This window comes from Pseudoxanthomonas sp. CCNWLW251 (assembly GCF_037402255.1).
Lineage (GTDB): Bacteria > Pseudomonadota > Gammaproteobacteria > Xanthomonadales > Xanthomonadaceae > Pseudoxanthomonas_A.
Window position 1 is genome coordinate 229,834 of sequence record NZ_JBBEGA010000001.1, and the last position, 54,960, is coordinate 284,793.

Below are 54,960 nucleotides of genomic sequence, written 5' to 3' on the forward strand. Positions count from 1 at the left end.
GATTCTGAGCGCAACAACGCGTCCCGGGGCGGCGCGCGGCCAGTCGCCGGACGATCGGCAAGGAATCGCGGAGCCCCGGGAAACCCGCACGCGGATCCGGACGCATGGCCAGTTGCGGCAGACGCCCCGTCAGGACGGAAGCCCGGTGCGACCGCCACGCTGCGCCCTCCCCAACCCCAGGAGTTTTCCCCGAATGAATGCCGTTGCCGTTTCCTTCCCCACCCTGCCCGACCTGGACGCCCTCAAGCAGCGCCAGCAGGCCGCCTGGTCCAGCGGCAACTACGCCGTCGTCGGCACTACGCTGCAGATCGTCGGCGAACGCCTGGCCGAAGCGGTCGACCTGCGCTGGGACGAACGCGTGCTCGATGTCGCCGCCGGCAATGGCAATGCGACGCTGGCCGCGGCGCGCCGGGGTGGCCAGGTGGTGTCCACCGACTACGTGCCCGCACTGCTGGACCTGGGCCAGGCGCGTGCCGAGGCCGAGCAGTTGCAGGTCGCCTTCGCCGAAGCTGATGCCGAGGCCCTGCCCTTCGCCGACGCCAGTTTCGATGTGGTGCTGTCCACGTTCGGCGTGATGTTCACGCCGGACCACGCGCGTGCCGCTGACGAACTGACACGCGTGTGCCGGCCCGGCGGCCGCATCGGCCTGGCCAACTGGACGCCGGAAGGTTTCATCGGCCAGATGTTCAAGGTGCTGGGACGCCACATTGCGCCGCCTGCCGGTGTGCAGCCGCCGTCACTGTGGGGCACCACCGCGCACGTGCAGTCGCTGTTCGGCGACACGGCCGGCGCCATCGGCGTCACCGCGCGCATGTTCAATTTCCGCTACCGCTCGGCTGCGCACATGATCGACGTGTTCCGCACCTGGTACGGCCCGGTGCAGAAGGCCTTCCAGGCCCTGCCGGCCGACAAGGCCGCCGAACTCGAACAGGACCTGCACGCGCTGATGGAGCGCATGGATCGCGGCAACGGCAACGGCCTGGTCATCCCCAGCGAATACCTCGAAATCGTGGTCGTGCGCCGATGAAGGACCACGCGCGACTGCAGCGGCGCGTGCAGCGCTACGGCTGGGACCTCGCCGCTTCCCGTTACGACGCGCTCTGGCAGGCGCAGTTGTCGGACGCGCACCGTCGGCTGCTGGCACTCGCGCCGGCCGCGTCCGGCGAGTCGGTGCTCGATGTGGCCTGCGGCACCGGCGCGATGGCGTTGGCCGCCGCCGAGGCCGTTGGTCACGATGGCCGCGTGGTCGGCGTGGACATCGCCGAGCGCATGGTGGACGAAGCCAACGCACGGGCGCGGGCGCGCGGCCTGCAGCACGCGCGCTTCCTGCGCATGGACGGCGAATCGCTGGACTCCTCGGGCGTCGGCTTCGACCTGGCGTACTGCGCACTCGGCCTGATGTACATGCCCGATCCCGATCAGGCCATGCGCGGCATGCACGGTGCGCTGCGCCCGGGCGGCCGCGTGGCCGTGGCGGTCTGGGGCCAGCGCGCACGCTGCGGCTGGTCGCCGGTGTTTCCAATCGTCGACGAGGAGGTCGCCAGTGATGTCTGTCCGCTGTTCTTCCAACTCGGCCATGAAGGCATGCTCGCCGACCTGTGCACGCGCGCCGGCTTCGTCGATGCGGAGGAACACCGCGTGGAGGCGGTGCTGCGGTACGCCAGCGACGACGATGCCTGCGATGCGGCCTTCGTCGGTGGTCCGGTGGCGATGGCCTGGTCGCGCTTCGACGACGCGACCCGCCGGCGCGTCCGCACGCGCTACCTGCGCGCGATCCGGCCGTGGCGCGTCGGCGACGGCTATCGCATGCCGGGTGAGTTCGTGGTGGCCACCGCGCGCCGGCACGCGGGTTGACGGCCACCATGCGCGGGCGATCCCGGGCCCTGCGTCACGCTTGCGCGATGGTGCGCTGCAGCTTTCCCCTTTGACCAATGCCCCCTCGCGCGGGCGTGTGGCCCACTGCCGGCACTTCACACCGGAGGTGCCGTCGATGTCGAGCGCTGCGCTGCTGTGTCGTTCCCTCCCGCGCGTCCGTTTCCACCGCGCGGCCCTGCTGCTCTCCTCGCTGTTCCTGATGCTGGCCAGCGGCCACGCGCTGGCGCTGACCGAAGTCACCGGCTTCGGCAGCAATCCCGGCAACCTGCGCATGCACAAGGTCGTGCCCACCGGCCTGCCGGCGAACGCGCCCCTGGTCGTGGCCTTGCACGGCTGCGCGCAGTCCGCCTCCAATTACGATGCCGAGCCGGGTTGGGAGTTGCTCGCCAACCGCTTCAGCTTCGCCCTGCTGCTGCCCGAACAACAGACTGGCAACAACAGCAGCCGCTGCTTCAACTGGTTCGAAACCGCCGACACCACGCGCGGCCAGGGCGAACCGCTGTCGATCAAGCAGATGGTCGATCGCATGATCGCCGACCATGCGATCGATCCCGCGCGCGTCTACGTCACCGGTCTGTCGGCCGGTGGCGCGATGACGTCGGTGATGTTGGCCACCTACCCCGACGTGTTCGCGGGCGGCGCCATCGTGGCGGGCATTCCCTACCGCTGCGCGACCACCCAGACCGCGGCCTTCAGCTGCATGAATCCCGGCAGCGACCTGACCCCCGCGCAATGGGGCGCGAAGGTGCGGGCGGCCAGCAGCTGGACCGGGCCCTGGCCGATCGTGTCGATCTGGCACGGCGATGCCGACTACACCGTGCGTCCAGCCAACCTCGCCGAGAGCCTGGACCAGTGGGCCGACGTGCATGGCATCGACACCGTGGCCGACGCCACCGACACCGTCAGCGGCTATCCGCACAAGGTCTACAAGGACGCCACCGGCACCGCAAAGGTGGAGACCTATGTCATCACCGGCATGGGCCACGGCACGCCGGTGGACCCGGGCACCGGCGAAACGCAGTGCGGCACGGCGGGCGCCTACATCCTCGACGTGAACATCTGCTCCAGCTACCACATCGCCCGCTTCTTCGGCCTGGACAACCTGGACGGCGTGCCGCCGACCGTCGCCCTGACCTCGCCCGCCAACGGCGCCACCATCAGCGGCACGGTGACGCTGGCAGCCACCGCCAACGACGACATCGGCGTGGCGGGCGTGGACTTCCTGCTGGACGGTGCGTTGCTCGGCAGCGATGCCAGCGCGCCCTACAGCCTGGCGTGGAGCAGCAGCGGCACCAGCGACGGCGCGCACGTGTTGCAGGCGCGGGCATTGGACCTCGCCGGCAATACAGGCACCTCCACAGCGGTCAATGTCACCGTCAGCGGCGGGACCGGCGGCGGATCTCCGGTCACCGTGGTGTTCAACAACGAGGACGCCAACGATGGCTACGTGAAAGCCAGCGCCACCGGCAGCGGCGCGGCCGTGGGCACGCTGGAGGCGTACTACGGCCTCGCGATAGGACGCGGCACCGATGGCAACCACAACCGTGCGGTGCTGTCGTTCGATACCTCATCGCTGCCGGACAACGCCGTGGTCACGTCGGCCGCGCTGACGGTGGCCTACCGCAGCGCCAGCGGCGATCCGTGGAGCAATCCCGCCGGCAACACGCTGGTCGTCGACGTGCGCAGCGGCTGCCTCGGCGCATGCACCATCGAAGCGGCGGATTGGGCAGCCACCACGACCACGACCAACAGCGCGCAGGTGCCGTCCTTCAGCGGCGGCAACCAGACCAGCACCGTGTTCGATACCTCCGGGCGTGCGGCGATCAACCGCACCGGCCGCACCCAGCTGCGGCTGCGCTTCAACGCCAACCCGACCGCAACGCACTACCTGTGGATCGACAAGGGCGCCACCGCGAAACTGTCGGTCACCTACACGCTGCCATGACGGCGCCATCCTGCTGCCGCGTCATGGCGGCGGCAGGATCTTCCAGAACATGCCCGTGCCCAGCTTCACCGATTGCAACGGCTTGCGCCGTGCGGCGGGCTGGTGGGCGCGGAACATCTCGCGGATGTCACCCATCACCTTGTCCGATTCCATGAAGTAGGAATGCGCCAGCATGCTCTGGTCCACGCCGGAGACATCGATGGTGTCCACGCCGCTCACCAGCACCACGCCCTCGCTGGTGTCGCCGGCACGGGGCCCGCGATTGACCTGCCTGGACGCCTTCAGCGCCATGTCTTCGGACGAGGCGTACAGGGTCACATGGCCGCTGGCCTGCCGCAGGGCGGGCGCGAGCTCCTCGCGGAACACCTTCGCATCGATGTCGGGCGCGGCCAGGATGATGCCGCGGAAGCGCCCGCGCAGTTCCGGTCGCTTCGCCACCAGGTTGCGGATGGCCTGGGTGACGCCACGCGTGCCCATGCTGTGGCCGATGACGTAGAGGTTCTGCGCCCCCGAGCGGTCGGCCATGTCGGCCAGGAAGCCCTCGATCAGCGGCACCGAGCGCGCGATGGATTGTTCGTCGGTGAAATAGCCCGCCAGCGCCGCCTGCGACGGCCAGCTGTAGAACACCGGCGCACCGTCGAAGCGCAGGTCGTAGGCCAACTGCGCGGTGCGGCGCGCGGCGTCGCGGAAGCTGACGTTGTAGCCGTGCACGAACACGAACGCATTGCTGCCGCGTGATTCACCGACGCGCCCGTACAGCCTGGCAAAGAACGGGGCCTGTGCCAGCCGGTCGACCTCCTGCAGGATGATGTGCTGCTTGGGGTCTTCCTTGAACTCCATCAGGTACCAGCGCGGTGATTCCAGTTCACCGGGGACATGCGCCTTCGGGATGCTGATGCGTGCGGTGCCGTAGGTCAGCTGCCTTGCGACACCCGCGGTGAAGCGATCGCCCGGCGGCAGCGTGGCGAACGCGGTCGCCGGCATCCGGTTGGTGGCGTAGAACACGTCGACGTTGACGAAATCCGACCTCGGCGGCTTCGCGGACTGCGCGGCCTCGCGGACACGGGCGGCACGCTCGGCCGCCTGGCGGGCACTGTCGGCGGCGCGTTCCTGCTGGGCGCGGGCGGCGGCTTCAGCTGCGGCACGGCGGGCAGCCTCGATGCGCGCGGCTTCCGCGGCACTGCCCTGCGGTGGCGGTGGCGGTGGCGGTGGCGGTGGCGGTGGCGGTGGCGGTGGCGGTGGTGGCGGTGCAGGCACCGATGCCTGCTCCGGCGGGGGCGGCAACGACTCCCTGACACGTTTCGCACAGCCGGCCAGCACCAGCGCTGCCAGCATCAGGCAGAGAATCCGCCGCATCGATCACCCCATGGAAGGACGTCATGGGCACCCCTTCCCCCGGGGTCGCCCGACGCGACGATGGTATAGCAGCCGCGCCACCGGCCGCGAGCCGGGCACGCCGGCATTGCCGGGCCCGCGCACAGGCGGCATCCGCACCGTCGCACGGCCCTCGCAAATGGCTGTTTTCATGCCGGTTTCCCGCCGGCAACGGATGCGGGCTATCGTGTACGCCTGTGGAACGCCCATCGGCACGCCACGCCCCATTCCCGCCCCCAGGTGACCTTGTCCATGGCAAAACCCAACTATTCGTTCGAAAAACGCCAGCGTGAGCTGGCCAAGAAGAAGAAGAAAGACGAAAAGGACGCGAAGAAACGCGCCGAACGCGATGCGGCCCAGCCCGGTGCCGCCCCCGAGCCGGGCGCGCCCGACACCGCACCGGAATGACCGACGGCGCGGCCCCTGCCACCCAGGTATGGGTGGATGCCGATGCCTGCCCGGGGCCTGTCAAGGACATCCTGTTCCGCGCTGCGGAACGCGCCCAGGTGGAGGTCACCCTGGTCGCCAACCAGTGGCTGCGCACGCCGCCTTCCCGCTTCATCCGCTCGCTGCAGGTCCAGGGGGGCTTCGACGTGGCCGACGACGCCATCGTCGAACGCGCCCGGGCCGGCGACCTGGTCATCACCCAGGACATCCCGCTGGCGGCGCGCGTGCTGGCCAACGGCGCGCAGGCCATCGACCCGCGCGGCGAGCGCTTCACGCCGGACAACATCGCCGAACGCCTGTCGATGCGGAACTTCATGGAAGAGCTGCGCGGCGCGGGCGTGCAGACCGGCGGCCCGGCAACCTTCAATGCGCGCGACCGCCAGGCCTTCGCCAACCAGCTCGACCGCTGGCTGGCCGTACGGCGCTGAACCCGCCATGCCCGATGTCGAACTCCGCCCCCTGCTCCACATGCTGCTGCACGTCATCGTGCCTGTGGCCACTGCGCGCGTGTTCTGGCCGAAGGCGTGGAAACGCGCGGCCCTGTGGATGCTGGCCGCCTGGATGATCGATCTCGACCATCTGCTCGCCGACCCGGTCTACGCGCCGGGCCGATGCAGCATCGGCTTCCATCCGCTGCATACCTGGCCGGCGATGCTGGCGTATGGCGCGCTGGTCATTCCCCGGAAGACGCGCTGGTTCGGCGTTGGCCTGGTGATCCACATCGTGCTGGACGGCATCGACTGCCTGATGATGTGAAACGCGCGGCGCCTGCGTGTCCTACAGCGTCTCGCCCGGCAGGCGGCTCGCCTGCTTCACCCAGTCGGCGAGCTGCGCTTCGTTGAAATCCTCGTCCTCGCGCAGGTGCACGTAGCGTGTGTCCTGCGACTTCGAGGCTTCCGGTGGCACCGGTTGCAGGGATTGGCCGCGGAAGAAGGTGACCTTGAGATAGCGCTCGAAGCAATGGAACGACAGGAACCATCCCTCGGCATCCGGTGCGCCATAAAAGGGCGAATTCCATTTCACCGCCTTGCGCACGCCCGGCACGTGTTGCCCGACCAGCGCATCCAGGCGTTCGGCGATGGCGCGCTTCCAGCCGGGAATCGCGGCGAGATAGGCCTGCACCGGCGCATCGCCATCGCCTTTCGGGATCTGCGGATTGCCGCCGGACAGCAGCCGTGGCTTGGTGCTCTTGTCTGCCATGCGGGGCACCCTACTTGCGGGATTTTCTGCCCGTGTTGAAGGCGATCCCGGCACGGAACAGCGCCTTGAACGCAGGACCATCCAGCGTGTCGCGCTCGCGGATGTCGATGGCGCGACGCGTGCCGCCGTCGAGGCTGGCATTGAACAGACCGTCCGGATCCGCCAGCGACGCCCCATGCGCGAAGGTCAGCTTCACATACGCCTTGTAGACCTCGCCGGTGCACACCAGGCCGTCGTGCGACCAGGTCGGCACGCCGTGGGGATTGGTGGCCTTGACCCACTTCACGTCCTCCACGACATCGGGATCGGCCTGGTGGATCAGCGCACGCACGCGCGAGAGCATGTCGCCGCGCCAATCGCGCAGTTCATCGATGCGGGCGTCGATACGGCGCGCGGCGTCGCCGGTGTCCTGCGGTGTGGCCTTCGTCATGCGCGCGTCTCCTGTCACCGGGACGCGATGCTCCCATGCACGCCGGGCACGCTCAAGTCGCGGCGCAGCGCGCCTTCGCCAGGCGTACGCGATGCCAAGCCCGATCACCGACGGTGTTGCTCACCCCTGGAACACGGGCTCCAGCATCCGGAACGTTCCCGCGTCCGCGTCCATCTCCACCCTGCCGCCGACGGGCACGATGAACTGCTGGCGGATATGGCCGATCATCGCGCCGCGGTAGGCCGGGACCTTCAGCGGCTTGAAGTAATCGTCGAAGATCTGCGGCAGCGTGAGCGAGCCGTAGCCGTTGCCGGGATCGCAGTCGGTGCATTCGCCGAAGATCACCCCCGCCACCTTGTCCAGGGCGCCCATCAGCCGCAGCGTGCTGAGCATGCGATCGATGCGGTACGGCGCTTCGGACACGTCTTCCAGGAACAGGATCTTGCCGCTGAAATCCGGCAGGTACGGTGAGCCGGCCAGCGCCACCAGCACCGACAGGTTGCCGCCCACCAGTTCGCCCTGCGCCTTGCCGCCGGTGATGGTGACGGTGCGGTTCCTGCGCTGCACGAGCTCGTCGCCTTTTTCGGCCGTGTTCCGGTACTGCATCTGCTCGCGCTCGAAGAAGACGCGGCGGAACTGGTCGGCGTTGAAGGCATTCCAGCTGCCCGCGCCGATCGGACCATGGAAGCTCACCAGCCCGGCCTGCGACAGCAACGCATTGTGCAGCGCGGTGATGTCCGAATACCCCAGCAGCACCTTGGGATTGCGGCGGATCAGGCCGTAGTCCAGCAGCGGCAGCAGGCGCGCGGCACCGGAACCACCGCGCACGCAGACGATCGCCTTGACGTCCTTGTCGCCGAACATGGCGTTGAGATCGCCTGCACGTTCGCTGTCGCTGCCGGCCAGGTGCCCATGCCGTGCGGCGAAGTGCGGCGCCACCTTCACCTTCAACCCGAGCGCTTCCATCGCTTCCTGCGCCAGTTGCAGGTCGAGGGGATCGTCGGTGGCGCCGGAGGGGCTGACCAGGGCAACGGTGTCGCCGGGATTCAGCGCGGGCGGAAGCAGGCGCTTGCGCGGCGTGGCGGCGAAGGCGCGATGACTGCCTGCGATGGGCAGCATCAACGCCGTGGCGGCAAGCGCTGCCGTTCCGAGAAAGTTTCGCCTGTGCATTCAACCGCCTGTCGATCCGGATCCGCAGGCAGGGTAGCAACCCATGCCGCAGCCAACAACGCAGGCACAGTGCCGTGGTACCGGCGAAGCGCCGTCACGGACTCACGTCCGCCCCGCGCGGAATGCGTGGCTCAGCGCCGGCAGGTGTTCACGCCGATCAGGCGGTACAGCGGGCAGAAATTGAACAGGCCGGTCGCCAGCGGCACCACCCCGATCCAGGCCCACGCCGGTCCGCCGGTCGCGGCCCAGCCGATGAGCAGCGCGCCCACCACGATGCGGGCCCCTTTGTCGAAACCGCCTACGTTCGCTTTCATGTGCATGACCTCGCTGAGGGTGCGGACAGCATCGCGGACACGGCGGATCACCGCATTGATCGGGATCAACCACGCGCGTGATGCGGGCTGTCGATTTCCGCCGCGCCCGCTCGTCGTGGAAGAAAGGCGGACACCGGCGTCCGCAAGGAAACCCGACATGCGCAAGCTCATCGTGGCCGTCATGGCCAGCCTCGACGGCGTGATCCAGGCACCCGGCGGCCCGGACGAAGACCGCAGCGGCGGCTTCGCGCATGGCGGCTGGGTATGGCCCCATGCCGGCGACGGCGAGGTGATGGGGGGCGTGTTCTCGCGCCCGTTCGACCTGGTGCTCGGGCGCCGCACCTACGACATCTTCGCCAACTACTGGCCGCAGGTGCCCAGCGATGCCCCGCACGGCCACATCGCCGATGCGTTCAACAACGCCACCAAGCATGTCGCCACCCATCATCCGGACACGCTCGCGTGGCGGAACAGTCGTGCCCTGGGCACGGATCCCGTCGCCGCCCTGCGCAAACTCAAGCGCGGCGAGGGCCCGGACCTGGTGACGCAGGGCAGCAGCGACTTGCTGCATCAACTGCTGTCCGCCGATGTGGTGGACGAACTCCGCCTGCTGGTCTACCCGGTGCTGCTGGGCGACGGCAAGCGCCTGTTCGACGCCGGCACGCGGGCATCGGCATTGCGGCTGGCCTCGTCCGCGACCACGTCGGCCGGGGTGCTGGTCACGCACTACCTGCGCGATGGCGGGGTGCGTACCGGCGCGTTCGCTGGCCACTGAACACCCACTCCGCCCGCTTCACCGTGCCTTTCAAACGGCGCCGCGATGATCGCCCTGCCGTACTGCACCGCCACAGGAGAACCAAGATGATCCCCAAGAACACCCTATGCCTCTGGTACGACACCGACGCGCTGGACGCCGCGACCTTCTACGCCAGCATCTTCCCGGACAGCGAAGTGAAGGCCGTCCACCATGCCCCGGCGGACTTCCCGTCCGGCAAGGAAGGCGACGTGCTGACGGTGGAGTTCAGCGTCCTGGGCATCCCCTGCGTCGGCCTCAACGGCGGCAAGGCGTTCAAGCAGACCGAAGCCTTTTCGTTCCAGATCGCCACCGACGACCAGGAAGAAACCGACCGGCTGTGGAATGCCATCGTCGGCAACGGCGGCCAGGAAAGCGCCTGCGGCTGGTGCAAGGACAAGTGGGGCCTGAACTGGCAGATCACCCCGCGCGTGCTGACCGAAGCCTTCACCAGCCCGGACAAGGGCGTCGCCAAGCGCGCGTTCGAAGCGATGATGGAGATGCGCAAGATCGACATCGCCAGGATCGAGGCCGCGATCCGCGGCTGACGCTCACAGCCCCAGGTGGTCGATCAACGCGCGCCGCACGCGCTCGGCGTAGTCCTGCGACCCGTAGCAGCCGGCATCGAACACGCCGCCCGGGCCAGCGACCGCGGACAGGCCGGAGAACGTGGGCCGCGGCACGATGACGACCTGCCACGGCGCCTGGTCGTGGTCGGCGTCTTCGCTCCGGCGCACCTCCACGGCGGCCACGTTGGTGGTCGTCAGGCAGGTGGTGGTCAGTCGACCCCACGCCCGCCGCTGTACCACGATGGTGTGCGGCGAGTACTGCCAGTGATCGCCCCAGCCCGACAGCCCCGCACGGATGAACTGCAGGCCCACGTAGCCCGCACCGCCCACGATGACCGCGAAGAACGGGGTGGCGAGATTCAGCGGCCACAGCCCCCTGCCCAGCTCCCAGAGCGGCATGACGATGGCGAACGCGCCGGCGAGGACGCATCCCACGCGGATCGGCCACGGAAACTCGCGCTGCACCAGCGGCAGGTCGGAATCGAGGGTGGCAGCGGTGTCGTCGGCGGACATGACGGCATGGTAGCCAGAATCCCCGCGTTCGCATGACAGCGGCATGACACCTGCGTGCCGCCCGGACCGGCATGACCTCTGCGCCATGGCATCGCCGGGGGGATCGGTATACTCGGACCGGCTTGGCGGGTGCCCTACCCGCCCACGAATCACGGAGCGATGTCATGGGTCTTGTACAGGCGGTGGTGGGTGCGGTGGGTGGCGTGCTGGGCGACCAGTGGAAGGACTTCTACACGGTGCCGGCCGGCCTGCCGGCGACGGCGGCGCTGTTCGCCGCGGTGCCGCAGGGCACCAATGCCGGGCGCGGTTCCAACACCAGCGGCTCGACCAACATCATCACCAACGGCTCGAAGATCATCGTGCCCGAAGGCTACGGCCTGCTGCTGATGCAGGACGGCGCGATCACCGCGTTCGTCGCCGAGCCGGGCGGTTACGAGTGGCGCTCGGACGACATCAACTCGAAGTCGATCTTCGCCGGCGACGGCATCGTGTCGACCTTCATCACCCAGAGCTGGGAGCGCTTCAAGTTCGGCGGCCAGCCGGGCTCGCAACAGGCGGCGTTCTTCGTCTCGCTGAAGGAACTGCCCGAGAACCGATTCGGCACCCAGTCCGAGATCTACTGGGACGACGGCTTCCTCAACACCCAGGTCGGCGCGATCACGCGCGGCTCGTACACACTGAAGATCGTCGACCCCATCCTGTTCGTGAAGAACTTCGTGCCGGCGTCGTACCTGCAGCCAGGCAAGGTGTTCGACTTCACCGACCTGGACAATGCGGCCGCCGGCCAGTTGTTCAACGAAGTGGTCGGCTCGCTCGCCCCGGCCTTCAGCCTGTACACGAACGATCCGTCCAAGGGCAACCGCATCACCAAGATCCAGCAGGATTCGCTGGGCTTTGCGCAGAGCCTGTCCGCGGCCGTCGAGCAGGGTTACCAGTGGAGTTCCGACCGCGGCCTGGCCATCGTCAAGACCGCCATCGTCTCCATCGAATACGACGCCAACACCCGCGAACTGCTGAAGACCGTGCAACGCGCCGATGCACTGTCCGGCGCGCGCGGCAATTCCAACCTGCAGGCCAGCGTGGCCCAGGGCATCCAGTCCGCCGGCGAGACCGGCGGCGCGGCAGGCCTGGTCGGCGTGGGCATGGCCTCGGGCATGGTGGGTGGTGTGGGCGCGCTGCAGCAGCCGGTGGCCCCGGCGGCACCGGCCGCCGAAGATCCGGTGGCCAAGCTGCAGAAAGCCAAGCAGATGCTCGACCTCGGCCTGATCACCCAGGCCGACTACGACGCACTGAAGGCAAAGGCACTGGGCCTGTAACCGGAACCGCACACCGCCCATGTCCACCCCGCATCGCCCGGCGCCCCCGCCGTTGCCGCCGGCTCCTCCTGCAGGCCCGGGTTCGCCGCAGGAGGTTCCACCGTTGCCCGGGAGTTTCCCGGTCGACCCCGCCACCCTGCCCGACGCCATCCGTGAGGAACTGGAAGCGCCCGATCCGGTCGCCATCGACACCGCCTCGGCCGAGCTGAAGGACGGGCAGAACCACTGCCCGAAGTGCGGCGCCACCGACATCCGCCACAAGCTGGGCAGCGATGTGCTGGTATGCCTGTACTGCCGACACGAATGGGTCGGCGCGCGCGTCGAGGAGGCATTCGGTTTCGGCCAGGGGCATGCGGACCTGCGCGGCACGATCATCGCCTCCGGCGCGCGCGACATCGCCGCCGATGCCGCCGTCCTGATGACCTTCAAGTGCACCGGCTGCGGCGCCGAGGTGACCGTCAACACCGGGAGCGCGATGACCGCGCGCTGCCACTGGTGCCGCCACGTGTTCGGCGTGAACGAACAGATCGCCAACGGCGCGGTGCCGGATGCGGTGCTGCCGTTCCACATCAAGAAGGACGATGCCGTCGCGCGCATCCGCCAGTTCGTGGACAAGCGGCGGATGTTCGCGCTGAAGGCGTTCAAGGAGCAGTTCACGCCGGAAAACGTCGTCGGCGTGTACCTGCCCTACATGATCGTGGACGGCAACGCGAGCGCGGAGGTCGCCGGCAAGGGCGAGATCCTCACCCGCACCTACACGCGCGGCACCGACAAGAACAAGAAGACCTACTACGACGCCGACGTGTACCAGGTGGAGCGGGCGGTGGACTTCACCGTGGACGACCTGCCGCTGGAATCCTCCACCGAGCGCGGCAACCTCGATACGCGCGTCAACACGCAGAACATCATCAACACCATCCTGCCGTTCGATACCAAGAACGCGGTGAAGTGGAACGCATCGTACCTGTCGGGCTTCACGTCCGAGAAGCGCGATACCGATGTGGAGCAGCTGCGCCCGCGCCTGGAAGACCAGCTGCTGTCCATCGCGCGCGCGCAGGTGGAAGGCTCGGTGCACCGTTACGACCGGGGCGTACGCTGGGAACAGGAACGTCTTGAAGTCCATGGGACGCGCTGGGTGTCCATGTACCTGCCGGTGTGGCTGTACTCGTACCACCAGCCGGGCAGCAACGGCGGCATGCTGCACTACATCGCGGTCAACGGCCGCACGGGCGAAACCATGGGCAGCGTGCCGGTGCAGCACTGGAAGCTGCTGCTGGCCGCGCTGACCGTGGGCACATTCCTGGAGGGCATCGCCCTCGCGATCATCTGGGCGGGCGCATGAGCGACGACAGCGGTCTATGGCTGCTTGCACTGGGTCCGGCGGGCGCCAGCGCCCTGTACTGGGCGCTGTACCGGTATTACCGCAATACCGACAAGTCGCACGCCTTCGAGCGCGAGACGGAGATCGTGGCCAAGCCGGTGACCGGCGCGGACCGCAAGGTCGACGAGGTCAAGGGCACCCAGCGCACCCGCATCGATGGCGACAACGTGCGGGCGTATCGCCAGCGGGTGCAGAGGGTGCGCGACGACGCCAGCCCATCCTAGGGCGGGCTCAAGCCCGCCATTGCGCGACAAGGCGGCGCGCCAAGGCACGCCGCCGCGCATCAGCGCCCGCACAACTTCCGTACATTGCCGCTGCGCTGCGTGTACTCGTGCCAGACATGCATGCGATCAACGCGTCGTGTGTTTACCACGCACGATCTACCTCTGCGCTCACCCCTCATCCGCCCTCCGGGCACCTTCTCCCCGCCAGCGGGGAGAAGGAGACGAGCCACGCTGCGTGCTGTTCCCTTCTCCCCATAAAACGGGAAGAAGGAGACACACATTGTTCCCTTCTCCCCATAAAACGGGGAGAAAGAGACACACATTGTTCCCTTCTCCCCGTGAAACGGGGAGAAGGTGCCGAAGGCGGATGAGGGGCGCTTTACCGTCCGCACACACGATGCGCAAACACGGCCCCACGCACAGTGCAGGCGTCACCGTCCGAACAACCCGCGATGCTGCCTTCCGAGGTGACACCGACGGCGAAGCAAGCGGTGGCCCACAACGCGTTATCGGTCCGGGGATTCGGGTTCGTCATGACCCATTTCCTTATGGGGCGTCACCGGGAATGCCGGACAGGCAGTCCTCCATCCACGGTTCCGCCAACAGCGCGTCGCGCTGGTCGTCGGCCATGGGCACGGCCTGGTAGTAGGGGAACCAGGATCCGTCCGCGCGCGTCAGGTTGGAGAGCCTGCCATCACAGAGCCGCAGCGGCTTGTCGATGCGCTGCCAGCCGTCCTCGCATTCGGTATCGGTCTCGGCGCTCTGACGACCGCACACGTGCGTGCGCCGGGCCTCCGTGGACGAGTCTGCGTGCGCGACAATCCTGCCTGTGTACTCTTTTCCGGAGGCGAAATGAAACCAGGTGCCGCAGATGCGGCTGCCACGTTGCAGCAGCACGTAGCGACTACATTCCTCGGGTGCGGTCGTGCCTGGGCACGCCGCCCATTCCCCCGCGAACGCGCCGCTTGCGGCAACTGAGGCGGCGACTGCCTGCACCTCCGACCGTTCGCGCGTCGCGGCAGGGGCCGCTTCGCTGCCCGCCTGCCCGGCGCGCATTCCCGTGCATGCCACCAGACCCAACAACGCCCCCATCGTCCATCTACGCATCCAGAATCCCTCCCGATCAGCGTTGACCGATGCTACGACGCGATCCCATCCCCCACAACCGCATGCACTCACGGACGTGATGAACCGCTTCAGGTTGAAGATAACGACGACGCGTCATGACGCGAGTTGCTGCATGCGTTTACCGCACCGGATGCTGTGCTTCGCCAACACGATGTTCCGTAAGGCGGGCTCAAGCCCGCCATTGCGGACCGTGCGAGATCGCGTTGCCACATCGACGAACACCGATGCGATGTTCCGCCGAGCAACCCTGCGGCGGAGGCATCCACACGGCGTCAGCGACCGAACAGCTTCATCGCGTTGCCGCTGCGGATCTTCGCTTTCTCTTCATCGCTCAGGTCCAGGCGGTCCAGCGCCTTCACTGTGGCGTCGAGGCTGATCTGCGGGTAGTCCGAGCCCAGCAGCACGTGGTCCATGCCCACGTTGCGCAGGGTCCAGAGGAATTCCTCTTCCACCGGCGAATCAGCCACCACCAGCACGGTGGCGGAGATGTCGAAGTAGAGGTTCTCGAAGCCGAAGCCGTCGGCGGTGCGCGCGAGGGCGAGGATGTTCCAGAAGCGGAAGTTCAAGCCGCCGATGTGGGCGAGGATGAACTTCGTCTTCGGCACGCGCACCACCAGGTTGAACAGTTTTTCGCTGTCACCGGCCAGGATGTTGGCGTTGTCCATCAGCACGGCGATGCCGAGTTCGCCGGCCTTGCGCACGAGGGTTTCCACGCGCGGGTCGGCGACGTCGAAGCCCTGGGTGTGGGCGTGGATCTTCAGCACCTTCACGCCGGCGGCGGCGACGCGGGCCAGTTCGGCCAGGGCCGCGTCGCCGTCGTACGGGTGGACGGTGGCGATGGGCAGCACGTCGGCATGCGCGGCCGCCAGCGCGATCACGCGGTCGTTGCCGGCGCGGATCTTCGCCAGATCGCCCTGCCGGGCCTGGTGCGGGCCACCGAACCACATCACGCCGATGCCGGAGAGTTCCAGGCCGGCGGCGCGGACGGTTTCGCGGTACTCACGCAGCGAGGCTTCGCCGTCGCGCAGATGGACGTGCACGTCGAATACGGGTTCGGCGGCGGTGGCGGTGGCGGTGAACAGGCAGAGGGACAGGGCCAGCGTGCGCAGCATGCGTTGTCTCACAACAAAGGGATGCGCGTAGGGTGCCACGGACACGCGGACGACGCTCTCTTCACAACATTACGTCGGCATCCTTCACCGCGTTGGCCGGGTCGATGCAGCCCGTCCCGTCTACGAAAACTCCAATCCGGCACGGGGGCGCGCGCGGTGCGCCGTGCGGTAGGCCGTCGGCGTGTAGCCCGTCGCGATCTTGAACGCGCGATTGAACGGACCCAGCGAGGCGAAGCCGGCGTCGCCGCTGATGTCGAGGATGGTGGCGTCGTCGCCTGCATCCACCAGCCGGCCGCAGGCGTAGGCGATGCGGTGGCGGTTGATCATCTGGTTGAAATTCTTCTCGCCCAGCGTCTGGGTGATCAACCGGCTCAGCTTGTGTTCGGCCGTGCCCAGCCGGTGCGCCAGATCGATCACCTTCAGCTCCGGCTCGCGGTAGACCTGCACCACGTCCAACTGGTGCTGCAATGCGCGCAGCAGGCGGATTTCTTCCGCGCCCGGCGGACTGGCCGGCGCACGCTCGGCCGGCGGCGCGTCGGTCACCGGCCACGGCACGTGGCGGCGGCGCCACAGCGCGCCGTGGGTGAACAGGATCATCGCCATCGCACACAGCGGAATCACCCCACCCCGCACCTCCGTCAGCAACGGCCAGGTCGCGGCCAGCGCGCCCGTCAGCGTGGTGGTCAGCACGCACGCGGCGAACAGCAGCATGAAAGCCAGTCGCAACCGGCGTTCGGCGCGCGGCAACGACGCCCAACTGCCGCGCAGTGCTTCCAGAAAGGTCAGCACCAGCAGGGTGGAACTGGCCAGCGTCAGCAGGCTGCCCAGTCCAAACGCCCAGGGTGACGCCGCGCCCTGCCCACCCAGCGTGGCGCCGCGGTACGCGGCAATCAGCAGCGCCACGCCGGCCGCGGCCAGCACATGCACCCGGCCCACACCGCCCTCACCGCGGAACAGTGCCCGCGACACCAGCCAGAACCCGTTGCACGTCGCGCTGCCACCGATGGCAACCGCCCACACCATCCAGGTCGGCGCGCCTTCCATCCACGGCGCCATCAGCGAGAGCGCCATCGAGCCGCTCACCACGGCAAAGATCACCTCGGCATCGCGCTTGGGGCGTTGCCACAGCAGCACCAGCAATGAGGCCACCGCCACCGTGACGGCGACGCCCGTGGTGATGGTCGGCCAGCTCGGCATGGTCGCGTCCTCGTGGAGTCCGCCACAGCGTGCGGCCCGGGGCGCCCCGCGCCAACCGCCATCGGTCACGGCCGCCGCCGGAGGACACGCCGAATCACCGTGCACGATCCGGCTGGCCGATTTCCGAATCGGCGAGACGGCCCCCGCAGGCGCCGCGCACGGTGACGCTCCCTTCCCCGGAGTCTTGCCATGACGGCGTCTGTTCCCCTCCCTCCGCCATCCCGCCTGCTGTCGCTCGGCGCCACCGCCTGGTTCATCGCCGCCACCGTCGGTCAATGGGCGTTCGTGGCGTTCATCGTGCTGTTCTTCGGCGGGCCGATGCTGGGCGGCGATCTGTCGCCGCTCAACGCCAAGCCGCACGTCACCGGCTATGTGCCGGGAGATGTCGTCGGGAACCTGCAGTTCGTCGGTCACGCGCTGCTGGCCGGGCTGGTGACCTTCGCCGGGGCCTGGCAACTGGTGCCGGCGCTGCGGCGGCGTTGGCCGCATCTGCACCGGTGGAACGGGCGGGTGTTCCTGTCGGTGGCGCTGGTGGTCACGCTGACCGGCTTCTGGCTGGTCTGGGTGCGCGGGTCGCAGTTGGGGCCGGCCAGCAATCTGTCGATCTCGTTGAACGGACTGCTGATCGTGGTCTTCGCGCTGCTGGCCTGGCGCAGTGCGCGGGGCAAGGATTTCGCGGCGCACCGGCGGCATGCGCTGCGCGCGTATCTGCTGGTGAACGGGGTGTGGTTCCTGCGCATCGGCATCATGCTGGCCGGGCTGGTGCTGACGCCGTTGGGCATCAAGATCGATTACACGGGCGCGCCCTTCATCCTGGTCAGCTTCGGCAGTTGGATGGTGCCGCTGGTGGTGCTGTCGCTGTACTTCGCCGCAGAGCGTTCGCGCCATGCGGGGGTGAAGGTGGCGATGGGCGGCCTGCTGGCGCTGCTGGCCTTGCTCACCCTGGCCGGCAGCGTGGCCGCGATGGTCTTCATGTGGTGGCCGGTGCTGTAGCGCCCACCACGAGGCCCCGTGCCCCACGCCGACCAACGGCGCTTGACACATTTCGACGTTTAGCTAACTATCGCATCATGAGCCAGGTCTTCCGCGCCCTCTCCGATCCCACCCGCCGCCAGGTGCTGCAGTTGCTGCGCAAGGGCCCGCTGAGTGCGGGCGAGCTGAGCGACCAGTTCGATGTCTCCAAGCCGACGATGTCGGCGCACTTCGCGGTGCTGAAAGAAGCCGACCTGGTGCATGCGGAAAAGGTCGGCAAGTCCGTGATCTATCACCTGAAGCTGTCGGTGCTGGAAGACGCACTGCTCGGCTTCGTCCACTCGTTCGGCGCTGGCAAGGCGGCGCCGAAATCCAAGAAGGAGTCTGCGCGATGAACAGAGAAGTGCTTACCAGTCTGGCGTGGGGTGTCGGCATCGTGGTGCTGGCGTTGTGCGCAACGTTTGCCCGCTCGCAGGGTTATGTCGACAGCGAAATGGTCGATCGCATCGTGATGGGCGCCATCGGCTTGATGGTGGCGTGGTTCGGCAACCAGATGCCCAAGCGGTTCGTGCCCAGTGCGCGGGCGCGGCAGGCGCAGCGCGTGGCCGGCTGGTCGATGGCGCTCAGCGGGTTGATCTATGCGGGGTTCTGGATCGCGGCGCCGAAGGATGTTGCGGTCATCGGCGGTTCGCTGGCGGTGCTGCTGGGCATCGCGGTGACGATGGCCTACTGCCTGTCGCTGCGGAACAAGGCGCGGGTGTCCAGTGCCTGAGGGGCGCACCTGTCGCTTCCTTCTCCCCGTGCAACGGGGAGAAGGTGCCGAAGGCGGATGAGGGGCGCTTTGCCGTCCGCGCACGCGATACGTCATGTTTTGGAGGCAGGCTTAAACCTGCCTTACGGGCGGCTGTTGAATCTCTCGCTCCTCTGCCTGTTGCGGAACCGGTGGTTGTGCGCCCCGCTCCAGGAAAGCGACCCCTTCAGGTGATCGTGCGTACTCTCGCAGGATGCGGTCGGCACCCGTCTCATCTCCCGCGGTTACTGCAGCGAGCAATCGGTTGAGGTACGGACTCTCGAAGGTGGGTGCAGGCATGCGTTCCGCGTGCCGCTCCGACTCCTGTCTCCCGCGGCCGATCTCCTCCAGCACCGCGCCCCCGTCGGCTCGCAGCACTGGCGTCCTGGGATCGACACGCAACAAGGTCTCTTGCCGCCCGCCTTGATCGATCGTCAACGTTGTCGTGCCGTCGGCATTGCGTACGCGCGTCACGCTGTCCGGATCGATGCTGCGCCATTGACCGTCGATGAAAGCCTGACCCCGTCCATTCTGGTTCCAATGCACGAAATCATCGCCCGCTACGTAGAAGCCCGCCTGTCGTCGGCCGTTGGCTTGTGGCTGAGGATTGCCTTCGGCGAGCGACCCGCCTCTATCGAGCGCTTCAATGAACCGACGCGAGGCCTCCGGCGTCAGGAACAGCGATCTCACCGCGTCGTATTCGAAGCCGAGATTGGGATTCTCCGCGTTGGGCTGATGCGCAGCAACCGGACCGATGAGCGGATTCGCCGATACGTTGGTCCACGCGCGCGACAACGGACTCTCCGGATCGGCGCTGCGCAAGGCATTGAGCACCTCGATGCCGCGCAACGTATTGTCCGCTCCGCTTTGCAGATAGTCCGGATTGCCGTTGCGCAGGTTGGGCAGGAGGCCGTCGATGGCAGTCTTCACCTCGTCCACCGAAGTCGACCTGCCCGCTTCGATCCCGCGAAGCACCCTTGGCCAGAAGTCCTCGCCCCCCTGGTTTTGCAGCTTCATCAGCATTCCCGCCAGTTCGGCCTGCTCGTCGCCTGCACTGTCGCGGTACAGGTCCGTGCGCTGCAGACGCTCCAGGGCCGAATCCTGGTTGCCCACCACCGCGTCCGTCGCGGTCACGCCATTGACGTGCTCGGTATCGAGACCATGCACGAACGCGCGGCCGGCATCGGAATCCAGAAAGCGGTTGATGCGCGAGCGGTCAATATCGACCGAGTTGTTCCTATGCATCTGGCGCCCGGTGCGCTGCAGCGACTGCAGCGTGGTGTCGTACTCGTTCTGTCCCAGTTCGAGCGTGGCCCGGTCCGGATGCGTGCGCGCCCAGGTCTGGTAGTTGTCCAGCAGGTCACGGGCCACGTCGGGATGCTGTCCCAGGTCGATCTGCAGTGTGCCGAACGAGTAACCGCTGTTGGCCACCGGCATCATGCGTCCACCCGGCCCCACATTGCCGGCGAAGCTCAGGCGGTAGGCGACATCACGCCCTGCGATGCTGCCCTCCGAGGTGACACCGACGGCGAAGTAGGCGGCAGCCCGCAATTCATTCTCCGTCAGGGGATTCGGGTTCGTCATGATCCATTTCCTTATGGGTCCTTAGGGGGTGTCATCGGGATTGCCGGACAGGCAGTCCTCCATCCACGGTTCCGCTAGCAGTGCATCGCGCTGGTCTTTAGCCATGCGCACGGCTCGGTAGTCGCCGAAGCAGGAGCCGTCCGCACGCGTCAGGTCGGAAAGCTTGCCATCACATATCTGCAGCGGCTTATCGATACGCTGCCATCCTTCGTCGCATTCGGTATTCGTCTCGGAGCCAGGCCGACCGCACACATGCGTGCGCCGCGCCTCCGTGGGCGAGTCCGCGCGCGCAACGATCCTGCCTGTGTACGCTTTTCCGGTTGCAAAATAGAACCAGGTACCGCAGATGCGGTTGCCACGTTGCAGCAACAGGTAACGGCCGCATTCCTCGGGCGCCGTCGTGCCTTGGCACGCTTCCCATTCACCGGCGAAAGGGCCACTTGTTGGCGTTACGGACGGAGCCTGCGGCATCGGCGATGCGGATGAGACCGCCTCGATACTTGCCTGCTCGGTGCCGAGTCCTGTACATCCAACAAGACTCAACAGCGCAACCATCGCCCACATACGCATCCAGAATCCCTCCCGACGAGCGTTATCCCATCCTACGGCGCGATTCGGTCAGCCACAACACGATCGATAGCGAGAAGGTCGACAGCATTGTGATATGGACCGACGGCTTGATGGTGGCGTGGTTCGGCAACCAGATGCCCAAGCGGTTCGTGCCCAGTGCACGGGCGCGGCAGGCGCAGCGCGTGGCCGGCTGGTCGATGGCGCTCAGCGGCTTGGTCTATGCGGGGCTCTGGATCGCGGCGCCGAAGGATATGGCGGTGATCGGCGGTTCGCTGGCGATCTTGATCGGGATTGCGATGACAGCGGGCTATTACCTGTCGCTGCGGAACAAGGCGCGGGTGTCGGGCGCCTGAGCCGGCGCACCCGTCGCTTCCTTCTCCCCGTGCAACGGGGAGAAGGAGACAAGCATGGCTGTCTGCCCTTCCCTTCTCCCCGTGACACGGGGAGAAGGTGCCGAAGGCGGATGAGGGGCGCTTCACCCTCCGCGCACGCGAAGCGCGAACATGCACGACACCCGGCACGCGCCTCATCGTCCACGCTCCCCGGGTGCGCCGCACCTACCCGGACCACGTGACGGCATCAACCCGGCATCGCGTCATCCGTCCGGGCGGTCGATACTCACGCCTGCCCGGCGTCGACGGCATCCACCAATCGCGGGTACAGCGGCTGGAAGCCGAGGTCTTCCCGCAGGCGGCGACCATCCATGACGGCCGCGAACGCTTTCGCGCGTTCCGGATCGGTGCCATCAGGCGGCGGCTGTCCCACCGAAGCGAACAGCGTCGCCAGATCGGGGGCTTCATCATCCACCACGTTGTAGATGCGATACGCAGGCGATGCCTTGTCCAGCAACCGGATCACGGCCTGCGCCACGTCCGCGTGATGGCCGATGGACATGCGTTGAGTGGGCGGGAAGGTGCGCATGAACGGCACCACGTCCTGGATGTGCGGGTCGCCATCGCCGTAGACGAACGGCAGGCGCAGGATGCGGACGTCCAGACCGTCGATGGCCAGCAGCATGCGTTCGGCGGCGAGCTTGCTCTGCGGGTAGGCATCCACGGGGGCGCAGCCATCGTCTTCCTGCGCCAGGGCACCGCCGTTGGGTCCATAGACCAGGCCGGTACTCATGAACACGAACCGCCCCACCGCTGCCTCGCGGGCGGCATGGGCCAGGTGTTGCGTGCCGAGGTTGTTCACGGCGTGCGCTTCGTCCGGAGTGGCGCCGCGGAAGAACGCCGCGCAATGCACGACGGTATCCACGCCCTGCACCGCCGCCGGCAGCGCGTCCGGCTGCATCAGGTCGCCGGTGACCAGATGGATGCCGTGGTCCGACAGGTCGGTCGCACGGGCGGGGTCGCGCACCAGGGCTCGCACGGTGTGTCCGTGCTGCACCAGTCGCTGGGCGAGTCTGCTGCCTACTTTTCCGGTCGCGCCGGTCACGAGTATGTTCATGCGGCCACGGTAGCCGGCGCATGCGCGGCGGCATTGGAAAAAACGGCCATGGGCCGGCGGGTTGCGGCGCGGCGGAACGGCCCACCACAATGCAGGCATGCCCGCCGATCCTGCCCGCCACGCCGTGATGCCCGCCCGGGGCGCATTGCGTCCGATCCTCGCCATGGCGGTGAGTCATTACGCGACCGACCGGCAACGCGTGGCGGTGCCACAGGTGGAGGCGCAGGTGGTGGTGCGTTTCGGGCCGTCGATTCCGGGCGGCGTCGATATCCATGCGATGGGCGCGAGGAGCCGCGTGCACCGGAAGCTGATCCGTGGCGGGCACCGGGCGGTGCTGGCGCGGTTGCAGCCGGGGACGTGCGAGACGGTGCTGGGCGTGTCCGCGTCGGAACTGTCGGGCCGCACGGTGCCACTCGAAGCCCTGTGGAGGCCTGCGAGCGCGCAGCGTTTGCGTGAGCAGCTTGCTGAAGCGCGCGATACGCGTGCAGCGGGCGGATTGCTGGAAGCGGCGGTCATGGCGCGCATGGCGGGCGGCAAGGTGGCCGGCGCAGTGCCGGCGTTCCTGCCGATCGCACTGGAGAAGTTGCAGGTGGCCAGCGTGAGCACGGTGGCGGGTGAGCTGGGAATCAGTGAACGCCATCTGCGACGCGTGTTGCACGCGGTGCTGGGTGTCGGCCCCAAGACGTATGCGCGGCTGAAGCGGTTCGAGCAGGCGGTGCGGGCGGCGCAGTCGGGAGAGGACATCAACTGGTCGGCGATCGCGGCGGATGCGGGCTACTACGACCAGGCGCATCTGATCGCGGACTTCCAGGCGATGGCGGGGTGTACGCCGCGGAGTCTGCTGGCGGAGTTGTGGGAGACTTCCGTCGCGTCGTAGGGCGGACCTGGGCCCGCCTTGCGGGTGTGCTGCAGGCGGATGGACACCCTGCCCGGCGCGGATGTTTAGGCCTTTTCGGTCGAGCGTTGCGTCTTTTTCGCTCTCGCGTGGATCTTTTCCGGTGTCGCGACACCCTTTTCGGGTATCGCGAGGACCTTAATGAGAGAAGAGAGACCCGTTGAGGGTGGCGCGCCACGCTTTTTCAGTATCGCGAGACTCTTTTTCGGTGTCGCGACACCCTTTCTGGTGGAACGCTGGACCTTAGTGAGAGACGAGAGACTCTTTTCGGCCGAACGCTGGACCTTACTGTGAGAAGAAAGACCCTTTTTGGGTGTCGCGAGACCGTCAGTGAGAGAAGAGAGACCCGTCGAGGGTCTCACGGACGCGCAGGGCGGGCTCAAGCCCGCCTTACGGGTCTACAGCCGCCCTGCCGGCCACCGCTCCCTCAGCCCGCTAGCGGCAGATGAAGAAGCACCCCAGCATCGACTTGTCCAGGGTCACCTGCAGGGTTTCGCCGTCCTTGAGGTGCACGGTCTTGGAGAAGGTGGTGGTTTTCTTGACGTCCTCGAACCAGTAGGCCACCTGGTCGTTGGAGCCGATGTGCTGGTTGCCGACAAACACGTCCGTGCGGCCGGTCACCTCACTGCGGGTCACGGTCTCGGTGTAGGAGAAGTCGGCGATCAGCAGGTACTCGCCGGGCGGCAGCCGGGTGAAGCGGAAGCTGCCCTGGTCGTCCAGGATGGTGGCGAACATGAAGTGTTTGGCGATGCGCTCGGGGATCCGGTCGGGCATCTTCTGGCTTTGCTTGACCGTCTCGAACCACTGCTTGAACTCATCGCTCATGTGGATCAGGCCCACCCGCTGGCTGCCCTTCGGCGGGTACTGCTTCTTGGCCAGCAGCGCGCCCTTGTAGAAGGCGGTGCCGGCGATGGCGCCGGTGCCTACCAGCCGGATTTCGGCGGTGGCCTCGACCAGGCTCTTGCCGCCGGTGTAGGGCTTGCCGGCCAGGCAGTCGAGCATGGCGCTGCGCGCCTGGTCCAGGCCGTCGTAGGACAGGCCGAACACGTCCACGCCGCCGACCCGGACCTTCATGCCGGTTTCCTTGGGGCGCATGGAGCCCATGGTCTGCTTGAGGTCGCCGACGGGGACCATCAGGAAGCCGCCGCCTTTGGCGCCGCCGGCCGGCATCAGCGCGCCGCGCATGGTGGCGGGCGGCAGGCCGTCCTGCTGCAGTTCGAGGGTGACTTCCTGCGCGGCCGGCGGCGTGGCGATGCGGGGGCCGTGCATCAGGATGGCGGCGGTGGCGGATTTGGCGGTGGGGCCGATGAGGGCCAGTTGGGACTGGTCCTTCTTGGCGGAGGTGAAGCGGGCGACGCAGCCTTTGCCGGGCGATCCCTCGGGCTGCTGCAGGAACCAGGCGCCATCGGTGTTGCGGGTGATGAGGCGGCCTTCGTCATCGGTGCCGGCAGCGCGTGCCTGAGCGGTGAAGCCGAAGGTGGCGGCCAGCAGGGTGAGCAGTGCGGGGGTCAGGCGGCGAGGCGTCATCACGGGCGTCCGATGTCCAGGTGCCGGAAATTGTGACGATTCCGCGGGAGGTTCACGAGTGACGTTGGTCCCGTGATGGGGGGCGTTCGTCACTGCATGCGTCGTGGCGATCGGCCATGCAATCCGTAGGGCGGGCTCAAGCCCGCCATCGTGCCCACTCGCCGTCACCGCTCCCCCACCCCATCCAATGCCATCGGCTCAAACGCCCAATCGACCGGATACTCCCCCGCCGCCACCCATTGCCGGAAAGACGAATACGGCCAGTCGCCCGCACGCGCCGCATGCCCATGCTTCACCGGATTGATATGCATGTAATCGACATGGCGACGCAGGTCGTCTTCATCGCGGATCAGGTGTTCCCAATAGCGCCGTTGCCAGATGCCCCGCTCGCGGCGGGCGATACGTCGCGATGACCGACGTTCTTTGGCCGGCAATGCCCGGCTGAAGCCGGATTTGATCTGCGCCCAGCGATTGGCGTTGTCGGCGTCGCCCTCGGGCAGCCGCCACACGCAATGCAGGTGATCCGGCAACACGACGATGGCCAGCACATGGAACGGTCGCGCCGCCCTCGCCGCCCGGAATGCGTCGCGCAGCAAATCGACGTGCTCGACGAGCAAGCAGCGGCGACGCTCCAGCAGGTTCACGGTGAAGAAATAGGTGCCGCCCGGCACCCAGACGCGGCGGTAATTCGGCATGTAGGCAGCATGCCGGAGCAATCACGCGATCACCGTCGCCGCAGACCCCACACCCATGTCGGAGAAGTCCGACCCACACAGGCAGTACGCCTGTGGGCCAGGGCCCACCCTACGCAATCCATTACCGCTCGGCTCGCTCCGGTATCCAATCAAGCGTAGGGCGGGCTCAAGCCCGCCTTACGGGTTTTTATGCTGAGGATGATCGGCTGGCGCAATTGATCGCAGATTCCCATGCGAAGCATCAAACTTAGCGTTAGGCGTTGCAGCTCTCCTATCCACGCAACGTTGCCAGCCGGAAAGCCCGAGCTCCGCCGGGTCACTTAACTCAGTTCCGAATCATTGGTGCGAACAGTGCCAACACTGCATTCCGGTTGTGCTGGAAGTAATACTCAGCGAACACTTCGAATATTTGGCGCTCGATATGTTCACGCGATTGGGTTGCCTTCACGGCACGAATGTGATCGATGACTCGCCCGAGTGCAGCCTTGCAAGCGTCACGCTGCGGCTTTCCTGGCTGCAACGGCAGAGCACCAATAAGCTCCTGAGTGATGTGTATCCGATGATCGGCGAATTTTGCTCGTAGCGCCGCCTGGGCCTCAGCGGTCGTGTTCTTCAAGAACTCTGCAAGCCCCACCTCGGGCGTCCACGGCAAAAAGTTCATCTCGTCCTCAACCTCCTGCACGACCGCGAGCTTGTCATGCTTCGCGTTTGCGACCCAGTCCGCGACAGTTTCGTTCTTAACATCCGCATCCAGAAGCATCGCGATGCGAGTTGTATCAGGCAGCATTGCCGTTCCACGACGCACGAGATTTATCACGCTCATGAAAGTTCCGACGGGCACGACCTGCACCGTCGGATAGAGTCTGTACTCATCAGCAAACAATGCCCCCTTTGTAAGTTGAACCAGCGACTCTGAAATGTACATGGCCGCATCATCTTCGACATACACCAAAACGTCTGGTGCAGCCTCCTCCGACGAAGCGATACCACCCAGCGCGTAGGTCGGGAAACAACCAACTACTGTGGCTACGTCCGCCCCATTTGCTTCCAGATACATGATCTGACGCCGCTTCACAGCCTTCAGCAAACTAACGGAGTGTGTCGAGAAAATAACCGTCAACTCTTGCTCGGTTGCGATCCGCTCAAGATAGCGCAGTAGAGCGATCTGAACCCTCGGGTGAAGAGCAAGTTCCAACTCATCAACAAGCAGTAGAGATTTTCGCGGAATACCTTGGAGGTCTCGGAGCATCTTGAGAACGCATAGCTCACCAAGACTGAAGTTTCGCTCCGAGTAGTACTGAGCGCGAAGTGGCGCCGCTGCAGTCTGTATAAGGAAAGCCTTGCTACCAGACCCTGGCCGCAAATTGATAGTACGCAAGTGATCGAATTTTGTAGTTCCAAAAATCTGATTCGCAGCATCACGAATCTCTTGAGCCGCCGGTCGCACACGACGCGGCTCGAAGTCTTCAGGATTGGGGGTTATACGATCAGCCGTGGCGCCAAAATAGCGCCCCTCGGGATAGCCCAGCGCTCGCAACAGAACACTATTCGATCGTGGCGTTGGCACCCAACGCTCACCGGCATATCCATAGGTGACGCTATTGCCACCCAGTCGATACGTCACTCGCGCTGCTCCGAAGCGATCCAGTTGATCACTCTGTCGCGATGTCGCGAAATGGCGGCGAAAAGAGTTGCTGTCGAAGATGCGGCGCAGACACGCTAGAAGCGTCGTCTTGCCTGCACCATTGGACCCTGCGAGCAGATGAACTCCAGGGCGTGGAATCTCGAAGTTCAGCGACGCGATGTGTTTGAGACCGGAAATTTCGATCGACGCCATCCCCCACCCCTTTCCTTGGAAACTACAGACCTTCGGCAGCGCACACCCCGAGCGACTATACCTAAGTCACTGAACTTGCCCCCATAAAGGCTGAATTCTTGCCACTACCTTTTCTTGAACCGACTTGGTCGAAACCGCCGCAACCGGCATCATGCGCTTCGTCGAGCGCTGTTGCCGGCCCCCACTCCTCGCCCACCCTCATGATGGCCCCACCCCCCGACGCGCGCCGAGCCGCATGCGCGCAGCACTGAATCGCCCCCTAGACAGGGAAGACGTCTACATCAAACGGCACGAACGCAGGATCGCCTCCCTGGTGAGCCTGCTCGTGCACGTCCTGTTCGTCCTGGCCCTGCTGCACTCCTCCAAGATCACCCTGTCCCAGCCCGAGAGCAGCAGCTCTGGCGGCGCCCGCGTCAAAGTCGACTTCCTGGGCGACCCCACCGACGCCACCCCCAACCCGCCCGTCCCCCCGACCGGCACCCAGAACCCCAGCGAACGCCCCAAACCCCTCAAGCCCCTCGTCACCACCCGCGTCACCTCCCCGGTGGACGCCACCCGCGTGACCGAAGCCGAGAACCCCGTCGCCCCCGACGAAGCCCAATCCCAGCCCCCCGCCAGCCAACAGGCCATCGCCCCACCCCAGGACCGCCCCCCGTCCAGCCCACCCGCCTGGCGCCGCTCCGCCCGCTGGGGCCAGCCCCCCGGCATGCTGGCCCAGGAAACCGCCCCCGAGAACTACGGCCCGACGATCGGCACCGGCCAGCGCCAGGGCAACCAGCAGGGCAACGCCGCCACCCCCAGCATGGAAGTGGACGGCCACCAGATCTACTACGACCTGCGCAACGAACTGAAAGTCGCCGAGTGGCAGGCCCAGGGCATGAAGGAAGTCTCCTTTCCCCTGCCCGGCCGCCGCGAACTGATGGTCTGCGCCCTGGAGATCGTCGCCACCCGCGGCTCCGGCGGCTGCCGCCTGATGCAACCCAACGACCCCGACCTGGCCACCATCGGCGACGCCCGCGACGTGGTCAACGTAATGCGCATCTATCGCCGCGGCGAACTTATCTGGCGCGGACCGGGGGCGTACCGGTAAGCGCGCAAGCCGCCGCTGCTCCCTTCTCCCTGCGCAGTGGGGAGAAGGTGCCCAACGGGCGGATGAGGGGCCGGGCGCGGTAGCGAACCGGGTGCCGACACGTCCGCCTCTCCGCTCGCCCCTCACCCGCCTTCGGCACCCACCCCGGCCGGGCGCAGCACGCCCGGCGTTCTGATGACCTGCGCGGCATGCCGCGCAAGCAGGTCATCCTGACCCCCGCTGCGCAGGGAGATGGAGACTTCGGTGGGACGGCCCAAAGAAAAACCCGCCGAAGCGGGTTTTCTCGTAGCTGGTTGAGCGGCGCCATGCGCCGCATGCATCACGCCGCGATCCGCTCGATCCGTGTGACCGCCTTTCCAAGCACGCGATGCGCCTCTTCCAGATCGTAGTCCGCCTGCAGACCCAGCCAGAAACGCTCGCTCGTACCCAGCGCTGCCGCCAGCCTGACCGCCGTGTCGGCCGTGACGCCGCGCTTTCCGAGCACGATCTCATTGATACGGCGCGGCGGCACGTCCGCAGCGCGCGCCAGCGCGTTCTGGCTGATGCCCATCGGCAGCAGGAACTCTTCCAGCAGCACTTCACCGGGATGGATATTGGGCAAGGTCTTCATGGAAGAACTCCTCTGATGACAGTTCAGTGGTAATCGACGATTTCCACATCGTGCGCGTCGCCATCCTTCCAGCGGAAGCAGACACGCCATTGATCGTTGATCCGGATGCTGTGCTGGCCCTTGCGGTCGCCCTTCAGCGCCTCCCGGTTCGCGGGCGGAATGCGCAGATCATCCAGCGTGGCCGCGTTGTTCAGCATGCGCAGCTTGCGGCGAGCCACGGCTTGCATGCCGGCCGGCAGACGCCGCGAGGGCGTGCCGTTCCAGACTTTCTCGGCTTCCTTGTCGGCGAAGTCCCGGATCACAGGGCCACCATAACGCCGGCCGTCATAGGACGCAACCCGTCGTGCGCATCTACCGCCACGGCGAAACTGATCTGGCGCGGGCCGGGGACGTACCAGTAAGCGCGCAAGCCGTCGCTGCTCCCTTCTCCCTGCGTAGCGGGGAGAAGGTGCCCGGAGGGCGGATGAGGGGCCGGGCGCGGTAGCGAACCGGGCGCCGACACGTCCGCCTCTCCGCTCGCCCCTCACCCGCCTTCGGCACCCTCTCCCCGCTGCGCAGGGAGAGGGACTCTTCGAAGCATCCCGTGCAGGGAGGGATCCGATGCCGGGTTTATCAACCCGGCCTACGAAGCTGCATCGTTCGGCGACGGATCAGTTGAGCCGCGCACCCGGCTCCGGCGCCACCACCGTCGCGCGACCGGGATCCATCGCATCGATGGTGGCAAGCCGCTGCTTGAGCTCGTCTTCCGACAGCGCACCCTCACGGTGCAGCCACTTGAAACGACCGCGATGCTGTTCCGGCGATTCGCTCTCGGGCATGAAATCGAACTCGCGGCGCAGGTAACCGGCGCGACGCGAGGCGATCTCGTCGAGGATCCGCTGGCCGTCTGCATCGTCGATGACCAGCAGGTTGCCGGACTCGGTGGGGATGATCGTGTAGCGCGTCGAGAAGAAGTGGTAGGCGCCGTAGCAGGCCAGGCCCACCCACAGCCACACGGAAATCTTCAGGCCCTGGTCGCCGGTCAGGCTGATGCCCGTGAACACCGCGCCGAGCAGGATCCACAGCAGGCCCACGTTGCGCAGCCACTGGTTGCGCTCGACCAGCGTCTGCCGGTCGCGGCTGATGCCCGCATACCCTACCGAGAACGAACGGCTGCCCGAGCTGTCCTGCAGCTGATAGTCCAGCTCGTCGTCGCCAAAGACGTAACGCACCCGGTTGGAGTGCTTCTTCTGTGCAATTTCCATGGCCCCGCCCCTGTCAGTGTCCCCGTGGGCGGGACTATAAGCGACGGGAAGTGACACGTCAGCCCCGCGCCGCGCCCAAAGAAAAACCCCGCTGATGCGGGGTTTTTCGTGGAGCGGATTACATATTCCGCCGGTACTCGCCACCCACGTCGTACAGCGCGTGGCTGATCTGTCCCAGGCTGTGCGTCTTCACCGCCTCGACCAGCGCCTCGAACACATTGCGGCGCTCGCGCGCGGTGCGCTGCAGGTAGGCCAGGCCGTGGCCGTCGTGCACTTCGGGCGCGGCGTGTTCTTCCATCGCTGCGGCGTGGCTGTGGTCGGTCTCGCCTTCCGGCGCCAGCGCGTTGCGCGAGGTCTGCCAGGCGCGCACGTTGGCGATCTGCTGGGCCTTCTCTTCTTCCGTCGAACGGATCAGCTCGATCTCGGTGGCGATCTCGCCGCCGTGCTCGCGCGGCAGGAACGTGTTCACGCCCACCAGCGGCAGGCTGCCGTCGTGCTTCTTGTGCTCGTAGTACAGCGACTCTTCCTGGATCTTGCCGCGCTGGTACATGGTGTCCATGGCGCCGAGCACGCCACCGCGCTCACTGATCGCCTCGAACTCCTTGTAGACCGCTTCTTCCACGATGTCCGTCAGCTCATCGACGACGAAGCTGCCCTGCCAGGGGTTCTCGTTGAAGTTCAGCCCCAGCTCCTTGTTGATGATCATCTGGATGGCCACCGCGCGGCGCACGCTCTCTTCCGTCGGCGTGGTGATCGCCTCGTCATAGGCATTCGTGTGCAGGCTGTTGCAGTTGTCGAACAGCGCGTACAACGCCTGCAGCGTGGTGCGGATGTCGTTGAACTGGATCTCCTGCGCGTGCAGCGACCGGCCGGAGGTCTGGATGTGGTACTTCATCATCTGGCTGCGCTCGTTGGCGCCGTAGCGCTCGCGCATCGCGCGGGCCCAGATGCGGCGGGCGACGCGGCCGATGACGGTGTACTCCGGGTCCATGCCGTTGCTGAAGAAGAACGACAGGTTGGGCGCGAAGTCGTCGATCTTCATGCCGCGCGCCAGGTAGTACTCCACGATGGTGAAGCCGTTGCTCAGCGTGAAGGCGAGCTGGCTGATCGGGTTCGCCCCGGCCTCGGCGATGTGGTACCCGCTGATGCTCACCGAGTAGAAGTTGCGCACCGCGTTGTCGACGAAGTACTGCTGGATGTCGCCCATCATGCGCAGGGCGAACTCGGTGCTGAAGATGCAGGTGTTCTGCGCCTGGTCTTCCTTGAGGATGTCGGCCTGCACGGTGCCGCGCACGGTGGCCAGCGTCTGGGCCTTGATGCGGGCGTAGGTGTCTTCGTCCACGAGCTGGTTGCCGGTGATGCCCAGCAGGCCCAGGCCCAGACCATTATTGGTGGGCGGCAGCTCGCCGTGGTATTGCGGGCGCACGCGGCCTTCGAAGAACGCCTCGATCTTCTGCTGCGCCTCGGCCCAGCGCGCGTCGTCGGCCTTCAGGTACTTCTCCACCTGCTGGTCGATGGCGGTGTTCATGAACATCGCCAGGATGATCGGCGCCGGGCCGTTGATGGTCATCGACACCGACGTCGTGGGCGCGCACAGGTCGAAGCCGGAGTACAGCTTCTTCATGTCGTCCAGCGTGGGGATGTTGACGCCGGAGTTGCCGATCTTGCCGTAGATGTCCGGGCGCGGCGCCGGGTCCTCACCGTACAGCGTGACGCTGTCGAAGGCGGTGGACAGGCGCGCGGCCGGCTGGCCGACGCTGAGGTAATGGAAGCGGCGATTGGTGCGCTCCGGCGTGCCCTCGCCGGCGAACATGCGGATGGGATCCTCGCCGGTGCGGCGGTACGGGTACACGCCACCGGTGTAGGGATAGCTGCCGGGCAGGTTTTCCTTCTGCAGGAAGGTCAGCTGCTCGCCCCAGCTGCGGTACTTGGGCGGCGCAATCTTCGGGATCTGCTGGTGGCTGAGCGAGGTGGTGTAGTTGTCGATGCGGATGGTCTTGCCGCGCACTTCGTATTCGTTGACCGGATCGGTCACCGCCTTGTGGCGTGCGGGCCATTCGCGCAGCAGCTTCAAGGCTTCCGACGACAGCGACTGGATGGCGTCGTTGTAGCGCTGGCGCAGGGTCAACAGGGAGCGGTCCGCTGCAGGAGGGGCTTCAGCCCCGACCGGATGGCCTGCGGAGGTCGGGGCTGAAGCCCCTCCTACAAGAGCGTCGGTGGCATACAGCTCCAGCGCCTTCGGCAACGCCGGATCGTCCAGGTCCTTCAGCGCATTCCAGTAGTGCTGCGCGCGGCTGGCGGTTTCTGCCTCGGTTTCGATGCGGCGGTTGATGCCGCGGCCCTGCTCGGCGATCTCGGCCAGGTAGCGCACACGCGCGCCGGGGATCAGCACGGTGGCGCGCGGTTCCTTCAGCGTGGTGTCGATGTCCGGTGTCCACTTCTCCGCCGGCAGCTGCAGCTTGTCGCGCAGCAGGCGGCACAGGTTGGCGAACATCCAGCTGACGCCGGGGTCGTTGAACTGGCTGGCGATAGTGGGATACACCGGCACGTCGGCGTCCGGGGTCTGGAACGCCACGCGGTTGCGCTTCCACTGCTTGCGCACGTCGCGCAGGGCATCCTCGGCGCCGCGCTTGTCGTACTTGTTCAGCACGATCAGCTCGGCGAAGTCGATCATGTCGATCTTCTCCAGCTGGCTGGCCGCGCCGTAGTCGCTGGTCATCACGTACATGGGGAAGTCGACCAGGTCGACGATCTCCGAATCGCTCTGGCCGATGCCGGCAGTTTCCACGATGACCAGGTCGAAGCCGAGCGATTTCAGGAAGGCGATGCAGTCCTTCAGCACGGCGTTGGTGGCCACGTGCTGGCGGCGCGTGGCCATCGAGCGCATGTAGATGCGCTCGCTGCGCAGCGCGTTCATGCGGATGCGGTCGCCGAGCAGCGCGCCACCGGTGCGGCGGCGGGTGGGATCGACCGAGATCACCGCGATGTGCATCTGCGGGAAGCACGACAGGAAGCGGTTCATCAGCTCGTCGGTGACCGACGACTTGCCGGCGCCGCCGGTACCGGTGATGCCGATGACGGGCGTGGCGCGGGCGGGGAACGGCGCATGCGGGCCCTTGGCCCATTGCGCGCGCAGCTTCTCCAGTTCGGATTCGGACAGCACGCCGTCCTCGATGGTGCTGAGCATGCGGCCGATGCCGGCTTCGTCGGTGAGCGCGGGCACGACCGCGGCGTTCCATTCGCGCTGGCCGTTGACCGGGTGGCGCGCGTCCTCGGCGCGCTTGACCACGTCCTGGATCATCTCCACCAGGCCCATCTTCATGCCGTCGTTGGGGTGGTAGATGCGCTCCACGCCGTAGGCCTGCAGTTCGGCGATCTCCTCCGGCGTGATGGTGCCGCCGCCGCCGCCGAACACGCGCACGTGGCCGGCACCGCGCTCCTTCAGCATGTCGACCATGTACTTGAAGTACTCGACGTGGCCGCCCTGGTAGCTGGACAGCGCGATGCCGTCGGCGTCTTCCTGCAAGGCCGCGCGCACCACGTCTTCCACGCTGCGGTTGTGGCCCAGGTGGACCACTTCCGCGCCCTCGCCCTGGATCAGCCGCCGCATGATGTTGATGGCGGCGTCGTGCCCGTCGAACAGGCTGGCGGCGGTCACGAAGCGCAGCGGCGTGGCATCGGCCTGGGCTGCGGGAAACTGGCTGGCGGGTGTGCTCACGCGTGCTCACTTACAGGTGCGGACAGACGCGGGATTGTAGCCGTTCGCGTGTCACGACCTCACCAATTGCACACCAGTGGACACGGCACGCACACCCTACGGTGGCGTGCGGTGGCGCGTGTCAGCACAGCCCGAACGGCAGCTCGCGCGTGGAGACCACGCGCTGGCCGACGGATTCGCCACGCAGGAAGCGCAATGCGGCGTCGAGTGTCTCCGGCGCGATGGTCACCCGGTGGTGGCCCAGCCCGGTGGTGCTGAGCAGCGTGGCCTGCGGCCAGTAGCGCGCATAGCGTTCGCCTTCGCACCACGGCACGTCGGTGTCTTCCAGGTCGTGCACGATCAGGCCCGGGCGCGCGATGCGCGGGGCGGTGGCATGGGCGTGCAGTTCGCGCACGTCGTGGGCGGTCAGTTCCTGGTACTCGTCGAACAGGCGCCGGCTGAGGAACTGCGCCAGCCCCACCATGCCGCCGAAACGGCGCGCGGCATCGAAGGGATCGGCGGCGGGCGCCAGCAGGATCACGCGTTCGGCCTGCATTCCGCGCGCCATCGCGATCGCCGCTGCCGCGCCGCCGAGCGAATGCCCCACGACCGCCGCCAGTGGCCCGGTGTGTCCGGCCACCCGCGCCGCCGCCTCGGCGAACATCGGCAGGGTCGCGCGCCGGCCACTGCTGCGGCCATGTGCCGGCTGGTCGAACGCGACCACCGCGTAGCCGGCGCGGCGCAGCGGCTCCACCCACGGCAGGAAGCGCAGGCCGAAGCTGGACCAGCCGTGCACCAGCAACACGGTGGGTTCGCGCTGCGGGTCACCCCAGGTGTACGTGGCCAGACGTTCGCGGCCGAAGGCCAGTTCGCCGATACGTGCACCGCCGGTCTCGCTCTGGCGGGCACGGGTGCGGGCACCGGGCATCGGCGTGCAGAACAGCTGGAAGGCCCGGGCCAGCGTGCTGCGCGGAGCCAGCCAGCTGCCTACCGCGAAGCGGGCGCTCAGCAGCGACAGTGCCCATGGTTTGCGAACGATCGTGCTATTTCGTGGGGCAGAGACAGCAGCCATGACGGCACCTCGGCAGGAATCAGGCGGTGGGGGGAGACGGCGCGGGGGCGCCGTAGGACGCCAGCAGGCGGTCCAGGGAACGACGGGCGAGCAACGGAGCTTGTTCGGCGTCGTAGAGCCGGGCGTCATGCAGGCCCTGCGCGACAGCGAACAGTTCGAATGCCAGTAGGACCGGATCGGTCTTCGGCGACAATTCGCCGGTATCGATGCACATGCCGATCGCCTTGACCAGTTGCTGGCGCAGCTGCAGCAGCCAGTCGACGATGCGGTCGCGCAGCAGGCCCGGGCGGGCGTCGTACTCATGGGCGGCGGCCAGGATCACGCAGCCATCGGGGTTGTCGCAGACCCAGCGGAACCAGTTCTCCATGATCGCGCGCAGGCGCGGCAGGCCGCGTGGCAGGCCCACCGCCGGCACGATCACGGCACGCGCGTAGCGCTCGGCAGTCCACTCCAGCACGGTCAGCTGCAGGTCCTCGCGCGACCCGAAATGCGCGAACACGCCGCTCTTCGACATGCCGGCGGCGGTGGCCAGTTCGCCGATGGACAGGCCTTCCAGCCCGTTCCGGGCCGCGATGTCGTAGGCCCGCGCGACGATCATCTCGCGGGTGGCATTGCCTTTGTGGGTGGCGGCCTGGGGCGTCATGACAACAGGAATAGCACGGTCGTTCGATTCTCACAATAGGCCGACGTCACGCTCCGCCGCCGGTCCCTTGTCATATCGCCCGCGGCCGATTGGATTAAACTGGCCGCCAGCGACGACCACGGCCGTGTTCCGGAAACGTCGCTTTTTTCTTTTCTGACAACCCGTTAGCCACGCTGAAGGCAAGCCCGCGCCGGTCCCCACCCGCGCACCGGAGCCCACCCATGATCTTCGAAACCCTTGATACCTCCGGCCACGAACAGGTCGTCTTCTGCCACAACCCGGATGCCGGGCTGAAGGCCATCATCGCCATCCACAGCACCGTGCTGGGTCCGGCGCTGGGCGGTGTGCGCATGCGGCCCTACGCCGACAGTGCGCTGGCGCTCAACGACGCGCTGCGCCTGAGCCGCACGATGACCTACAAGAACGCACTGGCCGGCCTCAATGTCGGCGGCGGCAAGGCGGTACTCATCGGCGACAGCAGCAAGGACAAGACCGAAGTCCTGTTCCGCAGCTTCGGGCGTTACGTCGATTCGCTGGGCGGCCGCTACATCACCGCCGAGGACGTGGGGACCGATGTCAACGACATGGAGAACGTCTACCGCGAGACCGAATACGTGGTGGGCGTGCACCAGGTGCATGGCGGCTCCGGCGACCCGGCCCCGTTCACCGCCTACGGTGCGCTGCAGGGCCTGATGGCCACGCTGAACCGCAAGTTCGGCAACGAGGAGATCGGCAAGTACAGCTTCGCCGTGCAAGGCCTGGGCCACATCGGCATGGAGTACGTGAAGCTGCTGAAGGAACGCGGCGCCAAGCTGTTCGTCACCGACCTCAATCCGGCGCTGGTCGAACACGCGGTCGAAGAGTACGGCGCGGAAGCGGTGAAGCCGGACGAGATCTACGACCTGCCGGTGGACGTGTTCAGCCCGTGCGCGCTGGAGTACGCCATCAACGAACAGACCCTGCCCCGCCTGAAGGCGAAGGTGATCTGCGGCACGGCGAACAACCAGATGTCGCACGTGACCGGCGTGGAAGCGGCCAAGCGCGGCATCCTGTACGCGCCCGATTACGCGGTGAACGCGGGCGGCGTGATGAACGTGTCGCTGGAAATCGACGGTTACAACCGCGAGCGCGCGATGCGCATGATGCGGACGATCTACCACACCGTCGGCAAGATCTTCGACCTGTCAGAGAAGGAAGGCATCGCGCCGCAGTATGCGGCCGACCGCATCGCCGAGGCCCGCATGACGGCCATCGGCAAGCTCAAGCTGCCGCTGGGCCGCACCGCGCCACGCTTCATGGGGCACCTGCGCGGCGAGCATTGAGGTAAGTTGCAGATACAACCTGGATGGGCCGCAATAGGAGGGAGGACCGAATGCGACCGGATACCGTCAGCGGATTTCCGCTGGGCGAAGAATTGGACGCGCTGCGCGAGGCCGTGCAGCGGTTCGCGCAGACCGAGATCGCGCCGCGCGCGGCGCAGATCGACCACGACAACGCATTCCCGCAGGACCTGTGGCCCAAGCTGGGCGAACTGGGCCTGCTGGGCATCACCGTGGATCCGGAATTCGGCGGCAGCGGCATGGGCTACCTGGCCCATCTGGTCGCGATGGAGGAGATCTCGCGCGCGTCCGGTTCGGTCGGCCTGAGCTATGGCGCGCACTCCAACCTGTGCGTGTCCAACCTCTACCTCAACGGCAACGCCGCCCAGCGCGCGAAGTACCTGCCGAAGCTGTGCAGCGGCGAGTGGAAGGGCGCGCTGGCGATGAGCGAGCCGGGGGCGGGTTCGGACGTGGTCGGCTCGATGAGCTGCCGTGCCGAACTCCGTGACGGCGTCTGGGTGGCCAACGGCAACAAGATGTGGATCACCAACGGACCGGAAGCCGATGTGCTGCTGGTCTACATGCGCACCGCCGGCAAGGATGCGGGCAGCAAGTGCATGACGGCCTTCATCGTCGAGCGCGGCATGAAGGGCTTCTCCACCGCGCAGAAGCTGGACAAGCTGGGCATGCGCGGCAGCAACACCTGCGAACTGGTGTTCGAGAACTGCGAGATTCCCGCCGGGAACGTGCTGGGCGAGGTGAACCAGGGCGTGCGCGTCTTGATGAGCGGCCTCAACACCGAACGCCTGGTGCTGAGCGGCGGTCCGATCGGCCTGATGCAGGCGGCGCTCGACATCACCCTGCCCTACGTGCGCGAGCGCAAGCAGTTCGACGCAGCCATCGGCACCTTCGGCCTGATGCAGGGCAAGCTGGCCGACATGTACACCGCACTGCAGTCGAGCCGCGCATTCGCCTATCAGGTGGCGCGCGGTTTCGACGAAGGCCAGGGATCGCGTGCCGCGGCCGCAGGTTGCCTGCTGCACGCCTCGGAAGCCGCCGTGCAGGTGACGCTGGAAGCCATCCAGGCGCTGGGCGGCAACGGCTACATCAACGAGTACCCTGCGGGCCGCCTGCTGCGCGACGCCAAGCTCTACGCCATCGGCGCCGGCACCAACGAAATCCGCCGCATGTTGATAGGCCGGGAATTGTTCGACGGTCGGGGATGATCTGGAGGTCGTCGTAGGGCGGGCCCCGGCCCGCTGTCCCGTACGTGCGTCCATCGCGAAGGCGGGCTCAAGCCCGCCCTACGCCAGGCCTGCCTCCTCCAGGACAGGCCACGAAGACGCATCCAGCGTCTCCCGATAGGCATGCCAGCTGGCATACGCAAGCCATGGCATCAGCAGACCCAGCCCCAGCAGCGCCGTGGCGAAGCCAACCGCCGTCAGCGCCACCAGCAGCAGGCCCCACACCAGCATCACGCGCTTGTTGCGCATCACCGCATGCACGCTGGAAACGGCCGCCGTCACCATGTCCACGTCGCGGTCGGCGATCATCGGCAACGAGAAGGCGGTAACGGCGAAGGTGAGCGTGGCGAACACCGCGCCGACAGCGGACCCCAGCGCAAGGAATTCCCAGAACGCGGTCGGGTCACTGCCGTCGAACGGGAAGAACGCGCTGACCATCATCCCGGCGCGCGACCACAGCAGGATGATCACGCCCTGCCCCAGCGCGAACACGCCCGCCTGGCCCAGCACCCGCCGCGCGAGCACGAACGAATCGCGCAGGCGCGGCGTGCGGCCCTGTTCCAGCGCGCGGCTCACGCAGTACAGGCCCACGCAGAGCAATGGTGCGACGAACACGAATCCGGACAGCAGCGTCGCCAGGAGCGCGAACCGGCCCAGCACGAACGCCAGCCAAGAAATGCCGGCGCTCACCAGCACGATCACCCCGCCGAACAACAACGACAGGGCGGGCGCGCGGCGCATGTCGCGCCAGCCGGCGCGCAGCCAGCGCCACGGCGCCCCATGGTCGAGCACCGCGCACGGCACGATGAAGGCGCGCGCGGCCGGCTCCGTCGTGGGTCCGTCTGACATGTCTTCTCCCCCTCCCGCCTCGAGGATACGCCGGTCCGGACCAGGCCGCTGCCCTGTACCAACGGCCGATTTGCCCGCCGTCGGGCCGGGGCGGGATAATCAGCCTCTCACTCCACGCGGGAAGTCTTCCATGTCCGACATCGTCATCGCCGCCGCCAAGCGCACCGCCATCGGTTCGTTCCTCGGCCAGTTCAATGGCGTTCCCTCGCCCACGCTGGGCGCCGCCGCCATCGCCGCCGCGCTGGAGCAGTCGGGCGTCCCGGGTGCCGACGTGTCCGAAGTGATCATGGGCTGCGTGCTGCCCGCCAACCTGGGCCAGGCACCTGCCCGCCAGGCCGCGCGAGCCGCCGGCATACCGGATGCGGCCGGCGCCACCACCATCAACAAGGTCTGCGGTTCGGGCATGAAGGCGATCATGCTGGGGCATGACCTGATCAAGGCCGGTTCGGCCACGGTGGTCATCGCCGGCGGCATGGAATCCATGAGCAACGCCCCGCACCTGATCCCCAACTCGCGCACTGGCAACCGTTACGGCAATTTCCAGGCGGTGGACCACATGGCATGGGATGGCCTGACCAACCCCTACGACGGCCAGGCCATGGGCGTGTTCGCCGAGGCCACCGTCGCCAAGTTCGGTTTCACCCGCGAGGAGCAGGATGCGTATTCCATCGAGTCGGTGACCCGTGCCCAGGCCGCGCAGGCTTCCGGTGCGTTCAACGACGAGATCATTCCGGTCAAGGTCGCCACCCGCAAGGGCGAGGTCGAGGTCAACACCGACGAACAGCCGGGCAAGTCCGACATCGCCAAGATCCCCACCCTGAAACCCGCCTTCAAGAAGGACGGCAGCGTCACCGCCGCCAGTTCGTCCAGCATCTCCGACGGCGCCGCCGCCACCGTGCTGCTCAGCGCCGAGGAAGCCGCGAAGCGTGGCATCCAGCCGCTGGCGAAGATCGTCGGCCATGCGACCTACTCGCAGGCACCGGAGTGGTTCACCACCGCGCCCGTCTCGGCCATCGACAAGCTGCTCAAGCAGGTCGGCTGGACGGTGGAGCAGGTGGACCTGTTCGAGGTCAACGAAGCCTTCGCGGTCGTCGCCATGGCGCCGATCAAGGAGCTCGGCATCCCGCACGCCAAGGTCAACGTCAACGGCGGTGCCTGCGCGCTGGGCCATCCGATCGGTGCCTCCGGCGCCCGTCTGGTGGTGACCCTGGTGCACGCCCTGCGCCAGCGCGGCGGCAAGCGCGGCATCGCCACGCTCTGCATCGGCGGCGGCGAGGCCACCGCGATCGCGATCGAACTCGTCTGATATTTTGCGCAGTCGGGGGGGCGAAGCGGCCGGTTTTCGCCCGTCCCATAAGGTTTAACAACGGATTGACAAAGATAACCGGCCAACCGCTTGACAGCCGTAATGGGCTTGTCATCATGTTGCAGGCGCGCAATTGCGCGTTGCCTAACTAACGACGAGGAAATTCAACGATGACCATGAACAAGGCTCTGATCGCGCTGGCTCTGGGTTTCGCCCTGGCTGCGTGCTCGAACCAGGAACAGGCTGCCGACGCCGCTGCTGACGCCGCTGCGACCGCGACCGAAGCCCAGGCTGCCGCTGACGCCGCCGCTGCCGCTGGCGAAGTGACCGCCGACGCCGCCCAGCAGTCGGCCGACGCCGCTGCCACCGCCGCCGACGCCGCTGCCACCGCCGCGACCGACGCTGCTGCCGCCACCACGACGGAAGCCGCTGACGCTGCTGCCGACGCCGCTGGCCAGGCTGCCGACACGGCCGAAGCCGCGACCGACGCTGCCAAGGAAGCCACCAAGCAGTAATCTGCTGGCGGTTGACTGATTTAGCGTTAAACTGAGAGAGCCGCCAGTTCGCTGGCGGCTTTTTCTGTATCCGGGCCTGGCTTCCCGGTTCGCCCCCCACCGGTGGACGAACGGACCCGCCCTCCCGGCGCCACCTTCCACACCTACCGATTTGGGGATCCACAATGAAGATCAAGAGCACCGTCCTGCTGGTCGCCGCCGTCCTGGCCATGAGCGCCTGCACGAAGAGCGAGACCACCGACGCCGCTGCTGCCGACGCCGCCGCTGCTGCCGACCAGGCTGCCGCTGCTGCCGGTGACGCCGCTTCCGCTGCCGGCGACGCCGCTGCCGCCGCTGGCGACGCTGCGACGGCCGCGACCGCCGACGCCGCTGCTGCCGCGACCGCCGCTGCCTCGGACGCCGCTGCCGCCACCGAAGCTGCCGCTTCCGACGCAACCGCCGCCGCTGCTGGCGCCGTGTCCGACGCCGCCCAGGCGACGGCCGACAAGGCTGCTGAAGTCGCCGACAAGGCCGACGCCAAGGCTGAAGAAGCCAAGCAGTAATCGACTCGCCTCATCGCGAATCGGACAAGGCCCGCGCAAGCGGGCCTTGTTGTTTTGTGGCAGGCCATCCATGGCCGCCACCCTTCGGGCCATCGACACGCGATGTCAAAAACAGCTCCCGGCCGTTTTTTGTGGCAGGCCATCCATGGCCGCCACACTTCGGGCCATCGACACGCGATGTCGAAAACCGCTCCCAGCCGTTTTTTGCAGTGCGGTTTGGCGCGTGCGGGGCTTTGTGGTCTGATGCCGCCTTTCCTGCTTCGTCGTGCCGCATGCCCGCCATCGCTTCGCAACTCGATCCGCGCTCGCCCGATTTCCTCGCCAACAACGCGTATCACCGCGTACTGGTGCAGGAACTCGACCGCCGTCTGGCGCACGCTGCCGAGGGGGGAGGCGAGAAAGCGCGCAACAAGCACACCGAACGCGGCAAGCTGCTGGCACGGGATCGCATCACCGCCCTGCTCGACCCCGGCTCGCCCTTCCTCGAAATCGCGCCACTGGCCGCCGAGGAGATGTACGACGGCGCGGCACCCGCCGCCGGCATGGTTTGCGGCATCGGCCGCGTGATGGGCAACGAGGTGGTGATCGTCGCCAACGATGCCACGGTCAAGGGCGGCACCTACTTCCCGATGACGGTGAAGAAGCACCTGCGCGCGCAGGAGATCGCGCGCGAGAACCGCCTGCCCTGCGTGTACCTGGTGGACTCCGGCGGCGCCTTCCTGCCCCTGCAGGACGAAGTATTCCCCGACCGCGAGCACTTCGGCCGCATCTTCTACAACCAGGCCCGCCTGTCGGCCGAGAACATCCCGCAGGTCGCGGTGGTGATGGGCAGTTGCACTGCGGGCGGCGCCTACGTGCCGGCGATGTGCGACGAATCGGTCATCGTCAAGGAACAGGGCACGATCTTCCTCGGTGGCCCGCCGCTGGTGAAGGCTGCCACCGGCGAGGTGGTCGATGCCGAAGCCCTTGGCGGCGCCGACGTGCACACCAGCGTGTCCGGCGTGGCCGATCATTTCGCCTTGGACGATCGCCACGCGCTGGAGATCGCGCGCGGCATCATCGGGCATCTCAATCGCCGCAAGACCCTGCCCGTCGCGGTGCGCGACACGCGCGAACCGCTGTATCCGGCCGAGGAGTTGTACGGCATCGTGCCCAAGGACACCCGCCGCCCGTTCGACATCCGCGAGGTCATCGCTCGCATCACCGACGGCAGCGAGCTGGACGAGTTCAAGGCCCGCTACGGCAAGACCCTGGTCACCGGCTTCGCGCACCTGCACGGTTACCCGGTGGGCATCATCGCCAACAACGGCATCCTGTTCGGGGAAAGTGCCCTGAAGGGCGCGCACTTCATCGAGTTGTGCAACCAGCGCGGCATCCCGCTGGTGTTCCTGCAGAACATCACAGGCTTCATGGTCGGCCGCAAATACGAGAACGCCGGCATCGCGAAGGACGGAGCGAAGATGGTCACGGCTGTCGCCTGCTCATCCGTGCCGAAGTTCACCGTGGTCATCGGCGGCAGCTTCGGTGCCGGCAACTACGCCATGTGCGGCCGTGCCTACGGCGCGCGCTTCCTCTGGATGTGGCCGAATGCGCGGATCAGCGTGATGGGCGGCGAACAGGCGGCGAGCGTGCTGGCGACGGTCAAGCGCGACGGCATCGAGGCCGCGGGCAAGTCGTGGAGCCCAGACGAAGAGGACGCCTTCAAGGCGCCGATCCGCGAGCAGTACGAATCGCAGGGCAGCCCGTGGTACGCCACTGCGCGCCTCTGGGATGACGGCATCATCGACCCCGCCGATACGCGCCGGGTGCTGGGGCTGGGCATCTCGGCCTCGCTCAACGCGCCGATCGAACCGGCGAAGTTCGGCGTGTTCCGGATGTAGTGCCAGGTGCGTGCCCGGCCCGCGCCCTCTTCATTGTTGTGAGCGCCGCGTGCACAAGCCCGACTCCAGGGTGAACCGCGCCCGCGCCGCATGCGCCACGCCGCCAATCGGCTGTGCAGGTCACAGCGCGCGCGCGGACGGGCGGCGATAGTCCGGAGTCCTGCCACCCGGAGCATCCCCTGCATGTCCATCTGGAAAGACCAAGGCCCCGCGAAGAAAGAGGCCGGCAACCTGCCGCCGGAACCCACCTCCCTTCCCGTGCGCGACACCGCCACGGCGGCGGAGTTCTCGCCCGCCGTCACCGCACCGCCGGGCACGCGTCCGGTTGAACGCAGCGCTCCCCAGGAGGCCCTGAAGGAATCGCTGATCGCCGCCGACCTGACCATCGAGGGCAAGATCGAAGGCACCGGCCACATTCGCATCGCAGGCCGCTTCAAGGGCGACGTGAACGTGCAGGGCGACCTCACCATCGAAACCGGCGCCAAGCTCAATGGTGGCGTGCGGGCGAAGAAGGTGACCATCGCGGGCGAGCTGGAAGGCAACATCGAGTCCGCCGCACGCGTCGAACTGCTGGCATCGGGCGTACTGATCGGCGACGTGAAGTCAGGATCGCTCACGGTGGCCGCTGGGTCCCGCATGCGCGGCCAGGCCGACTTCGGCTGGGATGAGCCTGCCAAGGGCGGCAAGGGCAAGGACAACGGCACGGAGCCCGGCGCCGCCGCATGAGCCAACCCCGCCCAGGCAGTGCCGGCGCCACCCGCACCTGCCCGCACTGCAAGGCGACGATCCTGGAAAGCGCGGCGGTCTGTCCGGGCTGCCGCCACCACCTGCGCTTCGAACCCGGCGCAGGTGCCCAGACCACGCCCGCGCTGACACCGCTGCGGATCGAGGGCACGCTGCAGCCGCCTGCGGAAGGCGCGGCATGGGAGTACAGCGTGGTGCTGTCGATCCGTAACGATCGTGGGGAGGAAGTCACCCGTCAGGTGGTCGGTGTCGGTGCGATGCAGCCGCACGAGCAGCGCAGCTTCGTGCTGTCGGTGGAGCTCAATCCCGCCACCGGCAAGGCGGCGGGACGGCGCACGCGTCACTGACGCGCAGGCTCATCCCTTCTTGTCGGGCCCGCAACTGTTGCAGCCGCCACAGGACGCATCCGCGCCTGAGGGCGGCGGCGCGATCCAGCGCCCCAGCCGATACCGCCAGCCCACGCTTCCCTGCCGCAAAAGCGGCAACGCCAGCGCGCCTCGCAGCCTGCGCAGTGGCCCCGGGAACTGCTTCTTCAGCACGACCCACAGGCTGATCACCACCGCGACGGCGATGATGGCGTATTGCAGGGCGAGCGACGCGTCCATGGCTCAGCCCGCGCCCAGTGCCTTGGCGACCTGGTAAGTCACCAGCGAGGCGAGGTAGGCCAGCGCGAACAGGTAGAACGTGGCAAAGCCCATTTGCTTCCACGAGTTGGTCTCGCGCTTGATCGTGGCGAGGGTCGAGATGCACATCGGCGCGTAGATGAACCACACCAGCAGCGACAGTGCGGTCGCGAGCGACCAGCCGTCGCTGATCACGGGCGTCAACGCCTGGATGGCTGCGTCATCGTCGGCCGCCGACAGGGCATAGATCGTCGCCAGCGAGGCAACTGCCACTTCACGTGCGGCCAAGCCGGGAATCAACGCGATGCATATCTGCCAGTTGAAGCCCAGTGGCGCGAAGAACACCGCCATCGCATGACCGATGCGGCCGGCGAAGCTGTAATCGATCGCGGGACCCATTGCGCCTTCCGGCGGTGCCGGGAAGTTCAGCAGGAACCACAGCAGGATGGTCAGCGCCAGGATGATGCCGCCGACGCGCTTGAGGAAGATCATCGCACGCTCGTACAGGCCGATGAGCAGGTCGCGCGGGTGCGGAATGCGGTAGGAAGGCAGTTCCAGCAACAGCGCGTGCTCGCCCTTGTCGCGGCGCCACTTCTTCATCACCCATGACACCAGCAACGCACTGAGGATGCCTGCTGCGTACAGGCCGAACAGCACCAGGCCCTGCTGGTTGAAGATGCCCACCTTCTCGTTCGGCACGAATGCACCGATCAGCAGTGCGTACACCGGCAGGCGCGCCGAGCACGTCATCAGCGGTGCGACCAGGATCGTCGCCAAACGGTCGCGCGGGTCCTGGATGCTGCGCGTGGCCATGATGCCGGGGATGGCGCAGGCGAAGCTCGACAGCAGCGGAATGAAGGAGCGGCCCGACAGGCCGGCCGATGCCATCATGCGGTCCAGCAGGAACGCCGCGCGGGGCAGGTAGCCGCTTTCTTCCAGTGCCAGGATGAAGGCGAACAGGATCAGGATCTGCGGCAGGAACACGACCACACCACCCAGACCGCCGATGATGCCGTCGACCAGCAGGCTGTTGAGCGGCCCTTCGGGAAGCAGGCCGCCCGCCTGTCCGCCCAGCCAGCCCGTGCCCGCTTCGATCATGTCCATCATCGGCGTCGCCCAGGCATACACCGCCTGGAAGATCAGGAACATCACCACGATCAATGCCAGCAGTCCGAACACCGGGTGCAGCAACCAGCGATCCAATGCATCGTCGATCTTCGCCGTCCGCGTGGGCATGGCGACCGCGAGCGACAGCAGGCGACGTGTTTCCGCATGTGGATCGGCGCCTTCCGCCAAGTGCGTGCGTGGCTCGTGCGGCTGTGCGGCGACGGCATCGATGCGCTCGACCAGCGCACGCGCACCGCCATGCTTCACCGCGATGGTTTCGACCACCGGCACGCCGAGTTCGCGCTCCAGCGCCGCCAGGTCGATGGCGATGCCGCGACGCTGCGCGGCATCCATCATGTTGACCGCCAAGATCATCGGCTTGCCCAGCTCGCGCACTTCCAGCGCGAAGCGCAGGTGCAGGCGCAGGTTGGTGGCATCCACCACGCAGACCAGCACATCCGGTGCCGGTTCGCCGGGATAGAAGCCGCGGCAGACGTCGCGGGTGACGGCTTCGTCCAGGCTGGCGGCGTGCAGGCTGTAGGCACCCGGCAGATCCAGCACCGCGTAGCTGCGCCCCGACGCCGACGAATGCAGCCGGCCTTCCTTGCGCTCGACGGTGACGCCGGCGTAGTTGGCGACCTTCTGCCGGCTGCCGGTCAACTGGTTGAACAGCGCTGTCTTGCCGCAATTCGGATTACCGACCAGCGCCAGCCGCAGCGTCGATGCCTCGGCGGCGCTCATGATGCGGCTCCGTTGCGCAATCGCACACGGGCCGCTTCGGAGCGGCGCAGCGCGAAGCGCGTGAAACCCACCTGCACCAGCAGAGGCTCCGCACCCAGCGGCCCCTTCGCGACCACTTCGACTTCCTCGCCGTTGACGAAGCCCAGCTCGCGCAGGCGGCGTGCGATGTTGTCCTGCGGCCCGTGGTCTTCCACGGTGTCCACGATGGCGGGGGTACGCGAAGGCAGTTCTGTCAGGATCACGCCAGGCTCTCAAATGCGAACTATTCTCATTGTAGCATCGCCGCAGTGCAGGAAGGCCGCAACGCACTGTGCCGCTATCATTCAGCGACTTTGAAGGGAACGGCAGGCATGGCGGCATCACCGCAGGAACATCCCCTCGTACTGGAACGCGCAGGCGCCGTGGCGCGCATCCGGCTGGACCGCCCCACCCTCCACAACGCGTTCGACGCCGGGCTGATCGCCGCGCTGACCACCACGCTCGAACAGGTCGGCGCTGAATCCGACATTCGCGCCGTCGTGCTGGAAGGCAGCGGCGTCTCGTTCTCCGCCGGCGCGGACCTGAACTGGATGCGTGGCATGGCCACCGCCAGCGAGGAGGCCAACCGCGAGGACGCCCTCGCCCTCGCCCGCCTGATGCGTACGCTGGACGAACTGCCCAAACCCACGATTGCCCGCGTGCATGGAGCGGCCTTCGGCGGCGGCGTGGGCCTGGTGGCCTGCTGCGACATCGCCATCGGCGTGCCCGAGGCGAAGTTCGGCCTGACCGAGAGCAAGCTGGGGTTGTTGCCGGCGGTGATCTCGCCGTATGTCATCGCCGCCATCGGTGCACGGCAGGCGCGGCGATGGTTTGCGACGGCGGAGGTCTTCGATGCGTCCACCGCGCTGCAGATCGGATTGCTGCATCAGGTGGTGCCGGCGGCGCAGCTGGACGAGGCCGTGGCGCGACAGCTCGCCCTGCTGCTGAAGGCGGGGCCACACGCTGCGGCAGGTGCGAAGCTGTTGGTCGCACGCGTCGCCGCTTCTTCCGACCGTGGCCGGATGGATGCCGACAATGCGGAGCTGATCGCGAAGTTGCGCGTTTCCAGCGAAGGCCAGGAAGGCCTGTCGGCCTTCCTCGACAAGCGCGCACCATATTGGGTCGCCAAGGATTGATGACGTGACCAAGCCCCACAGCACGACGCGCGCCTTCAAGCCCTCCCCTTCAAGGGGAGGGTTGGGTGGGGATGGTGTTCAGGGAGGAAATCACCATGCAGGGACAGACGAACAGGAAGGTCCTGCGGGACAAACTGCAGCGCATCCTGCGCAACCAACCGACGGACGCCGAACATCGGCTCTGGCGGTACCTGCGGAAGCGCCAGTTGGACGGCTACCGATTCCGGCGGCAGCATCCCTTCGGCGACTACATTCTGGATTTCGCGTGTCTTGAACTGAAACTCGTGGTGGAACTGGATGGCAGCCAGCACGCGGACAACCATGCCTACGACGCGATACGTACCCACTTCTTGGAGCGGGCCGGGTTCAAAGTACTCAGATTCTGGAACAATGACGTATTCGAGAATATCGAGGGGGTCGTCGAAGTGATTCTTACAGCGCTGGCAGACAGCCAAGCAACACCATCCCCACCCAACCCTCCCCTTGAAGGGGAGGGCTAGACGCGATGTTCTCCAAGATCCTGATCGCCAACCGCGGCGAGATCGCCTGCCGCGTCATCCGCACCTGCCGCCGGCTGGGCATCCGCACTGTCGCCGTGTACTCGGAAGCCGACGCCGATGCGCAGCACGTGCGCCAGGCCGACGAAGCCTACCCGATCGGCGGCCCGCGGCCCCAGGAGAGCTACCTGCGGGGTGATGCGATCATCGAGGTGGCCAGGAGCAGCGGCGCGCAGGCCATCCACCCCGGCTATGGCTTCCTCTCCGAAAACGCCGACTTCGCCGATGCCGTCGCTGCCGCCGGCATCGTGTTCATCGGTCCCTCCGGCGCCTCCATGCGCAAGATGGGCAGCAAGGCCGGTGCGAAGGACCTGATGGACGCCGCCGGGGTCCCGGTGGTGCCGGGCTACACCGGTGAGGACCAGTCGCCGAACACCCTGTCGCGCGAAGCGGCGCGCATCGGCTTCCCGCTGATGATCAAGGCCGCGCACGGCGGCGGTGGCAAGGGCATGCGTATCGTCCATCGGCTGGAGGATTTCATCGCCCAGCTCGAAAGCTGCCAGCGCGAAGCGGCCAACGCCTTCGGCCGCGACCGCGTACTGCTGGAACGCTACGTGCAGTCGCCGCGCCATATCGAGATCCAGGTGTTCGCCGACACGCACGGAAGCACCCTGCACCTCAACGAGCGCGAGTGCTCGGCGCAACGCCGGTACCAGAAAGTGCTGGAGGAATCGCCCTCGCCCTTCCTGACGCCGTCGCTGCGAAATGCGATGGGCGAGGCGGCGGTCCAGGCCGCACAGGCCATCGACTACGTCAACGCCGGCACCGTCGAGTTCATCGTCGATCCCGACGGCCAGTTCTATTTCATGGAGATCAACACGCGACTGCAGGTGGAACATCCTGTCACCGAGTTCGTCACCGGCCAGGACCTGGTGGAGTGGCAGTTGCGTGTCGCCGCCGGCGAACCCTTGCCGCTCGCGCAGGACGCCATCACGCAACACGGGCACGCCATCGAAGTGCGCCTGTATGCCGAGGATCCCGAGGCAGGATTCCTGCCTGGCTCGGGCCGCCTGGAAAGGCTGGTCCTGCCGGCACCCTCGGCGCAGGTCCGCCTCGACGCGGGCGTGATCGAAGGCGACACGGTGACCATCTTCTACGACCCGATGATCGCCAAGCTGATCGTCTGGGGCGCGGACCGCACCGAGGCCCTCGCAGGGCTGCGCGCCGCGCTGGCCGAGTGCGGGATCGTCGGACCGAAATCGAACATCGGCTTCCTGGAACGACTGGTCCGCCACCCCGCCATCGTCGAAGGTCGCATCGACACCGGCTACCTGGACCGCCATCTGGACGAGTTCATGCCCGCCGTCGGGCTGGATGCCGTGCAGCAGGTCGCGATCGCCGTCGCGGCGCTGCTCCAGCAGGAAGCGGATGCGCGACAGGGTGCCCGCCATTCCAGCGATCCCGGTTCGCCGTGGGCCGTCGGCGATGGCTGGCGACTGGGACATGCCGGTGCGCGGCCGCTGGCATTCCAGCATCAGGAGGAGACCTGGGAAGCCTCCGGCCATGGCCATGCCGGTACCTACCGCATCCGTCTGGCCACCACCACGTATGAGGTGGAAGGCGCAAAGCTGACCGGCGACCTCCTTGGTTTGCGTATCCAGGGAGAGGCGCGGCGATTCCGCGTCCAGCGCCACGGCACGCGCCTGACGCTGCATGATGGGGAACGTCGGGCCACGGTGGAAACGGTGCCGGTCTACCGTCGCGTGGCGGCGGCAGGCATCGAGGCGGGCGGCAGGATCGTCGCACCGATGCCGGGGCGCGTCGTGCTGGTCAAGGCACAGCAGGGGGACACGGTCAAAGCCGGACAGGAGCTGCTCGTGATGGAGGCGATGAAGATGGAACTGGCGGTGAAGGCTCCGCGCGACGGCGTGGTGGCCGAAGTGCGCGCCAGTGCCGGCGACTTCATCGACGCCGACACATTGCTCGTGACGCTGGAGTGAGCCCCTCCATGGCTTTCCCGCGCATGACGACCGCCCTGCTGTTCGCAACATTCGCGCTGGCGGGCTGCGTGATGTTCGAGCAGCCACCCGCCCCGCTGACCTGCGACCCCGCGCTGGTGGGCCGGTGGATTCCGCTCGCCGACAGCCCGCAGGACAAGGTGCCGCTGGGCAAGGACGACTACGCCGAAGTGGATGCCCGCTGCCACGTGCGCCTGCGCGACAACAGCCGGACCGACGCGCCGAGCTTCGATGCCCTGGGTTTCGAGATAGACGGGCAACGTTACCTGGCGCTCGGCTTCGAGGAGCTGGAGGGACTGTTCGCCACCGGCAAGACGGCGCCCCCGACCCCCAAGGGCATGCCTGCCGGCGCTGTCACGCTGCTGAAATACCGCATCCGCGACGATACCCTGCAGATCGCGATGCTCGACACGGTGGCCATCATGCAGCGGGTGCAGCAGGGCACGTTGAAGGCCCGCGAGACCGATGCCAGCACGTATCTGTTCGAAGGGCGTCCCGAGCAGCTGCGCGACTTGCTGCGCACCCATCCGGACCTGTTCGATGCCTTCGATGGCGGCGGCAAGGCATTGCGCATGCGGCGCGCAAAAGACGCGGTGACGCCATGATCCCCACCGCTCCCCTGCCGATGGCGGATGGCGACTTCGTCAGGATCGTGGAAGTCGGCCCGCGCGATGGCCTGCAGAACGAAAAGGCGCTCGTCTCGACCGCCGACAAGGTGGAATTGATCGACCGTCTGTCCGCCACCGGCCTGCTGAGTATCGAGGCCACCAGTTTCGTCAGCCCGCAGTGGGTTCCCCAACTGGCCGATGCGGCGGACGTCTTCACCGCCATCCGGCGCAGGCCCGGGGTCGCCTACCCCGTGCTGGTGCCGAACGAAAAAGGCTATGACCGCGCACGTGCGGTCGGCGTGGAGGAAGTGGCGGTGTTCACCGCCGCGTCCGAAGCCTTCAACCGCACGAACATCAATGCGTCCATCGATGAATCCATCGAACGCTTCCGCCCCGTGCTCGAGCGCGCGGCCGCCGATGGCGTGAAGGTGCGCGGTTACGTGTCCACCGTCCTGGGCTGCCCGTACCAGGGCGACGTACCGGTCACGGACGTGGTGCGGGTGGCCAGGCAGCTCCATGCGCTGGGCTGCTACGAGATATCGCTGGGCGACACCATCGGCGTGGGCACACCGCGCAAGGCCGCCGGCATGTTGAAGGCGGTCGCAGCGGAACTGCCCATGTCCGCATTGGCAGTGCATTTCCATGACACCTACGGGCAGGCGCTGGCGAACATCCTCGCCTGCCTGGATGAAGGCGTCCGCGTGGTGGACGCCGCCGTCTCCGGCGCAGGCGGCTGCCCTTACGCCAAGGGCGCGAGCGGCAACGTGGCCAGCGAGGACGTGGTCTACCTGCTGCATGGCCAGGGCCTGCGCACGGGGGTGGACCTGGATGCACTGGCCGATACGGGCCGGTGGCTGGCGGCACGCCTCGGCCGCGAGACCGGCAGCCGCGTCGGCAAGGCCCTGGCGGCCGCATGAACACAGGCCCGGCCAGCGACGTCGATGTGGTGGCGCTGGCCGCGGCACTGGAGCGCGCGGCTGCCGTCGAAGGTACCGACGGCGCTACGGCGGACCTGCTCCGGCAAGCCGGCGCGGCGTTGCTGGCCAAGCAGCACGAGGCCGATACGGAGCGCTCGCGCTACCGCAACCTGTTCGATGCCGTGCCCGACCCGGTCAGCATCATCGCCGAGGACGGCACCGTGCTGGACCTCAACAAGGCCGGCATGCTGGCCTACAAGCGACCGCGCGACGAGATCGTCGGCAACAACATCAACGTGCTGAACCCCGACCTGCCGCGCGATCACCTGGTGCCGGTCTGGGAAACCCTGAATCGCGGCGTGACCTATGTCATCGAGGTCACCAACATGCGCGGCGATGGCACCCGCTTCCCGGTGGAAGTGCACTCGGCCAACATCAACTTCGACGGGCGCAAGAGCATCGTCGCGGTGGCACGCGACATCAGCAGCCGGCGGCTGGCCGAGATGCGCTACCGCGAACTCATGGAGACCCTGGACAAGGGCATCGTGGTGCACAACCGCGAGATGGAAGTGCAGTACTGCAACGGCGCGGCCATGCGCATCTTCGGCATCCGCGAGGACCAGCGCGTCGACCAGGAGCTCGCCCTGGACCGCTGGCATGTCGTCGACGAGCACGGCCGCGAGATGGGCCGCCACGAGTTGCCCGCGCAACGCGCGCTGGACAGCGGCCAGATGGTCGAAAGCGTCCTGCTGGGCCTGTATCACCGCCAGAAGAAACAACTGCTGTGGCTGACCGCCACCTCGGTGCCGCAGTTCGCCCCCGGCGCGAGCGTGCCGGCGCAGGTGACCACGCTTTTCAGCGACGTGACCGAACTCAAGCGCGACAGTGCGCTGTTCGACCGTGCGCAATCGCTCGCGCATATCGGCGGCTGGGAATGGGACATAGGCCGCGACCGGATGTACCTGACCGACGAGGCCCAGCGCATCCTGGGTGCCGCGCGTGCGCTGGTGACGCTGGATGACATGCTGTCGTGCCTGCGCGAAGCGGATCGTCGGCGCCTGCGTGGCGCGCTGGACCTGGTCACCGCCGGCGGCAAGGGCTTCGACCTGGAACTCCAGGGCACGCAGGCCGACGGGCATCCGTTCTGGATCCGCGTGATCGGCGACGCCGAGCCCGGCGACCCGGGTGCGTCGCGCATCACCGGCACCATGCAGGACATCTCGCAGGACAAGCAGGCCGAGGAGATGCTGCGCATCCAGGCGCGCACTGATCCGCTGACCGGGCTGATGAACCGCGATGCCGTGCTGACCGAACTCGGCACGCGGCTGGCCGACCCCGAGCGCGCGCGCGCCGCCGTGCTCTACATCGACCTCGACCGTTTCAAGATGGTCAACGATGTACTGGGCCACAACGCAGGCGACGAGCTGCTGGTGCAGGCCTCGGACCGCATCCGCGGCGCGGTGGGCACCGACGGCATGATCGCCCGCTTCGGCGGCGACGAATTCCTGGTGATCTGCGATGCGGGCGAGAACCCGCACCTGCCGGAACAACTGGCGCACGCCGTACTCGGCGCGTTCGCGGACGCCTTCCGCTTCGGCAAGGACGAGTTCGCCATCACCGCCAGCATCGGACTGGCCATCGCACCCGGCGACGGCCTGCGCCCGCAACAGTTGATCCAGAACGCCGACATCGCGATGTACGACAGCAAGCACCGCGCGCGCAATGGCTGGCAGAGCTTCACCCAGGAACTGGCGCAGCGGCAGCAGGACCGTCTGCAGATCGAGACGCAGCTGCGACGCGCGGTGGACAACGAAGAGTTCCGGCTGGTCTACCAACCGCAGGTGGACCTGCGCAACGGCCGCATCATCGCCGGCGAAGCGCTGATCCGCTGGCAGAACCACCAGCTGGGCGAACTGCGCCCGGACGTGTTCATCAGCCATGCGGAGACGACCGGCGACATCGTGCGCATCGGCAGTTGGGTATTGCGCGAAGCATGCCGGCAGGTGGCCGCCTGGCGCGACCAGGGGCTGGGCATCGTGCGCGTGGCGGTCAATGTGTCGTACCGGCAGTTCGCCGGTGACGACCTGGCCGATCGCGTGCGGGCGATCCTGACCGAGTTCGACCTGCCCGGCGCAGCGCTGGAGCTGGAGTTCACCGAACGCGTGCTTATCGAGGACGCCCCCGCCACGCTGCGTACCTTCGCCGACCTGCGGCAGCTGGGCGTGGTGCTGACGATCGACGATTTCGGTGAAGGCTACAGCGCGCTCAACTATCTGCGCCGCCTGCCCATCCACGGCCTGAAGCTAAGCCCGCTGTTCACCGAGGGCGTGCCCAGCAACCGGTCCGATGTGGCCGTCTGCCAGGCGGTGTCCGCGATCGCACGCAGCCTGGGACTGGGACTGGTCGCCGAGGGCGTCGAATCCGAGGCGCAGCGCCAGTTCCTGCTCAACCTCGGGGTTCCGGTGGGCCAGGGATTCCTGTTCGCGCCCGGCCTGTCGCCGGACGAATTCGCGCGCCGGCTTGCCGACGCCCCGCTGGAGCGGGTGCACGCCTGAGAGGCGGCAATCCTTGCAGGAGCGTCGTGAGTCGCGACCGGGAGCCGTCTGCTCCATCGTCCTCCTTCGCAGGTCGCAATGAATCGCCATGGTTCGCGCCTCGCCAAAGGGCATTCGCCTTGGTTCCCGGTCGCGACTCACGTCGCTCCTACAGCAAGCTCCGGGCTCCCAGACGCCCACCATCGCGTAAAATGCCGGCTTTTCCGCACTAGGTTCACCGCATGCAGCTTCCCGACACCTGCGCCGTCATCACCGGCGGCGTTTCCGGCCTGGGCCTGGCCGTGGCCCGCCACGTGGTCGCCCATGGCGGCAAGGCCGCGCTGTTCGATGTCAACGACGACAAGGGCGCCGCCGCGGTCGCCGAGCTGGGCGAGGCCAACGTCCGCTACTTCCGTACCGACGTGACCGACGAGGCCGGCGTCGCGGCGAACGTGGCGGCAGCGAAGGAATTCCTCGGCGGCTTGAATGCAGCGATCAACTGCGCCGGCATCCTCGGCGCCGGTCGCGTGCTGGGCAAGGAAGCACCGATGCCGCTTTCCACGTTCCAAGGCACGGTGATGGTCAACCTGGTCGGCAGCTTCAACGTGGCCAAGGCCGCCGCCGACGTGATGCAGCACAACGTGCCCAACGCCGATGGCGAACGCGGCGTGATCGTCAACACGGCCAGTGTGGCGGCGT

General features: G+C 67.1%; 57 protein-coding genes (1 of these 57 only partly in view). 32 read left to right on the top strand and 25 right to left on the bottom strand.

Features of this window, described 5'->3' with window-relative positions; all coding sequences use genetic code 11:
- Positions 1-193: 193 nt before the first annotated feature.
- From WBN46_RS01005 to WBN46_RS01015, 3 genes are all read left to right on the top strand, one after another.
- Entirely contained in the window at positions 194-1,027 is an 834-nt protein-coding gene (locus WBN46_RS01005) for a class I SAM-dependent methyltransferase (protein ID WP_337729936.1), read from the top strand.
- Positions 1,024-1,854 (top strand): class I SAM-dependent methyltransferase, encoded by an 831-nt coding sequence (locus WBN46_RS01010; protein ID WP_337729937.1) that lies wholly within the window; start codon positions 1,024-1,026, stop codon positions 1,852-1,854. The genes WBN46_RS01005 and WBN46_RS01010 overlap by 4 nt, the downstream gene beginning before the upstream one ends.
- A 136-nt stretch (positions 1,855-1,990) precedes the next feature.
- A complete protein-coding gene (locus WBN46_RS01015) occupies positions 1,991-3,820 on the top strand; it encodes a PHB depolymerase family esterase (RefSeq protein ID WP_337729938.1) in 1,830 nt (609 codons plus the stop codon).
- 21 nt (positions 3,821-3,841) lie between these two features.
- On the opposite strand, the gene WBN46_RS01020 is transcribed toward WBN46_RS01015, so the two are convergent.
- On the bottom strand, positions 3,842-5,176 hold the full coding sequence (locus WBN46_RS01020; protein ID WP_337729939.1) for an alpha/beta hydrolase: 1,335 nt from the start codon (positions 5,174-5,176) through the stop codon (positions 3,842-3,844).
- Between the two features lie 270 nt (positions 5,177-5,446).
- On the opposite strand from WBN46_RS01020, the gene WBN46_RS01025 reads away from it, so the two are divergent.
- Genes WBN46_RS01025 through WBN46_RS01035 form a run of 3 tightly spaced genes read left to right on the top strand, consistent with a single transcriptional unit; the run spans position 5,447 to position 6,397 of the window.
- Complete coding sequence (locus WBN46_RS01025) at positions 5,447-5,602, top strand: hypothetical protein (RefSeq protein WP_337729940.1); 156 nt, start codon at positions 5,447-5,449, stop codon at positions 5,600-5,602.
- A complete protein-coding gene (locus tag WBN46_RS01030) occupies positions 5,599-6,069 on the top strand; it encodes a YaiI/YqxD family protein (protein WP_337729941.1) in 471 nt (156 codons plus the stop codon). The genes WBN46_RS01025 and WBN46_RS01030 overlap by 4 nt, the downstream gene beginning before the upstream one ends.
- A gap of 7 nt (positions 6,070-6,076) precedes the next feature.
- Positions 6,077-6,397, top strand: coding sequence for a DUF6122 family protein (locus WBN46_RS01035; RefSeq protein WP_337729942.1), 321 nt, complete (start codon positions 6,077-6,079; stop codon positions 6,395-6,397).
- Between the two features lie 21 nt (positions 6,398-6,418).
- On the opposite strand, the gene WBN46_RS01040 is transcribed toward WBN46_RS01035, so the two are convergent.
- From WBN46_RS01040 to WBN46_RS01055, 4 genes are all read right to left on the bottom strand, one after another.
- The gene (locus WBN46_RS01040) at positions 6,419-6,841 is read right to left on the bottom strand and encodes a DUF1801 domain-containing protein (RefSeq protein WP_192200996.1); all 423 of its coding nucleotides are present in this window, start codon (positions 6,839-6,841) and stop codon (positions 6,419-6,421) included.
- A gap of 10 nt (positions 6,842-6,851) precedes the next feature.
- Complete coding sequence (locus tag WBN46_RS01045; protein WP_337729943.1) at positions 6,852-7,271, bottom strand: DUF1801 domain-containing protein; 420 nt, start codon at positions 7,269-7,271, stop codon at positions 6,852-6,854.
- A 120-nt stretch (positions 7,272-7,391) separates the two neighbouring features.
- Positions 7,392-8,390, bottom strand: coding sequence for an LD-carboxypeptidase (locus WBN46_RS01050; protein WP_337729944.1), 999 nt, complete (start codon positions 8,388-8,390; stop codon positions 7,392-7,394).
- A gap of 182 nt (positions 8,391-8,572) precedes the next feature.
- Positions 8,573-8,755, bottom strand: a complete 183-nt coding sequence (locus WBN46_RS01055) for a DUF2892 domain-containing protein (RefSeq protein ID WP_192200993.1) — start codon at positions 8,753-8,755, stop codon at positions 8,573-8,575.
- Between the two features lie 157 nt (positions 8,756-8,912).
- Between WBN46_RS01055 and WBN46_RS01060 the strand changes: the two genes are divergently transcribed.
- Positions 8,913-9,530 carry a dihydrofolate reductase family protein gene (locus WBN46_RS01060; protein ID WP_337729945.1) on the top strand — a complete coding sequence of 206 codons (618 nt, stop codon included), beginning with the start codon at positions 8,913-8,915 and terminating at the stop codon, positions 9,528-9,530.
- A gap of 86 nt (positions 9,531-9,616) precedes the next feature.
- Entirely contained in the window at positions 9,617-10,096 is a 480-nt protein-coding gene (locus tag WBN46_RS01065) for a VOC family protein (protein ID WP_337729946.1), read from the top strand.
- 3 nt (positions 10,097-10,099) lie between these two features.
- On the opposite strand, the gene WBN46_RS01070 is transcribed toward WBN46_RS01065, so the two are convergent.
- Positions 10,100-10,630, bottom strand: a complete 531-nt coding sequence (locus tag WBN46_RS01070; RefSeq protein ID WP_337729948.1) for a hypothetical protein — start codon at positions 10,628-10,630, stop codon at positions 10,100-10,102.
- Between the two features lie 164 nt (positions 10,631-10,794).
- Between WBN46_RS01070 and WBN46_RS01075 the strand changes: the two genes are divergently transcribed.
- From WBN46_RS01075 to WBN46_RS01085, 3 genes are read left to right on the top strand one after another with little or no spacing between them, the layout of a single operon-like run.
- A complete protein-coding gene (locus tag WBN46_RS01075) occupies positions 10,795-11,946 on the top strand; it encodes an SPFH domain-containing protein (protein WP_337729949.1) in 1,152 nt (383 codons plus the stop codon).
- A 19-nt stretch (positions 11,947-11,965) separates the two neighbouring features.
- Positions 11,966-13,288, top strand: coding sequence for a TFIIB-type zinc ribbon-containing protein (locus WBN46_RS01080; RefSeq protein ID WP_337729950.1), 1,323 nt, complete (start codon positions 11,966-11,968; stop codon positions 13,286-13,288).
- Positions 13,285-13,551: a hypothetical protein gene (locus WBN46_RS01085; RefSeq protein WP_337729952.1), complete on the top strand. Its 267-nt coding sequence runs from the start codon at positions 13,285-13,287 to the stop codon at positions 13,549-13,551. The genes WBN46_RS01080 and WBN46_RS01085 overlap by 4 nt, the downstream gene beginning before the upstream one ends.
- 546 nt (positions 13,552-14,097) lie before the next feature.
- Here the strand turns inward: WBN46_RS01085 and WBN46_RS01090 are convergent.
- The 3 genes from WBN46_RS01090 to WBN46_RS01100 form a co-directional block, all read right to left on the bottom strand.
- A complete protein-coding gene (locus WBN46_RS01090) occupies positions 14,098-14,658 on the bottom strand; it encodes a hypothetical protein (protein ID WP_337729953.1) in 561 nt (186 codons plus the stop codon).
- 293 nt (positions 14,659-14,951) lie between these two features.
- A complete protein-coding gene (locus WBN46_RS01095) occupies positions 14,952-15,791 on the bottom strand; it encodes an amidohydrolase family protein (RefSeq protein ID WP_337729954.1) in 840 nt (279 codons plus the stop codon).
- Between the two features lie 120 nt (positions 15,792-15,911).
- Positions 15,912-16,988: an AraC family transcriptional regulator gene (locus WBN46_RS01100; RefSeq protein WP_337729955.1), complete on the bottom strand. Its 1,077-nt coding sequence runs from the start codon at positions 16,986-16,988 to the stop codon at positions 15,912-15,914.
- A gap of 189 nt (positions 16,989-17,177) precedes the next feature.
- On the opposite strand from WBN46_RS01100, the gene WBN46_RS01105 reads away from it, so the two are divergent.
- The 3 genes from WBN46_RS01105 (at position 17,178) to WBN46_RS01115 (ending at position 18,732) form a co-directional block, all read left to right on the top strand.
- Positions 17,178-17,981: a DUF2306 domain-containing protein gene (locus WBN46_RS01105; RefSeq protein ID WP_337729956.1), complete on the top strand. Its 804-nt coding sequence runs from the start codon at positions 17,178-17,180 to the stop codon at positions 17,979-17,981.
- Between the two features lie 77 nt (positions 17,982-18,058).
- Positions 18,059-18,355: an autorepressor SdpR family transcription factor gene (locus WBN46_RS01110; protein ID WP_337729957.1), complete on the top strand. Its 297-nt coding sequence runs from the start codon at positions 18,059-18,061 to the stop codon at positions 18,353-18,355.
- Positions 18,352-18,732, top strand: coding sequence for a hypothetical protein (locus tag WBN46_RS01115; RefSeq protein WP_337729958.1), 381 nt, complete (start codon positions 18,352-18,354; stop codon positions 18,730-18,732). The genes WBN46_RS01110 and WBN46_RS01115 overlap by 4 nt, the downstream gene beginning before the upstream one ends.
- A gap of 111 nt (positions 18,733-18,843) precedes the next feature.
- On the opposite strand, the gene WBN46_RS01120 is transcribed toward WBN46_RS01115, so the two are convergent.
- Positions 18,844-20,334 (bottom strand): hypothetical protein, encoded by a 1,491-nt coding sequence (locus tag WBN46_RS01120; RefSeq protein ID WP_337729959.1) that lies wholly within the window; start codon positions 20,332-20,334, stop codon positions 18,844-18,846.
- Positions 20,335-20,355: 21 nt separating this feature from the next.
- A complete protein-coding gene (locus WBN46_RS01125) occupies positions 20,356-20,904 on the bottom strand; it encodes a hypothetical protein (RefSeq protein WP_337729960.1) in 549 nt (182 codons plus the stop codon).
- A 110-nt stretch (positions 20,905-21,014) separates the two neighbouring features.
- On the opposite strand from WBN46_RS01125, the gene WBN46_RS01130 reads away from it, so the two are divergent.
- On the top strand, positions 21,015-21,257 hold the full coding sequence (locus WBN46_RS01130) for a hypothetical protein (protein WP_337729961.1): 243 nt from the start codon (positions 21,015-21,017) through the stop codon (positions 21,255-21,257).
- A gap of 265 nt (positions 21,258-21,522) precedes the next feature.
- On the opposite strand, the gene WBN46_RS01135 is transcribed toward WBN46_RS01130, so the two are convergent.
- Positions 21,523-22,353 (bottom strand): NAD-dependent epimerase/dehydratase family protein, encoded by an 831-nt coding sequence (locus WBN46_RS01135; RefSeq protein ID WP_337729962.1) that lies wholly within the window; start codon positions 22,351-22,353, stop codon positions 21,523-21,525.
- 97 nt (positions 22,354-22,450) lie between these two features.
- Between WBN46_RS01135 and WBN46_RS01140 the strand changes: the two genes are divergently transcribed.
- Complete coding sequence (locus WBN46_RS01140; protein WP_337729963.1) at positions 22,451-23,230, top strand: helix-turn-helix transcriptional regulator; 780 nt, start codon at positions 22,451-22,453, stop codon at positions 23,228-23,230.
- 453 nt (positions 23,231-23,683) lie between these two features.
- Here WBN46_RS01140 and WBN46_RS01145 read toward each other — a convergent pair whose 3' ends face one another.
- The 3 genes from WBN46_RS01145 to WBN46_RS01155 form a co-directional block, all read right to left on the bottom strand.
- Positions 23,684-24,775, bottom strand: coding sequence for a carboxypeptidase-like regulatory domain-containing protein (locus WBN46_RS01145; RefSeq protein ID WP_337729964.1), 1,092 nt, complete (start codon positions 24,773-24,775; stop codon positions 23,684-23,686).
- A 164-nt stretch (positions 24,776-24,939) separates the two neighbouring features.
- A complete protein-coding gene (locus WBN46_RS01150; RefSeq protein ID WP_337729965.1) occupies positions 24,940-25,470 on the bottom strand; it encodes a transposase in 531 nt (176 codons plus the stop codon).
- Between the two features lie 325 nt (positions 25,471-25,795).
- The gene (locus tag WBN46_RS01155; protein ID WP_337729966.1) at positions 25,796-27,307 is read right to left on the bottom strand and encodes an AAA family ATPase; all 1,512 of its coding nucleotides are present in this window, start codon (positions 27,305-27,307) and stop codon (positions 25,796-25,798) included.
- A 313-nt stretch (positions 27,308-27,620) separates the two neighbouring features.
- On the opposite strand from WBN46_RS01155, the gene WBN46_RS01160 reads away from it, so the two are divergent.
- Positions 27,621-28,397 (top strand): type II toxin-antitoxin system RelE/ParE family toxin, encoded by a 777-nt coding sequence (locus WBN46_RS01160; protein WP_337729967.1) that lies wholly within the window; start codon positions 27,621-27,623, stop codon positions 28,395-28,397.
- Between the two features lie 319 nt (positions 28,398-28,716).
- Here WBN46_RS01160 and WBN46_RS01165 read toward each other — a convergent pair whose 3' ends face one another.
- The 6 genes from WBN46_RS01165 to WBN46_RS01190 all read right to left on the bottom strand — a co-directional run bounded on the left by WBN46_RS01165 (position 28,717) and on the right by WBN46_RS01190 (position 35,663).
- Positions 28,717-29,007: a HigA family addiction module antitoxin gene (locus tag WBN46_RS01165; RefSeq protein ID WP_337729968.1), complete on the bottom strand. Its 291-nt coding sequence runs from the start codon at positions 29,005-29,007 to the stop codon at positions 28,717-28,719.
- A 23-nt stretch (positions 29,008-29,030) separates the two neighbouring features.
- Positions 29,031-29,309: a type II toxin-antitoxin system RelE/ParE family toxin gene (locus tag WBN46_RS01170; protein ID WP_337729969.1), complete on the bottom strand. Its 279-nt coding sequence runs from the start codon at positions 29,307-29,309 to the stop codon at positions 29,031-29,033.
- A gap of 348 nt (positions 29,310-29,657) precedes the next feature.
- Positions 29,658-30,251: a hypothetical protein gene (locus WBN46_RS01175; RefSeq protein WP_192200970.1), complete on the bottom strand. Its 594-nt coding sequence runs from the start codon at positions 30,249-30,251 to the stop codon at positions 29,658-29,660.
- Between the two features lie 118 nt (positions 30,252-30,369).
- The gene (locus WBN46_RS01180) at positions 30,370-33,969 is read right to left on the bottom strand and encodes a methylmalonyl-CoA mutase family protein (RefSeq protein ID WP_337729970.1); all 3,600 of its coding nucleotides are present in this window, start codon (positions 33,967-33,969) and stop codon (positions 30,370-30,372) included.
- A 121-nt stretch (positions 33,970-34,090) separates the two neighbouring features.
- Positions 34,091-35,020, bottom strand: coding sequence for an alpha/beta fold hydrolase (locus WBN46_RS01185; RefSeq protein ID WP_337729971.1), 930 nt, complete (start codon positions 35,018-35,020; stop codon positions 34,091-34,093).
- A 19-nt stretch (positions 35,021-35,039) separates the two neighbouring features.
- Entirely contained in the window at positions 35,040-35,663 is a 624-nt protein-coding gene (locus WBN46_RS01190; RefSeq protein WP_337729972.1) for a TetR/AcrR family transcriptional regulator, read from the bottom strand.
- Between the two features lie 221 nt (positions 35,664-35,884).
- On the opposite strand from WBN46_RS01190, the gene WBN46_RS01195 reads away from it, so the two are divergent.
- The gene (locus tag WBN46_RS01195) at positions 35,885-36,985 is read left to right on the top strand and encodes a Glu/Leu/Phe/Val dehydrogenase (protein WP_192200966.1); all 1,101 of its coding nucleotides are present in this window, start codon (positions 35,885-35,887) and stop codon (positions 36,983-36,985) included.
- Positions 36,986-37,035: 50 nt separating this feature from the next.
- Positions 37,036-38,208, top strand: a complete 1,173-nt coding sequence (locus WBN46_RS01200) for an isovaleryl-CoA dehydrogenase (RefSeq protein ID WP_337729973.1) — start codon at positions 37,036-37,038, stop codon at positions 38,206-38,208.
- Positions 38,209-38,286: 78 nt separating this feature from the next.
- Here the strand turns inward: WBN46_RS01200 and WBN46_RS01205 are convergent, their stop codons facing one another.
- Complete coding sequence (locus tag WBN46_RS01205; RefSeq protein ID WP_337729974.1) at positions 38,287-39,075, bottom strand: DUF2189 domain-containing protein; 789 nt, start codon at positions 39,073-39,075, stop codon at positions 38,287-38,289.
- Positions 39,076-39,205: 130 nt separating this feature from the next.
- Between WBN46_RS01205 and WBN46_RS01210 the strand changes: the two genes are divergently transcribed.
- From WBN46_RS01210 to WBN46_RS01235, 6 genes are all read left to right on the top strand, one after another.
- Positions 39,206-40,381 (top strand): thiolase family protein, encoded by a 1,176-nt coding sequence (locus WBN46_RS01210; RefSeq protein WP_337729975.1) that lies wholly within the window; start codon positions 39,206-39,208, stop codon positions 40,379-40,381.
- Between the two features lie 170 nt (positions 40,382-40,551).
- On the top strand, positions 40,552-40,896 hold the full coding sequence (locus WBN46_RS01215) for a hypothetical protein (protein ID WP_142125237.1): 345 nt from the start codon (positions 40,552-40,554) through the stop codon (positions 40,894-40,896).
- A 164-nt stretch (positions 40,897-41,060) separates the two neighbouring features.
- On the top strand, positions 41,061-41,438 hold the full coding sequence (locus tag WBN46_RS01220; RefSeq protein WP_142125236.1) for a hypothetical protein: 378 nt from the start codon (positions 41,061-41,063) through the stop codon (positions 41,436-41,438).
- 272 nt (positions 41,439-41,710) lie between these two features.
- On the top strand, positions 41,711-43,318 hold the full coding sequence (locus WBN46_RS01225) for a carboxyl transferase domain-containing protein (RefSeq protein ID WP_337729976.1): 1,608 nt from the start codon (positions 41,711-41,713) through the stop codon (positions 43,316-43,318).
- A 183-nt stretch (positions 43,319-43,501) separates the two neighbouring features.
- Positions 43,502-44,044: a polymer-forming cytoskeletal protein gene (locus tag WBN46_RS01230; protein WP_337729977.1), complete on the top strand. Its 543-nt coding sequence runs from the start codon at positions 43,502-43,504 to the stop codon at positions 44,042-44,044.
- Positions 44,041-44,409, top strand: a complete 369-nt coding sequence (locus tag WBN46_RS01235; protein WP_337729978.1) for a hypothetical protein — start codon at positions 44,041-44,043, stop codon at positions 44,407-44,409. Before WBN46_RS01230 ends, WBN46_RS01235 begins: the two co-directional genes overlap by 4 nt.
- A 9-nt stretch (positions 44,410-44,418) precedes the next feature.
- On the opposite strand, the gene WBN46_RS01240 is transcribed toward WBN46_RS01235, so the two are convergent.
- From WBN46_RS01240 to WBN46_RS01250, 3 genes are read right to left on the bottom strand one after another with little or no spacing between them, the layout of a single operon-like run.
- On the bottom strand, positions 44,419-44,667 hold the full coding sequence (locus WBN46_RS01240) for a DUF6587 family protein (protein WP_337729980.1): 249 nt from the start codon (positions 44,665-44,667) through the stop codon (positions 44,419-44,421).
- 3 nt (positions 44,668-44,670) lie between these two features.
- The gene (locus WBN46_RS01245; protein WP_337729981.1) at positions 44,671-46,533 is read right to left on the bottom strand and encodes a ferrous iron transporter B; all 1,863 of its coding nucleotides are present in this window, start codon (positions 46,531-46,533) and stop codon (positions 44,671-44,673) included.
- Positions 46,530-46,775, bottom strand: a complete 246-nt coding sequence (locus WBN46_RS01250; protein ID WP_337729982.1) for a FeoA family protein — start codon at positions 46,773-46,775, stop codon at positions 46,530-46,532. Before WBN46_RS01250 ends, WBN46_RS01245 begins: the two co-directional genes overlap by 4 nt.
- A 108-nt stretch (positions 46,776-46,883) precedes the next feature.
- Here WBN46_RS01250 and WBN46_RS01255 point away from each other — a divergent pair, with 108 nt between their 5' ends.
- The 7 genes from WBN46_RS01255 to WBN46_RS01285 form a co-directional block, all read left to right on the top strand.
- Positions 46,884-47,687, top strand: coding sequence for an enoyl-CoA hydratase-related protein (locus tag WBN46_RS01255; protein ID WP_337729983.1), 804 nt, complete (start codon positions 46,884-46,886; stop codon positions 47,685-47,687).
- Between the two features lie 95 nt (positions 47,688-47,782).
- Positions 47,783-48,187, top strand: a complete 405-nt coding sequence (locus tag WBN46_RS01260; protein WP_337729984.1) for an endonuclease domain-containing protein — start codon at positions 47,783-47,785, stop codon at positions 48,185-48,187.
- A gap of 5 nt (positions 48,188-48,192) precedes the next feature.
- Complete coding sequence (locus WBN46_RS01265; protein WP_337729986.1) at positions 48,193-50,184, top strand: acetyl/propionyl/methylcrotonyl-CoA carboxylase subunit alpha; 1,992 nt, start codon at positions 48,193-48,195, stop codon at positions 50,182-50,184.
- Between the two features lie 8 nt (positions 50,185-50,192).
- A complete protein-coding gene (locus tag WBN46_RS01270) occupies positions 50,193-50,807 on the top strand; it encodes a hypothetical protein (RefSeq protein ID WP_337729987.1) in 615 nt (204 codons plus the stop codon).
- A 20-nt stretch (positions 50,808-50,827) separates the two neighbouring features.
- On the top strand, positions 50,828-51,727 hold the full coding sequence (locus WBN46_RS01275; protein WP_337730853.1) for a hydroxymethylglutaryl-CoA lyase: 900 nt from the start codon (positions 50,828-50,830) through the stop codon (positions 51,725-51,727).
- The gene (locus WBN46_RS01280) at positions 51,724-54,282 is read left to right on the top strand and encodes an EAL domain-containing protein (protein WP_337729988.1); all 2,559 of its coding nucleotides are present in this window, start codon (positions 51,724-51,726) and stop codon (positions 54,280-54,282) included. Before WBN46_RS01275 ends, WBN46_RS01280 begins: the two co-directional genes overlap by 4 nt.
- A 221-nt stretch (positions 54,283-54,503) precedes the next feature.
- Positions 54,504-54,960, top strand: partial view of an SDR family NAD(P)-dependent oxidoreductase gene (locus tag WBN46_RS01285; protein ID WP_337729990.1) — the 5' portion only. 314 nt of this gene lie beyond the right edge of the window; 457 of the gene's 771 nt are visible here — the first part of the coding sequence; it begins with the start codon at positions 54,504-54,506; its stop codon lies beyond the right edge, outside the window.

What these genes read in the sequence shown, in the direction of transcription:
- WBN46_RS01095 (WP_337729954.1), bottom strand. Translation starts at nt 15,791, where the DNA reads ATGCTGCGCACGCTGGCCCTGTCCCTCTGCCTGTTCACCGCCACCGCC.
- WBN46_RS01150 (WP_337729965.1), bottom strand. Translation starts at nt 25,470, where the DNA reads ATGCCGAATTACCGCCGCGTCTGGGTGCCGGGCGGCACCTATTTCTTC.
- WBN46_RS01145 (WP_337729964.1), bottom strand. Translation starts at nt 24,775, where the DNA reads ATGACGCCTCGCCGCCTGACCCCCGCACTGCTCACCCTGCTGGCCGCC.
- WBN46_RS01045 (WP_337729943.1), bottom strand. Translation starts at nt 7,271, where the DNA reads ATGACGAAGGCCACACCGCAGGACACCGGCGACGCCGCGCGCCGTATC.
- WBN46_RS01050 (WP_337729944.1), bottom strand. Translation starts at nt 8,390, where the DNA reads ATGCTGCCCATCGCAGGCAGTCATCGCGCCTTCGCCGCCACGCCGCGC.
- WBN46_RS01230 (WP_337729977.1), top strand. Translation starts at nt 43,502, where the DNA reads ATGTCCATCTGGAAAGACCAAGGCCCCGCGAAGAAAGAGGCCGGCAAC.
- WBN46_RS01085 (WP_337729952.1), top strand. Translation starts at nt 13,285, where the DNA reads ATGAGCGACGACAGCGGTCTATGGCTGCTTGCACTGGGTCCGGCGGGC.
- WBN46_RS01200 (WP_337729973.1), top strand. Translation starts at nt 37,036, where the DNA reads ATGCGACCGGATACCGTCAGCGGATTTCCGCTGGGCGAAGAATTGGAC.
- WBN46_RS01265 (WP_337729986.1), top strand. Translation starts at nt 48,193, where the DNA reads ATGTTCTCCAAGATCCTGATCGCCAACCGCGGCGAGATCGCCTGCCGC.
- WBN46_RS01215 (WP_142125237.1), top strand. Translation starts at nt 40,552, where the DNA reads ATGACCATGAACAAGGCTCTGATCGCGCTGGCTCTGGGTTTCGCCCTG.
- WBN46_RS01205 (WP_337729974.1), bottom strand. Translation starts at nt 39,075, where the DNA reads ATGTCAGACGGACCCACGACGGAGCCGGCCGCGCGCGCCTTCATCGTG.
- WBN46_RS01270 (WP_337729987.1), top strand. Translation starts at nt 50,193, where the DNA reads ATGGCTTTCCCGCGCATGACGACCGCCCTGCTGTTCGCAACATTCGCG.
- WBN46_RS01065 (WP_337729946.1), top strand. Translation starts at nt 9,617, where the DNA reads ATGATCCCCAAGAACACCCTATGCCTCTGGTACGACACCGACGCGCTG.
- WBN46_RS01140 (WP_337729963.1), top strand. Translation starts at nt 22,451, where the DNA reads ATGCCCGCCGATCCTGCCCGCCACGCCGTGATGCCCGCCCGGGGCGCA.
- WBN46_RS01190 (WP_337729972.1), bottom strand. Translation starts at nt 35,663, where the DNA reads ATGACGCCCCAGGCCGCCACCCACAAAGGCAATGCCACCCGCGAGATG.
- WBN46_RS01110 (WP_337729957.1), top strand. Translation starts at nt 18,059, where the DNA reads ATGAGCCAGGTCTTCCGCGCCCTCTCCGATCCCACCCGCCGCCAGGTG.
- WBN46_RS01075 (WP_337729949.1), top strand. Translation starts at nt 10,795, where the DNA reads ATGGGTCTTGTACAGGCGGTGGTGGGTGCGGTGGGTGGCGTGCTGGGC.
- WBN46_RS01120 (WP_337729959.1), bottom strand. Translation starts at nt 20,334, where the DNA reads ATGACGAACCCGAATCCCCTGACGGAGAATGAATTGCGGGCTGCCGCC.
- WBN46_RS01025 (WP_337729940.1), top strand. Translation starts at nt 5,447, where the DNA reads ATGGCAAAACCCAACTATTCGTTCGAAAAACGCCAGCGTGAGCTGGCC.
- WBN46_RS01115 (WP_337729958.1), top strand. Translation starts at nt 18,352, where the DNA reads ATGAACAGAGAAGTGCTTACCAGTCTGGCGTGGGGTGTCGGCATCGTG.
- WBN46_RS01060 (WP_337729945.1), top strand. Translation starts at nt 8,913, where the DNA reads ATGCGCAAGCTCATCGTGGCCGTCATGGCCAGCCTCGACGGCGTGATC.
- WBN46_RS01030 (WP_337729941.1), top strand. Translation starts at nt 5,599, where the DNA reads ATGACCGACGGCGCGGCCCCTGCCACCCAGGTATGGGTGGATGCCGAT.
- WBN46_RS01240 (WP_337729980.1), bottom strand. Translation starts at nt 44,667, where the DNA reads ATGGACGCGTCGCTCGCCCTGCAATACGCCATCATCGCCGTCGCGGTG.
- WBN46_RS01035 (WP_337729942.1), top strand. Translation starts at nt 6,077, where the DNA reads ATGCCCGATGTCGAACTCCGCCCCCTGCTCCACATGCTGCTGCACGTC.
- WBN46_RS01155 (WP_337729966.1), bottom strand. Translation starts at nt 27,307, where the DNA reads ATGGCGTCGATCGAAATTTCCGGTCTCAAACACATCGCGTCGCTGAAC.
- WBN46_RS01010 (WP_337729937.1), top strand. Translation starts at nt 1,024, where the DNA reads ATGAAGGACCACGCGCGACTGCAGCGGCGCGTGCAGCGCTACGGCTGG.
- WBN46_RS01125 (WP_337729960.1), bottom strand. Translation starts at nt 20,904, where the DNA reads ATGCGTATGTGGGCGATGGTTGCGCTGTTGAGTCTTGTTGGATGTACA.
- WBN46_RS01090 (WP_337729953.1), bottom strand. Translation starts at nt 14,658, where the DNA reads ATGCGTAGATGGACGATGGGGGCGTTGTTGGGTCTGGTGGCATGCACG.
- WBN46_RS01005 (WP_337729936.1), top strand. Translation starts at nt 194, where the DNA reads ATGAATGCCGTTGCCGTTTCCTTCCCCACCCTGCCCGACCTGGACGCC.
- WBN46_RS01080 (WP_337729950.1), top strand. Translation starts at nt 11,966, where the DNA reads ATGTCCACCCCGCATCGCCCGGCGCCCCCGCCGTTGCCGCCGGCTCCT.
- WBN46_RS01165 (WP_337729968.1), bottom strand. Translation starts at nt 29,007, where the DNA reads ATGAAGACCTTGCCCAATATCCATCCCGGTGAAGTGCTGCTGGAAGAG.
- WBN46_RS01280 (WP_337729988.1), top strand. Translation starts at nt 51,724, where the DNA reads ATGAACACAGGCCCGGCCAGCGACGTCGATGTGGTGGCGCTGGCCGCG.
- WBN46_RS01100 (WP_337729955.1), bottom strand. Translation starts at nt 16,988, where the DNA reads ATGCCGAGCTGGCCGACCATCACCACGGGCGTCGCCGTCACGGTGGCG.
- WBN46_RS01225 (WP_337729976.1), top strand. Translation starts at nt 41,711, where the DNA reads ATGCCCGCCATCGCTTCGCAACTCGATCCGCGCTCGCCCGATTTCCTC.
- WBN46_RS01235 (WP_337729978.1), top strand. Translation starts at nt 44,041, where the DNA reads ATGAGCCAACCCCGCCCAGGCAGTGCCGGCGCCACCCGCACCTGCCCG.
- WBN46_RS01220 (WP_142125236.1), top strand. Translation starts at nt 41,061, where the DNA reads ATGAAGATCAAGAGCACCGTCCTGCTGGTCGCCGCCGTCCTGGCCATG.
- WBN46_RS01185 (WP_337729971.1), bottom strand. Translation starts at nt 35,020, where the DNA reads ATGGCTGCTGTCTCTGCCCCACGAAATAGCACGATCGTTCGCAAACCA.
- WBN46_RS01195 (WP_192200966.1), top strand. Translation starts at nt 35,885, where the DNA reads ATGATCTTCGAAACCCTTGATACCTCCGGCCACGAACAGGTCGTCTTC.
- WBN46_RS01130 (WP_337729961.1), top strand. Translation starts at nt 21,015, where the DNA reads ATGGTGGCGTGGTTCGGCAACCAGATGCCCAAGCGGTTCGTGCCCAGT.
- WBN46_RS01015 (WP_337729938.1), top strand. Translation starts at nt 1,991, where the DNA reads ATGTCGAGCGCTGCGCTGCTGTGTCGTTCCCTCCCGCGCGTCCGTTTC.
- WBN46_RS01055 (WP_192200993.1), bottom strand. Translation starts at nt 8,755, where the DNA reads ATGAAAGCGAACGTAGGCGGTTTCGACAAAGGGGCCCGCATCGTGGTG.
- WBN46_RS01135 (WP_337729962.1), bottom strand. Translation starts at nt 22,353, where the DNA reads ATGAACATACTCGTGACCGGCGCGACCGGAAAAGTAGGCAGCAGACTC.
- WBN46_RS01275 (WP_337730853.1), top strand. Translation starts at nt 50,828, where the DNA reads ATGGCGGATGGCGACTTCGTCAGGATCGTGGAAGTCGGCCCGCGCGAT.
- WBN46_RS01210 (WP_337729975.1), top strand. Translation starts at nt 39,206, where the DNA reads ATGTCCGACATCGTCATCGCCGCCGCCAAGCGCACCGCCATCGGTTCG.
- WBN46_RS01040 (WP_192200996.1), bottom strand. Translation starts at nt 6,841, where the DNA reads ATGGCAGACAAGAGCACCAAGCCACGGCTGCTGTCCGGCGGCAATCCG.
- WBN46_RS01105 (WP_337729956.1), top strand. Translation starts at nt 17,178, where the DNA reads ATGACGGCGTCTGTTCCCCTCCCTCCGCCATCCCGCCTGCTGTCGCTC.
- WBN46_RS01255 (WP_337729983.1), top strand. Translation starts at nt 46,884, where the DNA reads ATGGCGGCATCACCGCAGGAACATCCCCTCGTACTGGAACGCGCAGGC.
- WBN46_RS01245 (WP_337729981.1), bottom strand. Translation starts at nt 46,533, where the DNA reads ATGAGCGCCGCCGAGGCATCGACGCTGCGGCTGGCGCTGGTCGGTAAT.
- WBN46_RS01070 (WP_337729948.1), bottom strand. Translation starts at nt 10,630, where the DNA reads ATGTCCGCCGACGACACCGCTGCCACCCTCGATTCCGACCTGCCGCTG.
- WBN46_RS01260 (WP_337729984.1), top strand. Translation starts at nt 47,783, where the DNA reads ATGCAGGGACAGACGAACAGGAAGGTCCTGCGGGACAAACTGCAGCGC.
- WBN46_RS01175 (WP_192200970.1), bottom strand. Translation starts at nt 30,251, where the DNA reads ATGGAAATTGCACAGAAGAAGCACTCCAACCGGGTGCGTTACGTCTTT.
- WBN46_RS01020 (WP_337729939.1), bottom strand. Translation starts at nt 5,176, where the DNA reads ATGCGGCGGATTCTCTGCCTGATGCTGGCAGCGCTGGTGCTGGCCGGC.